52 protein-coding genes and 1 riboswitch (2 of these 53 cut by a window edge) are annotated in these 57,671 nt (G+C 65.9%); of the genes, 28 read left to right on the top strand and 24 right to left on the bottom strand.

Translation table 11 applies throughout. From position 1 onward, the window contains the following. Positions 1-109 carry the 3' end of an NAD-dependent epimerase/dehydratase family protein gene (locus tag DFR67_RS13035; RefSeq protein ID WP_110469973.1) on the top strand. Its footprint begins 824 nt before the window's first position, so the window shows 109 of its 933 coding nt (coding positions 825-933); its start codon lies beyond the left edge, outside the window; its stop codon occupies positions 107-109. A gap of 60 nt (positions 110-169) precedes the next feature. Here the strand turns inward: DFR67_RS13035 and rfbB are convergent, their stop codons facing one another. Beyond that, entirely contained in the window at positions 170-1,174 is a 1,005-nt protein-coding gene (gene rfbB / locus DFR67_RS13030) for a dTDP-glucose 4,6-dehydratase (RefSeq protein ID WP_110469972.1), read from the bottom strand. An 85-nt stretch (positions 1,175-1,259) separates the two neighbouring features. Here rfbB and rfbA point away from each other — a divergent pair, with 85 nt between their 5' ends. Continuing rightward, entirely contained in the window at positions 1,260-2,135 is an 876-nt protein-coding gene (rfbA, locus tag DFR67_RS13025) for a glucose-1-phosphate thymidylyltransferase RfbA (RefSeq protein WP_110469971.1), read from the top strand. Between the two features lie 5 nt (positions 2,136-2,140). Continuing rightward, positions 2,141-2,761: a dTDP-4-dehydrorhamnose 3,5-epimerase family protein gene (locus DFR67_RS13020; RefSeq protein WP_110469970.1), complete on the top strand. Its 621-nt coding sequence runs from the start codon at positions 2,141-2,143 to the stop codon at positions 2,759-2,761. A 12-nt stretch (positions 2,762-2,773) separates the two neighbouring features. Here DFR67_RS13020 and DFR67_RS13015 read toward each other — a convergent pair whose 3' ends face one another. Genes DFR67_RS13015 through DFR67_RS31120 form a run of 5 tightly spaced genes read right to left on the bottom strand, consistent with a single transcriptional unit; the run spans position 2,774 to position 7,509 of the window. Then, positions 2,774-3,373, bottom strand: coding sequence for an ABC transporter ATP-binding protein (locus tag DFR67_RS13015; protein ID WP_342766731.1), 600 nt, complete (start codon positions 3,371-3,373; stop codon positions 2,774-2,776). Then, a complete protein-coding gene (locus DFR67_RS13010) occupies positions 3,370-4,131 on the bottom strand; it encodes an ATP-binding cassette domain-containing protein (protein WP_425451272.1) in 762 nt (253 codons plus the stop codon). Before DFR67_RS13010 ends, DFR67_RS13015 begins: the two co-directional genes overlap by 4 nt. Further along, positions 4,128-4,952, bottom strand: a complete 825-nt coding sequence (locus DFR67_RS13005; RefSeq protein ID WP_110469969.1) for an ABC transporter permease — start codon at positions 4,950-4,952, stop codon at positions 4,128-4,130. The genes DFR67_RS13010 and DFR67_RS13005 overlap by 4 nt, the downstream gene beginning before the upstream one ends. Further along, entirely contained in the window at positions 4,949-5,938 is a 990-nt protein-coding gene (locus tag DFR67_RS31125; RefSeq protein ID WP_245937920.1) for an ABC transporter permease, read from the bottom strand. Before DFR67_RS31125 ends, DFR67_RS13005 begins: the two co-directional genes overlap by 4 nt. Further along, entirely contained in the window at positions 5,926-7,509 is a 1,584-nt protein-coding gene (locus tag DFR67_RS31120; protein WP_425451271.1) for an ABC transporter substrate-binding protein, read from the bottom strand. The genes DFR67_RS31125 and DFR67_RS31120 overlap by 13 nt, the downstream gene beginning before the upstream one ends. A 108-nt stretch (positions 7,510-7,617) precedes the next feature. Between DFR67_RS31120 and DFR67_RS12990 the strand changes: the two genes are divergently transcribed. After that, positions 7,618-7,935 (top strand): ArsR/SmtB family transcription factor, encoded by a 318-nt coding sequence (locus DFR67_RS12990; protein WP_110469966.1) that lies wholly within the window; start codon positions 7,618-7,620, stop codon positions 7,933-7,935. A gap of 28 nt (positions 7,936-7,963) precedes the next feature. Here the strand turns inward: DFR67_RS12990 and DFR67_RS12985 are convergent, their stop codons facing one another. The 3 genes from DFR67_RS12985 to DFR67_RS12975 are packed head-to-tail and all read right to left on the bottom strand — an operon-like array spanning position 7,964 to position 9,836. Next, positions 7,964-8,710 carry an SDR family NAD(P)-dependent oxidoreductase gene (locus DFR67_RS12985; protein ID WP_110469965.1) on the bottom strand — a complete coding sequence of 249 codons (747 nt, stop codon included), beginning with the start codon at positions 8,708-8,710 and terminating at the stop codon, positions 7,964-7,966. Between the two features lie 30 nt (positions 8,711-8,740). Further along, the gene (locus DFR67_RS12980) at positions 8,741-9,121 is read right to left on the bottom strand and encodes a DUF2304 domain-containing protein (RefSeq protein ID WP_110469964.1); all 381 of its coding nucleotides are present in this window, start codon (positions 9,119-9,121) and stop codon (positions 8,741-8,743) included. 4 nt (positions 9,122-9,125) lie between these two features. Next, entirely contained in the window at positions 9,126-9,836 is a 711-nt protein-coding gene (locus tag DFR67_RS12975; RefSeq protein ID WP_425451277.1) for a glycosyltransferase family 2 protein, read from the bottom strand. Between the two features lie 77 nt (positions 9,837-9,913). On the opposite strand from DFR67_RS12975, the gene DFR67_RS12970 reads away from it, so the two are divergent. Continuing rightward, the gene (locus tag DFR67_RS12970; protein ID WP_110469962.1) at positions 9,914-10,789 is read left to right on the top strand and encodes a glycosyltransferase family 2 protein; all 876 of its coding nucleotides are present in this window, start codon (positions 9,914-9,916) and stop codon (positions 10,787-10,789) included. On the opposite strand, the gene DFR67_RS12965 is transcribed toward DFR67_RS12970, so the two are convergent. Then, entirely contained in the window at positions 10,733-11,980 is a 1,248-nt protein-coding gene (locus DFR67_RS12965) for a lipopolysaccharide biosynthesis protein (RefSeq protein ID WP_110469961.1), read from the bottom strand. The genes DFR67_RS12970 and DFR67_RS12965 overlap by 57 nt on opposite strands. Before the next feature lie 14 nt (positions 11,981-11,994). Next, a complete protein-coding gene (locus tag DFR67_RS12960; RefSeq protein ID WP_170135219.1) occupies positions 11,995-13,359 on the bottom strand; it encodes a M1 family metallopeptidase in 1,365 nt (454 codons plus the stop codon). Positions 13,360-13,493: 134 nt separating this feature from the next. On the opposite strand from DFR67_RS12960, the gene DFR67_RS12955 reads away from it, so the two are divergent. Beyond that, entirely contained in the window at positions 13,494-13,910 is a 417-nt protein-coding gene (locus DFR67_RS12955; RefSeq protein WP_110469959.1) for a DoxX family protein, read from the top strand. Between the two features lie 10 nt (positions 13,911-13,920). On the opposite strand, the gene DFR67_RS12950 is transcribed toward DFR67_RS12955, so the two are convergent. Further along, positions 13,921-17,721 carry a Pls/PosA family non-ribosomal peptide synthetase gene (locus tag DFR67_RS12950; protein WP_110470113.1) on the bottom strand — a complete coding sequence of 1,267 codons (3,801 nt, stop codon included), beginning with the start codon at positions 17,719-17,721 and terminating at the stop codon, positions 13,921-13,923. Between the two features lie 298 nt (positions 17,722-18,019). On the opposite strand from DFR67_RS12950, the gene DFR67_RS12945 reads away from it, so the two are divergent. From DFR67_RS12945 to DFR67_RS12925, 5 genes are all read left to right on the top strand, one after another. Then, on the top strand, positions 18,020-18,997 hold the full coding sequence (locus DFR67_RS12945) for an alpha/beta hydrolase (RefSeq protein ID WP_110469958.1): 978 nt from the start codon (positions 18,020-18,022) through the stop codon (positions 18,995-18,997). 5 nt (positions 18,998-19,002) lie between these two features. After that, entirely contained in the window at positions 19,003-20,208 is a 1,206-nt protein-coding gene (locus tag DFR67_RS12940) for an acyl-CoA dehydrogenase family protein (RefSeq protein WP_110469957.1), read from the top strand. Positions 20,209-20,390: 182 nt separating this feature from the next. After that, complete coding sequence (locus tag DFR67_RS12935) at positions 20,391-21,320, top strand: TauD/TfdA dioxygenase family protein (protein WP_110469956.1); 930 nt, start codon at positions 20,391-20,393, stop codon at positions 21,318-21,320. A 68-nt stretch (positions 21,321-21,388) separates the two neighbouring features. Next, entirely contained in the window at positions 21,389-22,279 is an 891-nt protein-coding gene (locus DFR67_RS12930; RefSeq protein ID WP_110469955.1) for an oxygenase MpaB family protein, read from the top strand. Positions 22,280-22,303: 24 nt separating this feature from the next. Beyond that, positions 22,304-22,648: a hypothetical protein gene (locus tag DFR67_RS12925; protein ID WP_110469954.1), complete on the top strand. Its 345-nt coding sequence runs from the start codon at positions 22,304-22,306 to the stop codon at positions 22,646-22,648. Here DFR67_RS12925 and DFR67_RS12920 read toward each other — a convergent pair. After that, complete coding sequence (locus DFR67_RS12920; RefSeq protein WP_110470112.1) at positions 22,618-24,552, bottom strand: ABC transporter ATP-binding protein; 1,935 nt, start codon at positions 24,550-24,552, stop codon at positions 22,618-22,620. The genes DFR67_RS12925 and DFR67_RS12920 overlap by 31 nt on opposite strands. Before the next feature lie 96 nt (positions 24,553-24,648). Here DFR67_RS12920 and fgd point away from each other — a divergent pair, with 96 nt between their 5' ends. Beyond that, entirely contained in the window at positions 24,649-25,698 is a 1,050-nt protein-coding gene (gene fgd / locus DFR67_RS12915) for a glucose-6-phosphate dehydrogenase (coenzyme-F420) (protein WP_110469953.1), read from the top strand. Positions 25,699-25,767: 69 nt separating this feature from the next. Here the strand turns inward: fgd and DFR67_RS12910 are convergent, their stop codons facing one another. Together DFR67_RS12910 and DFR67_RS12900 are read right to left on the bottom strand one after the other, a co-directional pair. Further along, positions 25,768-26,586, bottom strand: coding sequence for a DUF1206 domain-containing protein (locus DFR67_RS12910; protein WP_110469952.1), 819 nt, complete (start codon positions 26,584-26,586; stop codon positions 25,768-25,770). Positions 26,587-26,951: 365 nt separating this feature from the next. After that, entirely contained in the window at positions 26,952-27,848 is an 897-nt protein-coding gene (locus DFR67_RS12900) for a LysR family transcriptional regulator (protein WP_110469950.1), read from the bottom strand. An 81-nt stretch (positions 27,849-27,929) separates the two neighbouring features. Here DFR67_RS12900 and DFR67_RS12895 point away from each other — a divergent pair, with 81 nt between their 5' ends. The 4 genes from DFR67_RS12895 (at position 27,930) to DFR67_RS12880 (ending at position 32,798) form a co-directional block, all read left to right on the top strand. Then, the gene (locus tag DFR67_RS12895) at positions 27,930-28,856 is read left to right on the top strand and encodes a DMT family transporter (RefSeq protein WP_110469949.1); all 927 of its coding nucleotides are present in this window, start codon (positions 27,930-27,932) and stop codon (positions 28,854-28,856) included. Positions 28,857-28,865: 9 nt separating this feature from the next. After that, positions 28,866-29,426 carry a TetR/AcrR family transcriptional regulator gene (locus DFR67_RS12890; RefSeq protein ID WP_110469948.1) on the top strand — a complete coding sequence of 187 codons (561 nt, stop codon included), beginning with the start codon at positions 28,866-28,868 and terminating at the stop codon, positions 29,424-29,426. Between the two features lie 89 nt (positions 29,427-29,515). Further along, positions 29,516-31,606: a phosphate acetyltransferase gene (gene pta / locus DFR67_RS12885; RefSeq protein WP_110469947.1), complete on the top strand. Its 2,091-nt coding sequence runs from the start codon at positions 29,516-29,518 to the stop codon at positions 31,604-31,606. Beyond that, entirely contained in the window at positions 31,596-32,798 is a 1,203-nt protein-coding gene (locus DFR67_RS12880) for an acetate kinase (protein WP_110469946.1), read from the top strand. Before pta ends, DFR67_RS12880 begins: the two co-directional genes overlap by 11 nt. Positions 32,799-32,882: 84 nt before the next feature. Here the strand turns inward: DFR67_RS12880 and DFR67_RS12875 are convergent, their stop codons facing one another. The 3 genes from DFR67_RS12875 to DFR67_RS12865 are packed head-to-tail and all read right to left on the bottom strand — an operon-like array spanning position 32,883 to position 37,559. Beyond that, positions 32,883-35,180: a serine/threonine-protein kinase gene (locus DFR67_RS12875; protein ID WP_342766730.1), complete on the bottom strand. Its 2,298-nt coding sequence runs from the start codon at positions 35,178-35,180 to the stop codon at positions 32,883-32,885. Between the two features lie 10 nt (positions 35,181-35,190). Then, the gene (locus DFR67_RS12870; protein WP_110469944.1) at positions 35,191-36,183 is read right to left on the bottom strand and encodes a transporter substrate-binding domain-containing protein; all 993 of its coding nucleotides are present in this window, start codon (positions 36,181-36,183) and stop codon (positions 35,191-35,193) included. Beyond that, positions 36,180-37,559 carry a hypothetical protein gene (locus tag DFR67_RS12865; RefSeq protein ID WP_110470111.1) on the bottom strand — a complete coding sequence of 460 codons (1,380 nt, stop codon included), beginning with the start codon at positions 37,557-37,559 and terminating at the stop codon, positions 36,180-36,182. The genes DFR67_RS12870 and DFR67_RS12865 overlap by 4 nt, the downstream gene beginning before the upstream one ends. A 219-nt stretch (positions 37,560-37,778) precedes the next feature. Here DFR67_RS12865 and DFR67_RS12860 point away from each other — a divergent pair, with 219 nt between their 5' ends. Next, the gene (locus DFR67_RS12860) at positions 37,779-38,258 is read left to right on the top strand and encodes an NUDIX domain-containing protein (RefSeq protein ID WP_110469943.1); all 480 of its coding nucleotides are present in this window, start codon (positions 37,779-37,781) and stop codon (positions 38,256-38,258) included. A gap of 21 nt (positions 38,259-38,279) precedes the next feature. Here DFR67_RS12860 and DFR67_RS12855 read toward each other — a convergent pair whose 3' ends face one another. Continuing rightward, on the bottom strand, positions 38,280-38,645 hold the full coding sequence (locus DFR67_RS12855) for a hypothetical protein (RefSeq protein ID WP_110469942.1): 366 nt from the start codon (positions 38,643-38,645) through the stop codon (positions 38,280-38,282). Between the two features lie 229 nt (positions 38,646-38,874). Beyond that, positions 38,875-39,570: a thiamine phosphate synthase gene (gene thiE, locus DFR67_RS12850; protein WP_110469941.1), complete on the bottom strand. Its 696-nt coding sequence runs from the start codon at positions 39,568-39,570 to the stop codon at positions 38,875-38,877. A gap of 32 nt (positions 39,571-39,602) precedes the next feature. Beyond that, positions 39,603-39,719: riboswitch (TPP riboswitch) on the top strand. Between thiE and thiO the strand changes: the two genes are divergently transcribed. From thiO to DFR67_RS12825, 5 genes are all read left to right on the top strand, one after another. Further along, positions 39,713-40,765, top strand: coding sequence for a glycine oxidase ThiO (thiO, locus tag DFR67_RS12845; RefSeq protein ID WP_110470110.1), 1,053 nt, complete (start codon positions 39,713-39,715; stop codon positions 40,763-40,765). It overlaps the preceding riboswitch by 7 nt. Beyond that, positions 40,750-40,953, top strand: a complete 204-nt coding sequence (gene thiS, locus DFR67_RS12840) for a sulfur carrier protein ThiS (protein ID WP_110469940.1) — start codon at positions 40,750-40,752, stop codon at positions 40,951-40,953. The genes thiO and thiS overlap by 16 nt, the downstream gene beginning before the upstream one ends. Positions 40,954-41,053: 100 nt before the next feature. Further along, positions 41,054-41,848: a thiazole synthase gene (thiG, locus tag DFR67_RS12835; protein WP_170135218.1), complete on the top strand. Its 795-nt coding sequence runs from the start codon at positions 41,054-41,056 to the stop codon at positions 41,846-41,848. Between the two features lie 70 nt (positions 41,849-41,918). Then, a complete protein-coding gene (locus tag DFR67_RS12830; RefSeq protein WP_110470108.1) occupies positions 41,919-42,977 on the top strand; it encodes an ABC transporter ATP-binding protein in 1,059 nt (352 codons plus the stop codon). Next, positions 42,977-43,726 (top strand): ABC transporter permease, encoded by a 750-nt coding sequence (locus DFR67_RS12825; protein WP_110469939.1) that lies wholly within the window; start codon positions 42,977-42,979, stop codon positions 43,724-43,726. Before DFR67_RS12830 ends, DFR67_RS12825 begins: the two co-directional genes overlap by 1 nt. Here DFR67_RS12825 and thiD read toward each other — a convergent pair whose 3' ends face one another. The 3 genes from thiD to DFR67_RS12810 all read right to left on the bottom strand — a co-directional run bounded on the left by thiD (position 43,727) and on the right by DFR67_RS12810 (position 48,070). Then, positions 43,727-44,569 (bottom strand): bifunctional hydroxymethylpyrimidine kinase/phosphomethylpyrimidine kinase, encoded by an 843-nt coding sequence (gene thiD, locus DFR67_RS12820; protein ID WP_110470107.1) that lies wholly within the window; start codon positions 44,567-44,569, stop codon positions 43,727-43,729. It abuts the gene before it with no gap. A 35-nt stretch (positions 44,570-44,604) separates the two neighbouring features. Then, a complete protein-coding gene (gene thiC, locus DFR67_RS12815) occupies positions 44,605-46,320 on the bottom strand; it encodes a phosphomethylpyrimidine synthase ThiC (RefSeq protein ID WP_245937918.1) in 1,716 nt (571 codons plus the stop codon). Between the two features lie 127 nt (positions 46,321-46,447). Then, complete coding sequence (locus DFR67_RS12810) at positions 46,448-48,070, bottom strand: (2,3-dihydroxybenzoyl)adenylate synthase (RefSeq protein ID WP_110469938.1); 1,623 nt, start codon at positions 48,068-48,070, stop codon at positions 46,448-46,450. 194 nt (positions 48,071-48,264) lie between these two features. Here DFR67_RS12810 and DFR67_RS12805 point away from each other — a divergent pair, with 194 nt between their 5' ends. From DFR67_RS12805 to DFR67_RS12780, 6 genes are read left to right on the top strand one after another with little or no spacing between them, the layout of a single operon-like run. Then, positions 48,265-49,605, top strand: coding sequence for a salicylate synthase (locus tag DFR67_RS12805; protein WP_110469937.1), 1,341 nt, complete (start codon positions 48,265-48,267; stop codon positions 49,603-49,605). A gap of 3 nt (positions 49,606-49,608) precedes the next feature. Next, a complete protein-coding gene (locus tag DFR67_RS12800) occupies positions 49,609-50,604 on the top strand; it encodes an ATP-binding cassette domain-containing protein (RefSeq protein ID WP_110469936.1) in 996 nt (331 codons plus the stop codon). Beyond that, complete coding sequence (locus DFR67_RS12795; RefSeq protein ID WP_245937917.1) at positions 50,601-51,413, top strand: ABC transporter permease; 813 nt, start codon at positions 50,601-50,603, stop codon at positions 51,411-51,413. Before DFR67_RS12800 ends, DFR67_RS12795 begins: the two co-directional genes overlap by 4 nt. After that, on the top strand, positions 51,410-52,219 hold the full coding sequence (locus DFR67_RS12790) for an ABC transporter permease (protein WP_110469935.1): 810 nt from the start codon (positions 51,410-51,412) through the stop codon (positions 52,217-52,219). The genes DFR67_RS12795 and DFR67_RS12790 overlap by 4 nt, the downstream gene beginning before the upstream one ends. Before the next feature lies 1 nt (position 52,220). Then, complete coding sequence (locus DFR67_RS12785; protein WP_110469934.1) at positions 52,221-55,721, top strand: non-ribosomal peptide synthetase; 3,501 nt, start codon at positions 52,221-52,223, stop codon at positions 55,719-55,721. A 3-nt stretch (positions 55,722-55,724) separates the two neighbouring features. Next, positions 55,725-57,041, top strand: coding sequence for a SidA/IucD/PvdA family monooxygenase (locus DFR67_RS12780; RefSeq protein WP_245937916.1), 1,317 nt, complete (start codon positions 55,725-55,727; stop codon positions 57,039-57,041). A 17-nt stretch (positions 57,042-57,058) separates the two neighbouring features. Here the strand turns inward: DFR67_RS12780 and DFR67_RS12775 are convergent, their stop codons facing one another. Further along, positions 57,059-57,671 carry the 3' portion of a GNAT family N-acetyltransferase gene (locus DFR67_RS12775; protein ID WP_110469933.1) on the bottom strand. 41 nt of this gene lie beyond the right edge of the window, so 613 of the gene's 654 nt are visible here — the last part of the coding sequence; its start codon lies off the right edge, out of view; the stop codon is at positions 57,059-57,061.

The following is a 57,671-nucleotide window of genomic DNA, read 5'->3' as shown; positions in this document are numbered from 1 at the left end:
CGATTCGGCGATCGACGGGTCGCTGGCAGGCGAGATTCTCGGCTGGCGGCCTGAAGTAGCTCTCGCCGAAGGTGTTCGACGAACGGTTGACCACTTCCGCGCTGTCTGACCTCCGTCGACCGCGCCGATGGTGCCGGACGGTCGGCGGTGGTGTCGGCCCGCTCGCCGGCTAGTTGATCACCTTTTCTGTGGTCGAGTATTTGTTCTCGACGTGGTTCTTGAGTGGTTGCCACCAGTCGGGGTTGTTGCGGTACCAGTCGATGGTGTCGGCGAGGCCGCTGCGGAAGTCGGTGTAGTGGGGTTGCCAGCCGAGTTCGGTGCGTAGGCGGTGTGAGTCGATGGCGTAGCGCAGGTCGTGGCCGGGGCGGTCGGTGACGAAGTCGAAGGCGTCTGTGGGTTGGCCGGTGAGTTCGAGGATGGTTTCGATGACGGTGCGGTTGTCGACTTCGCCGTCGGCGCCGATGAGGTAGGTCTCGCCGATGGTGCCTTTGTCGATGATGGTCCAGACGGCATCGTTGTGGTCGTGGACGTGGATCCAGTCGCGGACGTTGGTGCCGTGGCCGTAGAGCTTGGGGCGGATGCCGGCCAGGACGTTGGTGATCTGGCGGGGGATGAATTTTTCGATGTGTTGGTAGGGGCCGTAGTTGTTGGAGCAGTTGGAGATGGTGGCTTGTACGCCGAAGGACCGGACCCAGGCCCGGACGAGGAGGTCGCTGCCGGCTTTGGTGGCCGAGTAGGGGCTCGAGGGGTTGTAGGCGGTGGCTTCGGTGAAGCGGGCGGGGTCGTCGAGGGCGAGGTCGCCGTAGACCTCGTCGGTGCTGATGTGGTGGTAGCGGACGTCGTGTTTGCGGACGGCTTCGAGGAGGGAGAAGGTGCCGACGAGGTTGGTGTGGACGAAGGCCGACGGGTCGGCGAGGGAGTTGTCGTTGTGGGATTCGGCGGCGAAGTGCACCACGATGTCGGTGTCGGCGACGAGGCGGTCGACGAGGGCGGTGTCGGTTATGTCACCTTCGATGAGTTCGATCTGGCCGGCGACGGGGGCCAGGGACGCTGCGTTGGCGGCGTAGGTCATGGCGTCGAGGACGCGGACCTGCGCGTCCGGGCGGGTGGCGATGGTTCGGTGCACGAAATTGGCGCCGATGAACCCGGCTCCACCGGTGACCAGTACCCGCATGACAGTCCTTTGTTCGATTGCCGCAACCTTACCCAGTGTCATCGTGGTCGGTCATGTGGCGGGCTCCGGGCTTAGGGTGTCACCTATGCGTGGAATCATCTTGGCTGGGGGAACGGGAACTCGGCTGCATCCGATTACTCAAGGTGTCAGCAAACAATTGGTCCCGGTGTACGACAAGCCGATGATCTACTACCCGCTCACGACCCTGATGCTTGCGGGTATTCGCGAGATCCTGATCATCACCACGCCGCACGACGAACAGTCTTTTCGATCATTACTCGGCGATGGCAGCCAATTCGGACTGACTCTCACGTACCGGGTGCAGGAGAGTCCCGACGGGCTTGCGCAGGCGTTTGTCCTCGGAGCCGACCACATCGGCACAGACTCGGTGGCCCTGGTCCTCGGCGACAACATCTTCTATGGCCCGGGTCTGGGATCGCAACTGGGCCGTTTCCACGACATTGTCGGCGGCGCAGTATTTGCCTATTGGGTACGCAATCCCGAGGCTTATGGCGTGGTCGATTTCGACAGCGACGGCACAGCGATCGATTTGCAGGAAAAGCCGGATAAGCCGAAGTCCAATTTCGCGGTTCCGGGCCTGTATTTCTACGACAACAACGTCGTCGAGATCGCAGCGAATCTCGAACCCAGCGCCCGAGGCGAATACGAGATCACCGACGTCAACCGCGCCTATCTGGACAAGGGCCTGCTGCAGGTGGAGGTGCTGCCCCGCGGCACCGCCTGGCTCGACACCGGCACCTTCGACTCCCTGCTCGATGCAGGTAACTTCGTCCGCACCGTCGAAGAACGCCAAGGACTCAAGATCGCCGTCCCGGAGGAAGTGGCATGGCGCCGCGGCTTCATCGACGATGACCAGCTCCGCGTCCGGGCGCAGGCCCTGACCAAATCGGGATACGGCACCTACCTTCTCGATCTCCTCGAACGCGGTAAGGAACACTGACACCCATGCTGATCGAACCCCTGGCCATCGATGGTGCCTGGACCGTGACCCCGAAGAAGTTCGGCGATCCGCGAGGCCTGTTCATGGAGGCCTTCAAGGCCGATCTGCTGGCAGAGGTCATCGGTCACCCGTTCGACCTGCAGCAGCAGAACCTCTCGGTGTCTGCCGCCGGCGTCCTGCGCGGTGTCCACTTCGCCGATGTCCCGCCGGGACAGGCGAAGTACGTGAGCTGCCCGCGTGGTGCCATCTTCGACGTGGTCGTCGATATCCGGGTCGGATCACCGACCTTCGGCGCCTGGGACGGAGTCCTACTCGACGACGTCGACCGGCGCGCCGTGTATGTCGGTGAGGGACTCGGACACGCTTTTGTCTCGCTCGAGGACGATTCAGTGGTCACCTACCTGTGCTCCACCGGGTACAACCCCACCGGCGAGCACGGCGTTCACCCCCTCGATCCGGAGATCGGTATCGAGTTCCCGACCACTGCGCGCGATGGTTCAGCACTGGAATACACGTTGTCGGACAAAGACACCGACGCCCCCAGCCTGTCCGAGGCCCGCTCGATGGGATTGCTGCCCGATCGCGATGACGTGGCAGCGTTTCTCCGGGGACTCGCCGAGAGCTGAGCGGGCCACCTCTCATCGGAGTTCAGTTGTGGTCGAACACAACTCGCTGATGATGTCGGGGTCATGGCTGACCAGCACGACGCCGGTGCCCGAGACCTCGATCGATCGCAGCAATTCCGCCACATCGGCGGTCGCGATCGGGTCGAGCATCGCGGTTGGCTCGTCGCACAGCAGATATCGTGGCCGTTGCACCAGCGCCCGGGCCAGGCACGCGCGTTGCAATTGTCCGTCGCTGACCTGGGCGGGAAACCGCGTGAGCAATTCGGGGTCGAGCCCGACCCCCTCGGCCACCGACACCGGATCGACAGGGCGACGGGCGATGTCGGCCGGTTCGCGGATGATGCGCGTCAACGACCATCTCGGGTTGCACACGAGCCGTGGATGCTGGTCGAGCATGGCGATCGATCCCACTTGTGCTGCCGGGCCGCCGTCGATCAGAACGGTGCCGGCATCGGGCCGTTGCAGCCCGGCGAGCACCCGCAACAGGGTGGTCTTACCGGTTCCGGAGCGGCCGTGAATCCCGCTGATCTGGCCCTGCGGTGCTCGGAAGTCCATGGCGTCCAGGACGGTGTGGTCACCGAATCGGACGGTCACCTTCTCGGCAGTGATCACGCGTGCACCCCGGAGAACAGCCGGCTGATGTAATCGTCCGGACTCGACACCACGTGCGCGGGGGCATCGTGGAGCACGACCTCTCCGGTTCTCATGACCGCGATGGAATCGCAGATCTGCGAGCGAAGCAACGACGTCAGGTCGTGGGTGATCACCAGAACGGCGCACCCGTCGTCGGCTATCGCGCGCAGCAACTTCCACACCAGGTCGGCGAGTTCTGGGTCGAGCGCGGAGGTCGGTTCGTCGGCGACGACGAGGGCCGGCCGACCCGCGATGGCCGCGGCGACGGCGGCGCGTTGAGCCATCCCACCGGACAACTCGTGCGGGTACAGCGCCAGAGCATCTTTCGGTAGCCCCGCCAGTGCAACCAACTCTGAGGCGTCCCGGTCGCTGCCGAGTATTCGGACGACCTCGTCGAGTTGTGACCCCAGGGTCCGGACAGGGGTGAAAGACGTCGCAGGCGACTGTGGGATCAGGCCAACCGTTCGTCCGCGTAGTGCGCGCCAACGACGTTCGTCATCGAAGACGAGGGTGTCTGCGCCGATCGCCAGGTCGCCCGCGACCGACGAACCCGGCGGTAGCAATCCGCACAAGGCCAGTGCCACCAGGGATTTGCCGCACCCGGACTCACTGACCAGCGCCGTGACCTGTCCGTCCTCGACGTCGAGATCGACACCGCGTAGGCCGACGACGGCCTCGCCGCGTCTGCCGCGGGTCGCGATGCTCACGCCGAACCGGCGCAGCTGTGCGGCGCTCACCAGACCTGCCCTCCGGGAGATTGCATCTGCTTGCGCACGATCGAGCCACCGGCAGCGAAGATCAGTGCCGTGACGATCAGCGCCGTAGCAGGGATCGCGAGAGTCCACCAGGCTCCCAGCATCACATCGCCTCTCGCCTGCCCGAGCAGGGTGCCCAGACTCGCGCGATCGGGGGACAGGCCGACGCCGAGGAAGGACAGCGTCGATTCATGCCAGACGGCGTGCGGCAACAGCATGATCATCGCGACCAGAGCCTGTCCGCCCACTGCCGGGAGCAGATGATTGCGCGCGACGAACCAGCGACCGGCGCCGGCCAGTCGCGCCGACTTGACCCACCCCGCTTCCGCATTCGACAGCAGTTCCGCGCGCACCACCCGCGCCACCGAAGGCCAGTGGGTCAAGGAGATCGACAGGATGATCGCGACTGGATCCCCGCGCCAGAGGGCAGCGATGACAATTCCGACGACCAGGTGGGGTAGGGCATTGACCCCGTCCACGACACGCATCACCACCGCGTCGACCCAACCTCCGGCCGCGATCGACCCGACCCCGACGATCACGCCGAGCAGGGTCGCGGCCACCGCACAGATCGCGGCGATCACGAGAGAGATCCGCAATCCCTGCGCAGTTCTCACCAGCAGGTCGTAACCGGAATGGTCGGTGCCGACGAGATGGCCGGATCCGGGAGCCTGCAACGCCGCGCCGAAATCGGCGATCTGGGCTCCCGCCGCCATCGGTATGACGATGGCCGACAGGGCGATCACCGCGAGCAACAACCACGGCCATCCGAGCCGCAGTCGTGCGGCGATCACCGTGGTCATGCCCTCATCCCGATCCGGGGGTCGAGCGCGGTGGCCGCTGCATCGGACAGCGCAGAGCCGAGCAAGACGGCCAAGGCTGCGCCCACGGTCAGTGCGGCGAGCAGCGAAAAGTCCAGAGCTGAGGCGGATTCGACGAGCACCGCTGCGACGCCGGGCCAGCCGAAGACTGTCTCGACCACGGCGGCGCCGGCGATCACCTCGGGAAGTCGGGTGCCGAGCAGGGCAAGGGTCGGCGCGATCGAGGACGGCACGATGTGGCCCTCGAGCAGGGCCCAGCCGTGGATACCGCGGGCCCGTGCCGCGCGGACCGCGTCAGAGCCTGCCGTGTCGACCACGGCGGCCCTGGTGGTCAGCAACAACCAGGGCACCTGCGAGATGGTCAGTGCGACAAAGGGAAGTAGTCCGTGCCCGACAAGTCCGCCGACCGTGTACGGATCGCCTGGGGACCGCGCGCCCGACGCGGGGAACAGTCCGAGGCCGACCGCGAGGACCGCCACCAGCACCAGCGACACCACAAACGGTGGAACCGACGCGAAGACGGCCGACAGCACCGAGCAGACCTTGTCGAGGACACCGCCGCGGCGCATCCCGGCCAGGGCACCCAGGGTGACGGCGATGAGGGTCGCTGCGATGAGCGCGGCTGCCGACAGGCCAAGGGTGAACGGCATCCGCTGGGTGAGAACCGCTGCAACGGACTGCGACTGTGTCGACGACCAGCCCAGGTCGCCCGTGAACAGCTCGCCGGTCCAGCGCCACCACGCGGTGTACCAGGACACGTCGGTGCCGTAGGCGGCCCGCACCGCTTCTCGTTGCGAGAGCGTCGCCGATTGATAGTTGTCGCCGAGGTACACCGCCAGCGGATCGAAGGGCGAGAGTGAGGCGATCGCAAACATCGCCGCCGACACCGCCAGCGTCACCGGAACGGCGATCAGCGTGCGGATACCCAGCAGGCGCGCGGCAGGCGCGAAACGGCTCACCGTGTCCACGCGGCGACGTGCCACCACGGGCCCCAGGCGACCCCGTGAGAGTGCGGCTCCAGGATGGGGGCGCCCTGCTGCCAACCGAGATCTCGGTAGGCGTACGTGTGGTCCAGGAATGCGAGGAACACGTACGACGGCTCGGACATGTAGAGGGTTTGGATGGTCCGATAGCGTGCGTCGTTCTCCGGGGTGGTCGCCGCGTCGCGGGCCTGCTGCAGCAGGGCATCCATCCCGGCCGGGACGAAGTTGCCCGGATTGGAGTACGGCGACGAATCCGGAACCCGGCTGTGCAGGGTGTCGAACACCTGGGAGTCGATGCTGTACGGCGTCGCGCCACCGCCGAGGACGACCGCCGAGGTGTCCAGCGACATCTCGATCTCGTCCCAGCTGCTCCCGCGGGGGGTGACCTCGATACCCAGCGGTGCCATGGCAGCCGCGAACGCGACCGCAAGGTCGCGGCGCAGGGTGTCCTGTGCGTTGTAGAGCAGCTCGAAAGAGGCCTCGTGGCCGTCCTTTTCGCGGACCCCACCCGATCCGGCGATCCATCCCGCCGCATCGAGTACGGATGCGGCGCGGGCGGTGTCGTGCGCGAACTCGGCGCCGGGCTCGTATGCGTCACCGTAGATTGCTGCGACAGGCGTGCTGGCCGCCCGGCCGTGGCCGTCGAGCACATCGGTGATCAGCGCTCCGCGATCGATGCCGATGTTCATGGCCAGCCGCGCCTGCGGGTCGGCCGCGAACGGGTTCTCCGCCGGGAACGACACCCCACGCCAATCGGCGGATGCGACGCTGACGGTCTCGATGCCGTCGCGATCGGACACCGCTGCAAGCATGGTCGGCGGCAGGCTCACGCCGTCGACCTCACCCGTGGTAATTTGCTGAGCCCGGGTGTTGTCATCGGGTGTGTAGGTGAACACCAGGGACGTGACCTCCGGGGCCTCACCCCAGTAATCCGCGCGTGCGGTCATCACCGCCTGATCAGGAGCAAGGCTCTCCAGCGCGTACGGTCCGGTGCCCACCGGCGCGGTGTTCAGTGCCCAGTCGGCGACGGGAGCGTGCTCGATCTTCTCCGACGGGGCGATGCCGAGCAGCAGGTGAGGCGACGGGTCGGCGTCGGTGTTCATGGTGACGACGACGGCGGCCTCTCCATCGGCTTGGACGTCGACGACCGGCGTGAAGTTCGTGGAGATCTCCGACGCCACAATGGGATCGCGCACGGCTGAGTAGGTTGCGACGACATCTGCCGAGTCGAAGGTGGACCCGTCGGAGAACGTCACACCGGCTCGCAGTGGCAGCCGCCACCGGCGTGGGCCGATCGGTTCGGGCGACGAGGTCGCCAGCGACGGAACAAGATCCGGTAGACGGTCGTCGGTGTCGGCCTGCGGTCGGAGCAGGCCCTCGTAGATCGGCGAGACACCGAGTTCGCCGTACCCGGCCACGGGGTTGTAGTCGCCGAGTTCCTGGCCTTCCGCGAGGACGATTCGGCCCGGGTCTTCAGTAGGCGCGGCAGCGCAGGAGCCGAGGACCACTGCGCCGGCGCAAGCTGTCACCACTGCCTGCAGAGCCCTTCGACGCACCGACAGATCCCTTCCACACCGATATGTGTCTGTGCAGACACATTTATTTGTGTCGTACCCTAACACCGGACGCAGCGGGCGGCAGTACGAGCGGCGAAGGGACTGGCGATGGCCGGGCACCAACACATCGATGTCGGTGAGTGGGCCAATCGCTTTGCGCTGCTGTCGGATTCCACCCGGCTGAGTGTGCTGACCCACATGCACGAGCATCCGGGTGCGACAGTCAGCGAGTTGGCAGAGGCTGCGTCGATCACGGAGAACGCGGCGTCGCAGTCACTACGGGCTCTGCGCTCCCAGGGCTGGGTCACCACCACCAAATCCGGGCGCACCGTGCACTACAGGATCGTTCCCGACGCGATCGTCCACCGAATCCTGCACGACATCATGGGCGCCGAGCACACCGACCATCCGGCACACGAGCACTGACCCCGCTGGGGATCAGCACTGAGGATCATCAGCTGATGGTGCGCCCACCGTCGGCATGGATGAGCTGACCGTGGACCATCCTCGACTCATCACCCGCCAGGAACGCGATGACGTGGGCGATGTCGTCCGGCGTCGCCGTACGGCCCAGCGGGGACTTGGAGGCGAGCTTGTCGAGCATCGGCCCGAGAACCCGCTCGGTGCCTTCCGTGCGGGTGGGTCCGGGGGCGACGGTGTTCACCCGTACCCCGTGCGGACCGAACTCGACCGCCCAGTCCTGGGTGAGGTGGTTGAGCGCAGCCTTGCTCGACCCGTAGATCCCCGACGATGCGCTGCCGAAGCTGGCGGCCATGGTGCTCACGTTGATGATGGAGCCGCAGCCACGTTCCACCATGCCCGGCGCGATCTTCGCGACGAGGAAGTACGGAGCTTTCACGTTCAGTGCGTAGAGGGCGTCGAAGTCTGCTTCGGTGCCTGCTGCGGTGGTCCCGAACACGGCGGCGCCGGCATTGTTCACGAGGATGTCCACGCGCCCGTTGGCAGCGAGTGCCGCGTCGGCGAGGGTGCCTGCGCTGTGTGCGTCGACGAGGTCCGCGCGGATGAATTCGGCACTGCCGCCATCGTTCCGGACGTCCTCGACCACGGCGCGCCCGCGTTCTTCGTCACGGCCCGAGACGACCACATGTGCCCCACAGGCGCTGAGCCTGATCGCTGTGGCCTTGCCGATGCCGCTCGTCGCTCCGGTGACCAGGGCCACCTTGTCTGACAGGTCTGGCATGTCGATCTCCCCTCTGATCGAGATGTCTGCCTAGTCGGATGGCCCGGCCGGCGGATTGTCTGGCGATGTGTAGGGCCCGTTCTCGAGCTTGGCATTCTGCAGCGCGATCGCACGGGCCAGCCGGGCGTACTTGATCTCCAGGTCGCGGAACCGGAGGTACGTGCTGATCGTGGTGAAGGCAAAGGCCACCACCAGGCAGTACAGCACCAGGTCGGTGCCGCGGCCGACGCCCACCCAACCGGCGAGGGTGGTCAGGTCATCGGGCCGCAGCAAGGCGTAGACACCGAAGGCCAGGAAGGCGAGGAAGGCGAGTTTGACCCAGGCCGAGGCGCGGGCGTTCCCGCGCTGGGTGATGAAGTATCCGACCAGTGCGATGACGAACAGGATGAGGATGATCTGGATGGCCAGCATGGTGTTATCGCCTCATCCGACCGTGCAGTAACCCGTCGGCCAGGATGTTGACCCCGTTGAGCAGTGACTGTCCCTTGGCCATCGAGTACTCGGTGTAGAGGATCGTCACGGGCTGCTCGGAGACCCGCCACTTGCGGCTGTCGATCAGCGCGACGAACTCCGAGGCGTGGCTCATCCCGTTCATGATGAGATCCAGCTCGTCGGCCACCTTTTTGTTGAAGACGCGCAGGCCGTTGTGGGCGTCGGTCAATCCGAGGCGTCGGGTACGGGGACTCAGGAAGACGATGGTGCGCAAGGCCATTCGTTTGACGATCGGCACACTCTTGCTGCGGTCGTCGGCGAATCGCGTGCCGATGACCATGTCGAGGGGCTCGGTGCGCAGACGCCCCAGCATGGCGACCACATCGTCGACCTGATGCTGTCCGTCGGCGTCGAAGGTGACGAAGAACTGCGCCCCGGGTTGGGACCGGGCGTACTCGACGCCCGTCTGGATGGCGGCCCCCTGGCCGAGATTCACGGGATGACGTACCAATCGCACACCGGCGGCCAGGATCTCGTCCGCAGAGCCGTCCTTGCTGCCGTCGTCGACACAGACGATGTTCGGGAAGGTGTGTTTCGCAGCGGAGACGACCGAACGGATCACCGGCGCTTCGTTGTAGACCGGGACGATGAGCCAGACATCGGCATTGCGGTCGGCGGCAGGTGGGTCAGTGATCTCACACACCTCCGCGCTCATCGTGTAGTAACAGGCCGATAGGGAGTCTAACGGCAACGGCGGCGTATTCTTCCACCGTGCTGGTCGACGTCATGCTGCCGTTCTACGGCGACATGTCCCTCTTTCAGGCGGCGGTGCGCAGCGTGCTCGCCCAGTCCCACGCCGAGTTCCGGCTGGTCATGGTGGATGACCAATATCCTGACCCCGAGCCCGCGCGCTGGTTTCAAGAACTCGGTGACTCCCGGTTGCAGTACCTGCGCAACGCCGAGAACTTGGGGGTCAACGGCAACTTTCGGCGTTGTGTCGACCTCGCCGAAGCGCCCGTGTTCACGATCATGGGGTGCGACGACCTCATGGGGCCGGACCATCTGGCCCGTGCGGTCGCAGCGCTGGCCACACACCCCGATGCGGCGGTCGCGGCGAGCGGGGTCGAGGTCATCGACGCTGACGGGGCCGTCGTGCGGCCCCTGGGGGACCGGGTGAAATCGACGCTGGCGCCGCGCGCGGCGACCACCCTGCGCGGCGAGGAGTTGGCCGCGGGCCTGTATCGCGGGAACTGGACCTACTTCCCGTCGTTGCTCTGGCGCCGCGACGTCGCCCGGCAGATCGGCTTCCGAGAGGGGCTGGAGGTGGTCCTCGACCTGGCGCTGCTCGTGGACATCGCCCGGGCGGGTGGGTCGCTGGTCTTCGATCCCGACGTGACGTTCGCCTACCGACGCCATGTGGGATCGGTCAGTTCGGTGCGGGCGATCGACGGTCGGCGCTTCACCGAGGAACGGGAGTTCTTTACGGCCGAGGCCAGGACGTGCGAGGAGCTCGGCTGGACCACCGCCGCCAAGGCTGCGCGCCGTCATCCCACCTCGCGGTTGAATGCCGCGACCCTGCTACCGGGGGCGTTAGTCGGTAGGCAGTGGCCGGTCGCCGGGGAGCTGGCCCGGCACCTCGTGCGCTGACCCCGGCCGTGCCGCAGCGACCAGGTGCACGGCCATACCTACCAGTGGGCCGACGATCAGCGCCAGCGGCACCCTGACCTCGAGATCGGCGGGGACGAACAACAGCGCGATGCTGACCGCCGTGCCCACCCACCAGCCGGCGGCATAGAGCCGGTGCCGGCCGGCGGCGAGCGCCATCGCACCGGTCAGCGTGAGCACGGCCATCGCCACCGCCCCTGCGGTCAGGGCGGCCACCGTGGTGCCCGACAGCCGGTAGTCGCCGCCGAAGATGTTCTCCAGCAACCACGGACCGAACACCCACGCGGCGATCGTCCCCACCGCACCCACCCCGAGCACGATGGCGAGGGGCGCCGCGAGGGCAGCGAACAGGCGATCTCGCCCCTCGACGAAGCGGCTGATCAGAGCACCCTGAAAGCTGTTCAACGGGACCAGCAAGGGAGCCCGGGTCAAGGTCACCGCCAGGATCACCGCGCCCGCGGCGGAGTCGAGGTCGCCGCTCGTCGAGAGTTTGATGAGCACCGGGAATCCCATGACCAGGATGGCGCTGGCCAGGGCCGCGGCCATGGCGGTGAAGGTGTTCCGGACGAGTTCACGGGCCGCGGCGTCACCCCGGACGGCGAGGGCCTCACGCGCGGGCCGCAGTAATGCGAGCACGATCGCCGAGGACACCGTGCCCGCCACCGTGATGATCAGAAAGGCGCCCAGGCCCCAGCCGGCGGCGACGGCGATGACGGTCAGGATGAGGCGGATGAGTGCGTCGACGATGAGCAACGTCCCGAACGGGCCCCACCTGCCGAGTCCCGACAGGGCGCCGCCGAGGCCGGCGTAGATGCCGAACGCTGCGACCCCGGTAGCCAGCAGAGCGACCGATTCGACGCGGTAGGACTCGAAAACTGTTGATGCCCAAGCTATGGCGGTGACGGCAACCAGCGCTCCGAGGCCGAGGCCGACCATCGCGTTGAGCTGCATCGGACGGGCACCGGACGCGGGCCCGTCGTGCATCCGGGCTCCACGGACAGCGCGGGTCGTTTCTTGCAGTTGCCCGTTCTGCGTGCCGGTGACCAGGCCATACGCCGCCCAGAACACGGCGAACGCGGCATACCCGTCGGCCCCGAGACCGCGGGCCGCCAGCAACAGGACCAGATACCCCGAGATGGCGGCGACCACCGTCGCCAGCGCCACCCGACTCATCGGGCCACCCTCACCTAGAGACCCGGATACATCGGCAGCGACCGCTGCCCCAGCCAGTCGTGCCACAGACCGTTCAGCGGTTCAGGACTGAACCGCGCGGCGAGTCCGGTGAAGTCCTCGGTGGTGACCGAGCTGTACCGATACTGACGTGTCCACTCGCGCAACAGATCGAAGAACTGGGTGTCGCCCAGCTGCTTACGGAGTGCGTGCAGGGTCAGCGCGCCGCGTTTGTACACCCGGTCGTCGAACATCTTCTCCGGTCCGGGGTCGCCGATGATCAGATCGACCGGCGACGCGGCGAGGCGGTCGTAGTACTTGCGTGCGTGCGCCTCGGCGGTCATCCCGCCCGACCGTTCCGACCACAGCCACTCGCTGTAACAGGCGAAACCCTCGTGCAACCAGATGTGCTTCCACCGGTTCAGCGTCAGCGAGTTGCCGAACCACTGGTGCGCCAACTCGTGTGCGACGAGACGTTCATACGAACCCGAGCCGTTGCAGTGATTGGCACCGAAGATCGACATGCCCTGGGCCTCGATGGGGATCTCCAACTCGTCGTCGGTGATCACCACCGAATACTCGGGAAACGGGTAGGGACCGAACATGTCGACGAACGCGTCCATCATCTGCTTCTGCTTGGCAAAGTCGTGCTCGACGTTGCGGCGCAGGGCCGGTGGGAATACCGCATGGATGGGAACGGGCCTGGTGGTCAGCGTCTTTCGGGTGTACTGGCCGATCTGGATGGTGGCCAGGTACGACGCCATCGGCTCGACCTGCTCGTACACCCAGGTCGTCTGCGCGGCTTTCGTCCGCTTGCGGATCAGGACGCCGTTGGCGACGGCCATGAACGGGGTGTCGGTGGTGATCGAGATGCCGTACGCCGCCTTGGACGTCGGATGATCGTCGCAGGGATACCACGACGCGGCGCCGTTGGGCTGACTCGCCACCAGTGAGCCCTCGGTGAGCTCTTCCCAGCCGACCTCGCCCCACTGGCCGCGGATCGGCCGCGGGTTGCCCGCGTACTTCACCAGAATCGTCATGACGCCGCCGGCGGGCAGCTCTGTGGCCAACGTGATCGTCAGCTTCCGGCTGCGATGGGAGAAACGGCGCACCTTGTCGCCGTTGACGGTGACGCGGTCGACCTTGAGGGAGTTCGACAGGTCGAGGGACAACCGGCCCAGCGTGCTGACCGTCGTCGCAGTGATGACCGCGGTGCCCGCGAGACGGTTCGTGGAGACCTTGTACTCGAGGTCGAGGTCATAGCGGGACACGTGATACCCGAGGTTGCCGTTGCCGGGCAGATAGGGATCGATGCCGTCGGAGGGGTCGCCGAGTAGCGGCTGTCCGGTCCCACCTGACCGCCTGCCTGGTTTACCCGGCACAAATCCTCCAGTTCCAGCTGATTTTTGGTTGTTCATGACGTTACATGGAGTGTGCGGCGACGGCGCTCGAAGACCCGTGGTGCCGGCGACCGGGATTCCTCCACGCGTGTACATCGAGGACAAGGACGACAGTCATGGGTACATCTCGAAATTTCGCTTCTCTGGTGGCCAGGGTCATCCTCGGCGTCATCTTCATCTTCCACGGCTGGCAGAAGTTGCACACCAACGGGATCAGCGCCACCGAGGCCTTCTTCAAGTCGCTGGACATCCCGTTCCCGAAGGCCGCGGCCTGGTATTCGGCGTTGGTGGAGTTCGGCGGCGGGATCCTGCTGATCCTCGGCGTCCTGATGCCGCTGGTGTCGCTGCTGCTGATCGCCGACATGATCGGAGCGATCTTCTATGCCCACATCGACAAAGGGTTCTGGAACGCCGACGGTGGCTATGAGCTGCCGCTGGCGCTGATCGCCGGTCTCGTGGCCGTCGGGCTCGCCGAGACCGGCCGGACCGGTGCCGATGGATACTTCACGAGCCGACGGCGAAACCGGGTGTAGCCTCACCACGCTAATTCCATGGCGCGATCGGATTGCCCTGCCAGCGCGTCGAATCCGGAACCACATCACCGCGCATCACCAGCGACGCGGGGCCGACGGTGGCGCCCGCGCCGAGCCCCGCGGCGGGTAGCGCCACACAGTGGGGCCCGAGGGTGGCGCCGGGTCCCAGGACCACCTCGTCGATCGCCATCACGCGGTCGTGGAACAGATGGGTCTGCACCACGCAGCCGCGTTGTACTGTCGCGCCGTCGCCGAGGGTGACGAGGTCGGCTTCAGGGAGCCAATAGGTTTCGCACCAGACGCCCTTGCCGATGTGGGCCCCGAGCATCCTCAGCCACAGGTTCAGGATGGGGGTGCCGGTCGCCGCGTTGGCGAACCACGGCGCCGCAACCGTCTCGACAAACGCGTCCGAGAGCTCGTTGCGCCAGACGAACGAGCTCCACAGCGGGTGTTCGGTGGCCTCGATCTTGCCGACCACCGCCCACTTGGCGGCGGCGGCGATACAGCAGGCGGCAGCCCCGGCCACCAGCAGGACGAGTCCACTGACGGCCGCTGCGACGAAATAGTTGGACGACTGCGCGATGTACTGCAGGCCGATCAACACGAACAGGCCGAGCCCGAAGGTGATCATCACCGGGATCAGGCGCAGCGTTTCCACGAAGGCACGGGCCGCCTTCAGCTTCAGCGGCGGATCGAAGGTTCGCGACGTGTCGGACTGCGCGGCGGCGCGGCGCAGCCGGACCGGTGGGCTGCCGAGCCAACTCGAGCCCGACTTCGCCTTGCTCGGGGTGGCCGACAGCACGGCGACCAGCGAGTTCTTGGGTACCTTGCGGCCGGGTCCGGTCATCCCCGAGTTGCCGAGGAAGGCGCGCTTGCCCACCTTGGCCTCGTCGATGTGCATCCAGCCGCCGCCGAGCTCGTAGGACGCGACCATCGTGTCGTCGGCCAGGAACGCGCCGTCGCCGACGGTGGTGAACTTGGGGATCACCAGCGCGGTGGAGATCTCGGTGCCCTTGCCGATGTCGGCACCCAGGAGTCGGAACCACCACGGTGTCAACAGTGAGGCGTAGAGCGGGAACAGGAAGGTCCGGGCCGCGTCCATCAGCCGTTCGGTGACCCAGACCTGCCAGCCGACCCGGGAGCGCACCGGGTGGTAGCCCTTTTGCATCCCGATGGACAGCAGCCGCACCAGCACCGCGGTGATGACCGCGAAGACGAGCAGGCTCACCAGCGTGGCGACGGGGAGCAGGGCCGCGGAGCGCAATGCGACGGATCGCAGCCGGTCGGCATCGGCGGCCCAGCTGCCGATCACCGCGAGCCCGGCGCCCAGGGACAGCAACGGCACCCCGGCGAGAAGGATGGACGAGATCCCGAAGATCGGCACCCAGTAGCTGCGCTTCGGCGGCCGGTGATCGGGCCAGGGGCGCTGGGCCTTACCGGTTTTCACCGCGGGGGACCCGGCCCAGAGCTGGCCGCCCTTGATCTTGCCCATCACTGCGCTGCCCGGGGCGATCTCGGCGTTGGGTCCGATCCGGGTGCCGGGCATGAGAGTCGAGCGCGACCCGACGCTCGCACCCGGACCGATCTCGATGTCGCCGATGTGGACGATGTCGCCGTCGATCCACCAGCCGGCCAGATCGACCTCGGGTTCCACCGAACAGCCGTCGCCGAGCGTGATCATGCCGGTGACCGGCGGCAAGGTGTGCATGTCGACGCCGCGACCGATCTGTGCCCCCAGCGAGCGGGCGAAGTAGATCATCCACGGGGCGCCGGACAGGTTCGCGGCGCCGCTCGCCTCGGTCAGCCGCTCGGCGATCCAGAGCCGCACGTGCACCGATCCGCCGCGCGGGTAGTCACCGGGTTCGACCCCGGCCAGCAACATCCGGATCCCGGCCGCGGCGGTGACCATCCGGCCCAGCGGCGTGATGAAGACGATGAACGCGGCGATGACGATCCACCAGTTGATCGGGGTGATCCAGGCGGAGTCGTAGAAGTGCGACAGCAGATTGTTGGCGATCGCCAGCCACGTGACCCATTGCAGGCCGGTGAGCGTGGTGAGGGGCACCGACAGCGCGACCTGCGCGATCCCGGCCCTGCGCGGCGTCGGTTCGACGATGCGGGGTTCGGTGACGGCGCCGGGGTTGATGTCGTCGAGCATCTGTGCCAGTGAGCCCAGTCGCGGGTGGTCGTAGAGATCGGCGACGGTGACGGTGGGGAAGCGCTGCCGGAGGATGGTCACCAGCTGGGCTGCGGCCAAGGAGCCGCCACCCTCGGAGAAGAAGTCGGCCTTGGTGTCGGTGATGGTGACCCCGAGCACCGAGGTCCAGTGCTGTGCGACCCACGCCTCGGTGGCGCCGAGATGACTGGTGTCGTCGTCTCCGCCGGAGGAGGGCAGGGGCCAGGGCAGAGCGTTGCGGTCGACCTTGCCGGAGGTGCGCGTCGGCAGCTCATCGACGAGTACGAGCCGGGGGATCAGGGCTGCGGGCAGCTGATCGGACAGGTGATCGCGGGCAGCGGCGAGGTCGAAGTCGGGATCGGTGGAGACGAGGTAACCCACCAACACCGAGTTGCCTGCCGCCGACTTGCGGACCGCGGCGGCCGCACCACCGACACCGGGTAGGTGCTGCAGGGCATTGTCGACCTCGCCGAGTTCGATGCGGCGTCCACCGACCTTCACCTGATCGTCGGCGCGACCCATGAACACCAGGCCCTCGACCTCGAACCGCACCAGGTCGCCGCTGCGATAGGCGCGATCCCAGCCAAGGGTGGCCATGGGCGAGTACTTCTCGGCGTCTTTGGCCGGGTCGAGGTAGCGGGCCAGTCCGACTCCGCCGATGACCAGCTCGCCGACCTCCCCGGGCGCCACCTGCACGCCTTCGGCGTCGACGACCGCGAGATCCCAGCCGGCCAGCGGCAGCCCGATACGCACGGGCTTGCTGCCGTCGAGCAATGCGGCGCAGGCGACGACCGTCGCCTCCGTGGGGCCGTAGGTGTTCCAGACCTCGCGGCCGTCCACCGCGAGACGCTCACCGAGTTCGGGAGGGCATGCCTCGCCGCCGAAGATCAGCAGCCGGACGGCCTCGAGGGCCTCGGGCGGCCAGAGGGAGGCGAGGGTCGGGACCGTCGACACCACGGTGATGTCGCGCTGGACCAGCCACGGCCCGAGGTCCATCCCGGACCGCACCAGCGACCGAGGTGCCGGGACCAGGCAGGCACCGTGACGCCAGGCCAGCCACATCTCTTCGCACGATGCGTCGAAGGCGACGGACAATCCGGCCAGCACCCGGTCGCCCGGGCCCAGTGGCTCGTCTTGCAAGAACATCTCTGCCTCGGCGTCGACGAACGCGGCGGCGTTGCGATGGGTGACTGCGACACCTTTCGGGGTGCCGGTCGACCCGGAGGTGAAGATGATCCAGGCGTCGTTGTCGACGTCGGGACGCACGGCATCGCCGTCAGTGTCGGTGCGCGTCAAACCCAGATCGGAGGGCCATGTCAATCCCTCCGCGCCGAGGATCGCTGCCACTTTGGCCTCACCGAAAACGAGCGTTGCGCGCTCCGGCGGATCGTCGGCATCAACCGGCACGTAGGCGGCTCCGGCGGCCAGGGTCGAAAGAATGGCCAGGTAGAGCTCCCGCGAACCCGACGGCATCCGGATGCCCACCCGATCACCACGACCGATGCCCCGGCTCCCCAGCCACGCGGCGCCCTCCTCGACGAGTTCCATCACCTCGGAGTAGGTGAGGACGACGGTGCCGTCGTCGATGGCGGGCGCATCCGGATGGGCTGACGAGGTCTCCGTCAGGATGTCCATGAGGGTGCGGGCGGTCGGCGCCTGCGCAGATCTGTGGAACTGCGCGAGGGTCGGAGCGGTCACCGAGGTCCTTCCTTCGTCTTACCTGGTGCGGTCATTGTCTCAGCTCGAGGTGCACCGCGATGCCCACGAGACCACACGCGGCAAGTTTTCCGGTCATCCAGCTGGCTCAACAGTGCAGGTGAGAGCCGTAACTTCACCAACGGTTGGCTTGCCGTTCACCAACTCGGAACCGGCGGGCCTTGTCGATCCAGGCGGTGCGCAGCAGGATGGAAGTAACCGTGGAAGGAAGTAACAGATGGTTGTGACCAGACACCGCCACCCGAGTCTCCGCTCGTATCCGGTGTGGCTGGCGTCGCGGCTGCTCGTCAAGCCGGCGCTGGCGCTGTGGCCGATCGGTGCGTTTGGGCTGCGGCCGCTGTACCTGATCGACGAGATCTTCGCCCTGGGGCCCAAGGCCAAGGGAATCGTCCGGGAACAGCTGGAACTGGGTGGGCGGCCGGTGGAGTTGTCCTTGCCGGCGGGTCCGAGCAACCGCGACGAGGCGACCGCGATCCTGTACCTGCACGGCGGCGCGTTGGTCGTGTGCGGCCTGGCCACGCACCGGGCGGTCGCGGGTCGGCTGTGCCGCGACAGCGGGTTGCCGGTGTTTTCTGTCGCGTACCGGCAGTTGCCCGAGGCAGGGGTCGGCACCTCGGTGACGGATGCCTATCAGGCCTACCGTGAGCTCATCATCGAGCGTGGATTCAGACATGTGGTGGTGGCCGGCGATTCGGCGGGTGGCTTCCTCTCGGGCAAGGTCATCGAGTTCGCGCACCGGGACGGCCTGCCCGCTCCGGCGGCGTTCATCGGTTACTCGCCCCTGCTCGATCTCGACATTGCCGCCAACCCCGATCGGACCAGCACATCTGATGCGTACCTGCCGATCTCGAAGCTGGGCAGACTTCGGCCCCGCTTCGATCAGGGGCCGATCGCATTGCGAGGTGTCCGCCGTATCGCCGACGTCCCTTCCGAGGCGTTTCCACCGACCATCGTCGTCACGGCCGAGGACGAGATGCTCGAACCCGATGCGCTGGAGCTGATCGAGAAGCTGTCGGCCGACGGGGTACAGGCCGAACTGCACAGCCACTCATGGCAGGTCCATGCGTTCCCGGTTCTCGCCGGCAGACTGCCCGACGCACTGCGGGCGATCGCGCGCACGGCCGCGTTTGCCGTGGACGCCACCAATGCGGCGCGCGCCGCGCGTGAGAACAACGACATCGAAGGAGTGGGTTGATCGCGATGGCCGACCGACACGGGTCCGAGAACCAACAAACACTGGCGGAACTGTTCGCCACCGATCCGCTCATCACCGCCGACGAACGCGAGATCCGGGACGCCGTCGCGGCATTCGGTCGCTCGAAGTTGCGGCCCCATGTGGCCGAGTGGTTCGAGGACGGTTCACTCCCGGTCACCGAACTCGCCGCCGAGCTCGGTGAACTCGGAGTGCTGGGGATGCACCTGGACGGTTATGGCTGCGCCGGTATGTCGGCCACCACCTATGGTCTGGTCTGTACCGAACTCGAGGCGGTCGACTCCGGACTCCGGAGCTTCGTCTCGGTGCAGGGTTCGCTGGCCATGTTCGCGATCCACGAGTTCGGTTCTGAAGAGCAGAAGCAGCAGTGGCTCCCGGACATGGCGGCAGGCAAGGCGATCGGGTGCTTCGGTCTGACCGAACCCGACTTCGGGTCGAACCCGGCAGGAATGCGGACCACCGCCAAGCGTGACGGGGACGACTGGGTACTCAGCGGCACGAAGATGTGGATCACCAACGGCTCGGTCGCGGACGTCGCGGTGGTGTGGGCGCGCACCGATCTCGGTGAGGGCTCGCGGGGTGTGCGCGGTTTCGTGGTGCCCACCGCCACCCCTGGTTTCAGTGCGCCGGAGATCAAACACAAACTGTCCCTGCGTGCCTCGGTCACCTCCGAACTCGTTCTCGAGGAGGTACGGCTGCCCGGTACGGCCATGCTGCCCGGTGTCGAGGGGCTACGCGGACCGCTCAGTTGCCTGAACGAGGCCCGGTTCGGCATCGTCTTCGGTGCCGTCGGGGCGGCACGCGACTGCCTCGAGACGGCGATCGACTATGCCGGAGAACGCGACGTCTTCGACAAGGCGCTCTCGGGTTACCAGCTCACGCAGGCGAAGATCGCGGACATGGCGCTCGAGTGGGGAAAGGGGACATTGCTCGCCCTACATCTCGGTCGGCTCAAGGATGCGGGCACCTTGCGGCCCGAGCAGGTCAGCCTGGGCAAGTTGAACAATGTCCGGGAGGCGATCAAGATCGCGCGGGAATGTCGAACGATCTTGGGCGCCAACGGGATCACGTTGGAGTACCCGATCATCCGGCACGCCAACAATCTGGAGTCGGTGCTGACGTACGAGGGCACCTCGGAGATGCATCAGTTGATGATCGGTAAGGCGCTGACGGGTCACGACGCCTTCCGCTGATTCCGCAAACCCACTCGTTCCAGGAAGAACCAGGTGCTGCAACACCTGGGTCTTCCGGGAGTAGCTGGGTTTGTTGGTGGGCACCCTTCGGCTCACGCTGCGTCATAACGTTCTCAAGGGCAGGCCCGGCAACTATGTTCGCGGAGAACATATTCGCAGTCCAGTTCTTCGGGAGGTAGGCCATGTCTGCACAGATCGACGTCGTCAAAATCGGGGGCAATATCGGCGCGCGGGTGGACGGGGTCACGCTCTCGGGCGATCTCGACTCCGCGACGCTGGCAACGATCAACAACGCTCTGCTGGCCCACAAGGTGATCTTCTTCCGCGGGCAGGATCATCTCGACGACGACGGGCAGCTCGCGTTCGCGCGGTCACTCGGCATCCCGACGATCGCCCACCCGACGGTCACCTCCCGCGGCGACACCATCTTGCCGATCGACTCCGACTACGGTCGCGCGAACAGCTGGCACACCGATGTCACCTTCGTCGACCGGATTCCCAAGGCGTCGATCCTGCGTGCGGTCACACTGCCGACCTACGGCGGATCCACCACCTGGGCGAACACGGTCGCGGCGTACGAGAATCTGCCGACATCCCTCAAGGCGCTGACCGAGAACTTGTGGGCGGTGCATACGAACGTGACCGACTACGCCGGAACAGCCGCGGAACTCGTCAATGCCAAGAATGCGGACGCCTATCGCGCCGAGTTCCAGTCGTCGTATTACGAGACCGAACACCCCGTGGTCCGGGTTCATCCCGAAACCGGTGAGCGGGCGTTGCTTCTCGGCAACTTCGTCAAACGCTTCGTCGAGCTCGGGAGCGTCGAATCGGCAGAGCTGTTCAATGTTCTGCAGGCCCGGATCATCAAGCTGGAGAACACGGTCCGCTGGAACTGGGAGTCCGGAGACCTGGCGATCTGGGACAACCGCGCCACGCAGCACTACGCGGTCGCCGACTACGACGACCAGTACCGCCGCCTGAACCGGATCACCCTGGCCGGCGATGTGCCGGTCGGTGTCGACGGTGAGCCGAGCCGAGTGGTGACCGGTGACGCCTCGCATTTCTCGGACATCGTCGATCCGCGAGCCTCGGATCGCGCCGTCGCGGCCTGACGCGTCCGCTGCAGTCCGTTCAATGGAACACTATGGCGATAACGTTCCATTGCTGCTACGGTTCTCGTATGACCGACGCAATAGACACGCCGTCTGTAGAAGTGGTGGACGACGCGGACCGTCCTGAGCTCGTCGGAGCTCCACTCGGCCCTGGATCGCTGACCTGGAAGTATTTCGGCGACAGTCGCCTGGGGCTGCTCGGGCCGCGTCCCGCGGTGCTGGAGAACATGCTGCCGGCGTTGGGGCAGGCCGTGATGGAGCATTCGGTGTTCTTCGACGATCCCTTCGCGCGGGTGAAGCGCTCTCTACCGGGAATCTATGGCACCGTCTACTCGCTCGAGGGCGACCCGGTGGGCCCGATGGTTCGTGACTTCCATACCAACATCAAGGGCACGATGCCTGATGGCGAGCGGTATCACGCACTGAATCCGGAAACGTACTACTGGGCCCACGCCACCTTCGTCGACGCGTTGCTCACCGGCACCGACCGCATGATCAAGAAGCTGACCGACGCGGAAAAAGAACAGATCTACGCGGAGTCGATCACCTGGTACCGCCGATACGGCGTCAGTGATCGCCCCATGCCCGCCACCTATGCGGACTTCGTCGAATACTGGGACCGCACCGTCGACGAGGTGCTCGTCCCGCACAAAACCGCACGATACGGCGTCGGATACGTCACGAGGGGTTATCCGCTGCCGCCCGGCATGCACCCGGTGGTGTGGAAGGTGTTGTCTCGTGTGGTCAACCCTTTCGCGGCGTTCATCACCACCGGTGGCATGCCGCCCCGCTCGCGGGAGCAACTCGAACTGCCGTGGAGCGAGCGCAAGGAACGCAACTACCGGCGGTTCTGCGCCGGCGTCCGCGCGATCGATCCGATCTACCGGCGTCTGCCGGCGAAGGTCCGTTACAACAAGTACGCATTGAAGGGATATGCGCAGGCCGGAGTGCGGGCCTGAGTGGTGGCCGTGTTCACTTGAGGCATGCACGTTCTGAAGAGGCTCGGCTCCAGCCTGACCGTGATCGGCTCGCTGGTGCTGATGATTTGTGTCGCACTCCTGTCGGTGAGCTGGGCAAATGACGGCAGATGGGGCTGGTTCGCGCTCGGGATGGTGATCATCGCCGTCAACCTGGTGTTGGTCGCGACCGAACTCCGGCCCAAGCCCAAGCCGTTGCCCTGGACGATGTCCGAGGTGCACGAGGTCACCGATGGCATCGACAACGAGGTCAACGCCATCCGCAAACTACGTCGCGCCGATCGCGGACTGAGCCTGGAGAAGGCCGCGAAACTGGTCCGTCAGGCGCGGTCCGAAGGCACCGAGGGCTGAACTGGGTCGTCGGACACCGATGGCGGAGCGGAGCCGTCGGCGAACTGCGTCCGGTAGAGCTCTGAGTAGCGTCCGCTGCGTGCCAGCAACTCGAGGTGAGTGCCGCGTTCGACGACCCGCCCGGCTTCGAGCACCAGGATCTCGTCGGCGGCCCTGATGGTCGACAATCGGTGCGCGATCACCACCGAGGTCCGCCCTTCCAATGCTTCGGCCAGAGCTTCCTGCACTGCGGCCTCCGACGTCGAGTCCAGGTGCGCTGTCGCCTCGTCGAGGATCACCACGCCGGGGTGGGCCAAGAGAAGTCGCGCGATGGTGAGGCGTTGACGCTCACCCCCGGACAACCGGTAACCGCGCTCGCCGACGACGGTGTCGAGTCCGTCGGCCAGGCTCGCCACCAGCCCGTCGAGGCGGGACCGCCGCAACGAGTCCCAGATGTCCTGCTCGGTGGCGTCGGGATTGGCGAGCAGGAGATTCGCTCGGACAGTGTCATGGAACAGGTGGCCGTCCTGCGTGACCAGTCCGATGGCGCGGTGCAGCGATCCGCTCTCCAGGTCGCGAATGTCATTGCCGCCGAGACGAACAGCGCCGGAATTGACATCGTAGAGTCTGGTTGCCAGCTGTGCGATCGTCGACTTGCCTGCGCCCGAGCTGCCCACCAGCGCCACCATCTTGCCCTCCGGCACGGTGAAGGACACGTCATGGATGACTTCTTCTCCGCCGCGTTTGTCCAGTGTCGCAACCTCTTCGAGTGAGGCCAGCGACACCTTCTCCGCTGAGGGATAGCTGAAGCTGACGCTGTCGAAGCTCAGCGACTGCGGCCCCGTGGGTGCGGCGATGGCGTCGGGTTTGTCGGCGATCAGCGGCGCCAGGTCGAGGACCTCGAAGACGCGCTCGAAGCTGACCAGGGCGCTCATGATCTCGACCCGTGCGTTCGCGAGGGCGGTCAGCGGCGCGTACATGCGGGTGAGCAGCAGCGCCAGGGATACCACGGCGCCGGCGTTGAGGTGTCCGTTGACCGCCAGATATCCGCCGAGTCCGTAGACCAGGGCCAAAGCGAGGGCCGAGACCAGAGTCAGCGAGGTGACGAAGATGCTCTGCGCCACCGACCGCCGGACGCCGATGTCGCGGACCTTGTCTGCGCGCACCGCGAACTCGTCCGATTCCTGCCCGGGCCTGCCGAACAGCTTGACCAGCGTCGCCCCGGGTGCGGAGAAACGTTCGGTCATCTGCGTCGACATCAGCGAGTTGTATTCGGCTGCCTCCCGGGACAGTGCGGCCATGCGCCGACCCATGCGACGGGCGGGTATCACAAAGAGCGGCAGCAGGACCAGGGCGAGCAGGGTGACCTGCCAGCTGATCGAGATCATCACCGCCAGGGTCAGGGTCAGGGTGACGATGTTCGACACCACACCGGAGAGCGTGTCCGAGAAAGCGCGCTGCGCGCCGATCACATCGTTGTTGAGTCGGCTGACCAGGGCGCCGGTCCGGGTGCGGGTGAAGAACGCGACCGGCATCTTCTGGACGTGATCGAACACCGAACGTCGAAGGTCGTAGATCAGTCCCTCACCGATGTTCGACGACAGCCAGCTGACCACGAGGCCGGTGGCGGCCTCGGCCGCCGCGATGATCGCGATCAGCACCGCCAGCCAGATGACCGTCGACGCCGGACCGTCGCCGACGATGTTGTTGACCACCCGTCCGGCCAGGATCGGGGTGAGGACGGTGAGAACCGCGACGATGACGCTGAGCACCATGAACACCGTGAGTTTGCCGCGGTGCGGTCGCGCGAATGCTGCAATACGGCGCATGGTCACGCCGCGGTCTTGTCGCCGGCGTTCCTTGCTCAGATTCGGCGCGTTCATCGACCTGTACATCGTGTTCCACGCAACTGACTCCATACTCATGATCTCCACAGTAGAAGTTCAAGTTCACTTGAAGTCAACGACTTCCGCCGAGGGCTGAATCGGACCTGTCGGAAAAGAGCACCTGGGCGCCCTGTGATGAACTGGAATGACTACACGGCGGATGAGGGAGATGGTCTGGTGGCATTGCGACTCGGATACAAGGCTTCGGCAGAACAGTTCAACCCGCGTGAGCTGGTCGAGATCGCGGTGGCGGCCGAGGAACACGGTATGGATTCGGTGGCGGTGTCCGATCACTTCCAGCCGTGGCGGCATGAGGGTGGGCATGCCCCGTTCTCGCTGGCGTGGATGGCCGCGGTCGGTGAGCGGACCAATCGGGTGCAGATCGGTACCTCGGTGATGACGCCGACGTTCCGGTACAACCCCGCGGTGATCGCGCAGGCGTTCGCGTCGATGGCCTGCATGTATCCGGGGCGGATCATGCTCGGTGTGGGTACCGGCGAAGCACTCAACGAATACGCGACCGGCTTTCAGGGCGAGTGGCCTGAGTTCAAGGAACGTTTCGCGCGGTTGCGTGAGGCGGTCCGGTTGATGCGGGAGTTGTGGACCGGCGACGAGGTGAACTTCGACGGCGAGTACTACAAGACCCAGGGTGCGTACATGTATGACATCCCCGAGCAGCCGGTGCCGGTGTACATCGCTGCCGGTGGGCCGGTGGTCGCCCGCTATGCCGGTCGCAGCGGTGACGGTTTCATCTGTACCTCGGGCAAGGGCATGGAGCTCTACACCGAGAAGCTGATCCCGTCGGTGAAAGAGGGCGCGGACAAAGCCGAGCGGAACTTCGAGGAGATCGACCGGATGATCGAGATCAAGATCTCCTACGATCCCGATCCCGAGTTGGCCTTGGAGAACTGTCGGTTCTGGGCGCCGCTGTCGCTGACCCCGGAGCAGAAGCACAGCGTGAACTCCTCGACCGAGATGGAACGGCTCGCCGACGAGTTGCCGATCGAGCAGGTCGCCAAGCGCTGGATCGTCGCCTCCGATCCTGATGAGGCCGTCGAGAAGGTCAAGCAGTACACCGACGCCGGCCTGAACCACCTGGTGTTCCACGCACCGGGCCACGATCAGCAGCGGTTCCTGACCAACTTCCAGAAAGACCTCGAACCCCGCCTACGCAAGCTCGGCTGACCGATCTTGGTGGGTTTTGGCGACCATATCCCCAGGTGGGAGTCGCCAAAACCCACCAAGATCGGAGAGCTACATGCGGGAGTAGCGGGCCATCGCGAAGCTGTATAGGCCGTAGGCTGCGATCCCGATCCCGGCGAGGATCAGTAAGAACTTGCCGAACGGAGCTTCGCCGAGGGTCTTGACCGCCCCATCGATGCCCGTCGCTTTGGAGGGGTCGGAATTGATGGACGCCACGATCACCAGGACCCCGGCACCGATCAGGACGAGTCCTTTCGCCGTGTAGCCGGCGATACCGAGCGGGGTGATGACCGTTCCACCCGAGACCTTGAGATCATCGAGGAAGTTCTTGGTCACGCCCTTGTAGACGTGGTATCCGCCGATGGCGATGATCACCAGGCCTGCGACGACGAGCAGTGTCTTACCCGCGGTGTTCTCCATCAGGCGAGCCGACAGTCCGGCGCTCTGCTGACCGCTCGACTGGCCGGTGCCGCGTGCGAATTGAAAAGCGGAGAAGGCGAACCCGAAATAGACCAACGCGACGCCGGCCGCTTTCGCGCGATCGAACAGTTTGGACGCACCCGAATCGTCGTCGCCCGGTTCGGTGGCATGCGGACCGACGATGGCCTCGGCGACCCGCCACAGCGCCATGGCCAGAAAGGCGACCGCCGCGATCCACAGCATCGTCTTGCCGCCAGGGCTGCTTCCGAGGGTGCCGAGCGCTCCGGACTGGTCGGCATTGCCGCCTGAGCCGAAGGCAATCCGGATGATGATGAATGCGATCAAAAGGTGAACCAGCCCGCTCACGATGTGGCCGGCCCGAGCCGCCCGTTCGAACGCCGTGCTGTCGGTGGCTTTTTCCACCGCGCCACTCACTCGATTTTCAGCCATGGGCACCTCTGACGTGTAGTGATGAGACGGGGCGCGGTCTGGACCTCGTGGACTCTTCAACATTAGTGGGCCTATGGTCGGCTTCGTCACAGGAGGCCGCTTCTGGCTCGACCCAAGGGCGCTCAGCGCCTACGTTGGGGAAGCTTGATCAACCCATTCGTGGTCCACCCGGAGGGTCGATCGCAAATGCACGTCAGCCAAGAAGTGAGTCAGCGCCGACTCCGGCGGCATCAACCTCTCTCACTCCAGGAGACTCACTTGCAGTTCTTTCCCCTACTCGTCGTCCTTCAGGGCATCCTCTTGTCGACATGGATGATCTACGGCATGGCCGCGATCATCGTTCGCCGCGCAGACCACACGCCGCCTCAGGCGGCCTGACGCACGTCGACCCGCTCTCGGAGCAGGTCGATGATCCGCCGTACCGCCGGGTTGTCGCGTACCGCCTCGCGGGTTCGGACGGCGACGGTCCGCATCGGTGTTGGATTGATCAGCGGCCTGGCCACCAAGCCCGGTGGCAGCATCCCGATGCCGAGTCGGGGCAGCACGGTGATCCCGACCCCGGCCGCGACGAAACTGATCGCGGTGGGGTAGTCGTGGGTCTCGATGTGGAATCCGGGACTGAAACCCACCACCGAGCAGGCATCGAGAATCGACTGCCGGCACGGGCCGCGCGACACGTCGTTGTCGACCCAACGCTCGTCACGCAGCGCTGCGAGTTCGACCTGTTCGCGGGCGGCGAGCGGATGATCTTCGGGCAGCACCACCACGTACGGCTCACTCAGCAATTCCTCGACGTCGTATCCGCGCAGCGACGTCGACGCGGCGCCCTCGACGTAGATCTCCACATCGGGATCGCCCGACGAGTCGTGTGCCAGTTCGATGAGGCGCAGATCAACGCGGAGCCTGGGAAATTCATGGGTGATCGCGGCAATCACCGGGGGTATCCAGGCGGCGCCCGCCGAGGCGAAGTAACTCACGGACAAACTTCCCACGCGACCCGACCGCAGGTCTGCGACGAGCGACTCCAGTTCCGCCAGGCGTTCGAGTACCTGCGCGGCTTCCTCGGCGAGGGTGCGACCAGCGGCCGTCGTCTCGATGCCGCGACCATGTTTCTCGACGAGGGTGAGACCGGTTTCCCGCTGGAGCGCGGTGAGGTGCTGGCTGACCGCCGATGGCGTGTAGCCGAGCGCGGAGGCCGCCCCATTGATCGAGCCGGCCGCGACCACGGCTCGGAAGATACGTAAGCGATGCACATCCAGCATTCTCCGACCGTACAGTCGGACTGAAATGTCATCAAGTAGTAATCGCTTGTGCTTACGTATTTCGTCGGCGACAGTGGACACATGAAAGCCAAGCTCTCGGGCAACCTCGCTGTCGTCGCCGCCGTGATCACGGTGTTGCTCTGGGCGTCCTCGTTTGTTGTCATCCGGTTTGCCGGAGACTCGTTGTCGCCCGGCGCGATGGCGTTCGCCCGGCTCTCGGTCGGGGCGGCCGTCCTCGCGGTGATCGCGGTGCGCTATCGCAGACCCATCCCGCGCGGCCGGGCGTTGGCACTGGTCATCGGTTACGGACTCTTGTGGTTCGCGGCGTACACCGTGCTGCTCAACTGGGCCGAGCAGCACCTCGACGCCGGTACCGCGGCACTCCTGGTCAATCTCGCGCCGATACTCGTGGCGATCTTCGCCGGCCTGTTCATGGGTGAAGGTTTCCCACGACCACTGGTCATCGGGATCGTCATCGCGTTCGCCGGTGTGCTGCTGATCGCCCTCGGTGGCTCCGGTGGCAGCCACAACGACCGACTCGGCATCACCCTCGGCCTGATCACCGCAGTGCTCTACGCGGCCGGCGTTCTCATGCAGAAGGTTGCCCTGCGCACGGTGGACGCGGTCACCGCGACCTGGGTCGGCTGCTTCGCGGGCCTGCTCGCCACCACTCCGTTCGCGCCGCAAGCAGTGAGCGAACTGGGCGACGCATCCGCAGGAGCCATCGCAGGCGTGGTGTTCCTGGGTGTCGGGCCGACGGCGATTGCCTTCTTGACCTGGGCGTACGCCCTGTCCCGCACCGATGCGGGCAAGATGGCCGCGACCACCCTCGCGGTACCCGCCATCGCCATCGGGCTGTCCTGGATCTTCCTCGGTGAGGTTCCGACCGCGCTGGGGCTGGTCGGCGGTGCCATGGCGCTGACCGGCGTCGCGATCAGCAGGCGCCGTCCGCGCCAACAACCCGCCGCGGTCGATGCCCAGGTTCCTGAAACGAGTCCGACCTCCTAACCTTCTTGTATGGAGCGAGAGCGGATGGTCGACGCTGCCATCGCGGTGGTGGAGAGATTCGGCGCGCGCGCACTGAGTCTGACGTCGGTGGCCCGCCACGCGGGTGTCGGACGAGCGACGGCGTACCGGATGTTCGGTGGCCGCGACGCGCTGGTCCAGGCAATCGTCGAACGCGAGGTCAGGACCCTCGGCGATCTGATCAAGGAATGGACGGCGTCCACCTCCGATCCAGCGGACAAGGTCCGGATCCTCGTCATCAACGTGATGGACTACATTCGCAAACACGAAGCGCTGCAATACATTCTGCAGAACGAGCCCGAAGAGATCATCACCACCCTGGTGGCCCGCGGCCCCGACCGGGGCACGGACGTCACCATCGTCGATCTCATCGTGGCCAACAGTGTGGGCAACTTCGAGGGCGAACCCGAACTGGAGGCAGCACTGGTGCCCGATTCGCGCCGCGCCACCGAGCTGATGGTTCGAGTTGTGTACTCGTACATGCTGATTCCGCGTAGCGCGATGTCTGATGAGGACATCGCCGACATGGTGGTGCGATCGGTCATCCGTTAGTCCGATCTTGGTGGGTTCGGGCGAGCATCTGCCCAGTTCGGCCACACCAGAAGCCACCAAGATCGGGTACTACATCTAAGGTGGGCGGCATGGGCTCTTCATCGTCGAGCAGCATCTATCTGGCCTCACCCGAAGGGGACACCGGCAAGTCGACGGTGGCGCTGGGGGTGTTGCACCTACTCGCCGCCTCAGGGGGACGCGTGGGGGTGTTCCGGCCGATCTCGCGGACCAACTCCGGCCAGCGCGATTACATTCTGGAACTGCTGATCGAACACGATTCCACCGACCTGAGCTACGAAGACTGCATCGGGGTCACCTACGACCAGGTGCACGCTGATCCAGACGCTGCGTTGAGTGAGATCGTCACCCGCTTTCATGCCGTTGAGCAGCGGTGCGATGCCGTCCTCGTGATCGGTTCCGATTACACCGACATCGCCAGCCCGTCCGAGCTCAGTTTCAATGCCCGGATCGCCGCGAATCTGCAGACGCCGATGCTGTTGGCTCTCAAAGCCGCAGAACGCAGCGAGGCCGAGGTCGTGGGTCTGGCGGAACTCTGTCTCGCGGAGTTGGCGACCAATCACGCCCAGGCGGTTGCCTTGATCGCGAATCGCTGTGATCCAGAGCGGCTGGTCCAGGTGAGGGAGGCCCTCGAATCAGCGACCGGACTGCCGGCCTGGGCTCTGCCGGAGGATCCGGTACTGATCGCCCCGACAGTCGCCGAACTCATGGCCGAGCTGGGAGGCGAGATCTACAGTGGCGACCCCGAACTGCTGAGCAGGGAGGCGATGCACGTGATGGTCGGGGGGATGACCGTCGAGCACATCTTGGAGCGACTCACCGAAGGGTTGGCAGTGATCACCCCGGCAGACCGGTCCGATGTGCTGGTCTCGCTCGTCGCCGCGAACGCCGCCGAGGGCTTCCCGAAACTCTCGGGCATCATCCTCAACGGTGGGCTGATGCCGCATCCCAAGATCGCCGCTTTGATGGAGGGGTTGCAGTCGCCGCTACCGATCATCACGTGTGAACAGGGAACGTATGAAACAGCGCGTGCGGCCGCACACGCTCGGGCCCGCATGAACATCGATTCGGTCCGCAAGATAGACGTCGCGCTGAACCTCATGGAAGAGCACGTCGATTCTGTGGGGTTGCTCGAGAAGTTGCAGCTGCCGATCCCCGAGGTGGTCACACCCCAGATGTTCGAGTACCAGCTGATCGAGCAGGCCCGCAAGAACAAGAAGCGAATCGTGTTGCCCGAGGGCGGAGATGACCGCATCCTGCGGGCAGCGGGACGGTTGCTGCGGCGGCAGGTCGCCGATCTCACCATCCTCGGCGAGGAGCGCGCGGTCCGTGACCGGGCTGCCGAACTGGGCATCGATCTGTCCGATGCAGTGGTGATCGACCCGGCGACATCCGAACTGCTCGACGAGTTCATCGAGACCTACACCGAGCTGCGCAAGCACAAGGGGATGGACGCGCAACGGGCCCGCACGATCGTGCAGGACGTCTCCTATTTCGGCACACTGATGGTGCAACTCGGTTACGCCGACGGCATGGTGTCGGGGGCTGTGCACACCACCGCGCACACCATCCGGCCGGCGTTCGAGATCATCAAGACCGTGCCGGGCGTGTCGACGGTGTCGAGTGTGTTCTTCATGTGCCTCGCCGATCATGTTCTGGCCTATGGCGATTGTGCAGTGGTGCCCGATCCGACGGCCGAACAACTCGCTGACATCGCGATCTCGTCTGCTGCCACGTCTGCCCGTTTCGGTATCGAGCCGCGGGTTGCGTTGCTCTCGTATTCGACCGGGGAATCGGGCAGCGGCGCCGATGTCGAGAAGGTACGTGAGGCTGCCAAGCTAGTCCGCGAGCGGGCGCCGGAGTTGTTGATGGAAGGTCCCATCCAGTACGACGCCGCCGTCGACCCCTCGGTGGCCAGCACGAAGATGCCCAATTCTCCGGTGGCCGGACAGGCGACCGTGCTGATCTTCCCAGATCTCAACACCGGCAACAACACCTACAAAGCCGTGCAGCGCAGTGCCGATGCCGTGGCTGTCGGACCGGTTCTGCAGGGTTTGCGCAAACCGATCAACGATCTGTCCCGGGGCGCGCTGGTGTCCGACATCGTCAACACCGTCGCGATCACCGCGATCCAAGCCCAGGGGCAGCCAGATGGCCAGTGATACCGTACTCGTCCTCAATGCGGGGTCCTCGTCGCTGAAGTATCAGCTTGTGCAACCCGATTCGGGGGAGGTCATCGCCTCCGGCGTGGTCGAACGCATCGGTGAGAGCGGTGCGACGGTCAAGCACAGACGCGGCGATGAAACCCATGAGTTCGTCGGCAAGATCGCCGACCACCAGGAGGGTCTGGAGAAAGCTTTCGAGCTCTTCAGGGAGGCCGGGCACGACCTGGCGGAAGAAGGCATCACTGCCGTGGGCCATCGGGTGGTCCACGGCGGACCCAAGTTCTACCGGCCAACCGTCGTCGACGATGAGGTCATCGCCGAGATCAACGAACTCGAAGATCTGGCACCGCTGCACAATCCCGTAAATCTTCTCGGTATCGAGGCAATCCGGGAACTACTTCCTGACGTGCCGTCGGTGGCCGTCTTCGACACGGCATTCTTCCATGATCTTCCCGACCATGCCGCCACCTACGCGATCGACAAGGACCTCGCCGAGGCACACGATATCCGGCGTTACGGTTTCCACGGGACGTCGCATGAGTATGTGTCGCAACAGACTGCCGAGTTCTTGGGTGCGGATCCGGAGAGTCTCAACCAGATTGTCCTGCATCTCGGTAACGGTGCGTCGGCGTCTGCCATCGAAGGTGGTCGGCCGGTCGAGACGTCGATGGGCCTGACCCCGCTGGAGGGTCTGGTGATGGGTACCCGCAGTGGCGATATCGATCCCGGGGTGGTGATGTACCTGCGGCGGGCCGCAGGCATGGATGTCGACGAGATCGACGCCGTGCTGAATCGGCAATCCGGGTTGAAGGGGTTGTGCGGCGAGAACGATTTTCGTGCGTTGACCGAACGGGTCGAGGCCGGGGACCCGGATGCGACGCTGGCATACAACGTGTACATCCACCGGTTGCGTAAGTATGTGGGCGCCTACATGGTCACTCTTGGTCGTACCGACGCGATCGTCTTCACCGCGGGGGTCGGCGAGAACGCAGCGAGGGTGCGGACCGATGCGATGGCGGGTCTGGAGAATTTCGGGATACAGCTCGACGCCGAGCGCAACAACTCGAAAAGCCGCGAGGCGCGCGTCATCTCCACCGATGACTCAGCGGTGACCGTGCTGGTGATCCCGACCAACGAGGAACTGGCCATCGCCCGGCAATCGGTGACAGCTCTTGAAGCCCGGGCCTGACCACCACCCCAAAATTCGCGCCACGTGTCGGCGTTCGCGCCGGTTGCAACCGGCGCGTTTGTCGGTACGTGGCGCGAATTCGGGCTAGAACAACGTATGCGGGCGAACGAAGTTCGCCAAGTCGACGAGTAGGAACCGCTGGGTGCGGTTCATGGTGCCGCGTGCCAATTGGCGCAGTGACCGTTCGCATCCGACGCGCAATCCGTGGTCGTTGAACTTGTACCCGAGGATATCCCCGCGCGCCGAGGCGTCGGTGGGGGACTGGTCGGGGCGCCGGTGGATCCAGCCGAGCGCGATGCCGAGCACCAGGATCACGAGTCGTTGTTTGCGGGGTTCGCTGTCGGGCATCGACTCCAGGCGGTGTGCGGCTTCACGGAGCTGGTCCTCGTGGACCTCACCGGGGTCGCGACCGTGGACGAGGGTGAGGATCGACGTGCAACTCGCGGCATTGAAGTGGCGACTCGTCGGCGGGACATCATCAAGAGCCTTCACTGCGCCCTCCACGTCGCCGCCCGCGTACCGCATGCGAGCAAGACCGAAAGCGGCCGTGACGATCGCCCTGTCGGTCTGCCACAACGAGCGATAGTGTTGCAGCGCAACGTCATGATTGCCCATCAACTCGGCAGTGGCCGCGACCGCGAGCTTGGGTGCCACCTCGCCGGGCATGGCGGCGAGTACATCGTTGAAGCGTGCGTGCGCCCCTGCGACGTCATCGATCAACAGTGCGCCGAGCCCGAGGAACCACTCGGTCCGCCACGACTTCCCATGGTGTTCGGTTGCCTCGTTCAGCAAGTTGAGTGCGGTCTGTGCCTCGCCGAGTTCGAGGTACGCGCGCGCTTCGATCAGGTCGATCTCGCGGGACGGATGGTCATCGGATGGGTCGGTCCCGATCACCGACGACAGACCGCCCTCACGTGCGCTGCGGATCGAGTCGAGCGTCTGGGTCGGTTCGGACAGCGCTGTCGAATTGAGCAGGCCGGCAGCCGGATCGGACTGGTCGACCAGCGGAACCGGTAGGGCGGCGACGACGTCGGTGGTGTCCAGGGTGATCCGCGCGCGGATCGGTTCGAGGATTCCGTCGACCGGGGCGAGCATCATCTCGGTGCCGAAAGTTGTTCGCTGCGGACTGAATACGGTCGACAAGCCCGGACGCGGGATCCCGGACTTCGCCGCGACGGTCTCGCGCAGCACATTGAGGAGCTGACCGGCCATCTCGTCCGCGGAGGTGAAACGTTTGGCGGGATCGGGATGGGTGGCCCGCTGTAGCAACCGATAGAACGACGGGTTGTCCGCGAACGTCTTCTCGTCGGAGGGGTCGGGTAGTCCGTCGAGGTAGCGTCCCTTCTCCATCGGCATGTCGGCGGTGAGCACGGCGAGAGTGCGACCCAGACTGTAGATGTCGGTGGCCACCTGCGGTCCGGTCTGTACGATCTCGGGGGCCTGGAAACCCGGGGTGCCGTAGAGGTGCCCGTAGCCGTTGATGGGGGAGACGGCGCCGAGGTCGATCAGTTTGACGTCTTCGCTGCCGATCATGATGTTCTCGGGCTTGATGTCGTTGTAGACAAGGCCGACCGAGTGGAGATAGGACACTGCGGGCAACACCTCGAGCAGGTACGCGATCGCCTGTTCCGGTGGTAGTTGTTTGCGACGGGCACCTGATTCGTCATCGTGCGACGAGACGATGTCCTTCAGGGTGCTACCACCGACGTACTCCATCACGATGTAGCCGAAGGTGTTGCCCTTCGGGTCGTGGTGTTCGACGAAGTTGTAGATCTTGACGATCCCGGGATGGGACACCGAGGCGAGGAACTGGCGTTCGGCCAAGGCGACGGCCTGTGCCTGAGCATCTTTCGAGTTCAGCAGCCCCTTGAGTACGACGGGACGATCCGAGACGTTCCGGTCGATGGCGAGATAGATCCAGCCCAGGCCGCCGTAGGCGATGGCGCCCGAGATCTCGTACTGGTCGGCGACCATCGTCCCTTTGTCCAGCCCTGGTACGAAAGAGTAACGGGCGCCGCAGTTCTCGCAATTCCCGGTGAGTGGTCCCCGCCCTTCTCCGGAGTTGCGGGCGACGGGCTTGCCGCATTTCCAGCACAGCCGTTTACCCTCGGATATGACAGGGTCGGCCATGACCGCATCCGCGGGTTCGATGTCGTGCACCCGAGGTACATCGACAAGCCCGCCACCCATGCGCCGACGGCTCCGGGAGCTACGACTGGTCGGGACCATGAACGTCGGCTGACTGTTCGCAGTGGTGACGGCAGTCGGTTCGGTGAAGGCCATGTCCCAGCGCACAGCCTGGGTGCCCACGTCCAGGTCCGCAGGCGATGCGGCCTGCGTGCCGACCTCGGGGTCGTTGTCGGGTGTCTTCTCTGTGGTCACGATGATCGCCTCAATCGCGGTATTTCGGTTGCGGCGGATAATATTTCGGTCCGAGGATGGACAACCAGCGGTCGTAGATGTCGAACCAGGTGCCGTCCTGTCGCATCTTCTGCAGCACGCCGTTCGTGAAGCGAACCAGATCCTCGTTGTCTTTGTGGATCCCGATGCCGTAGGGCTCCTCGCCGATGCTCTGCCCCACGACGTGGACGTAGGGGTCCTGGGCGGCCATCCCGGCGAGGATGGCGTCGTCTGTGGACACCGCGTCGACCTGCCCCTGCTGGAGCATCACCAGGCAATCGGCCCACGATGAGACGGTGTCGACGATGGCGTCGGGCACCCGCTGCTGGATGCGGGAGATGGACGTGGTGCCGCGTGCGGCGCAGACCCGTTTGCCCGCGAGATCTGCGACCCCGTTGATGTTGGAGCTGCGCATCGTCAGGATCCGTTGTGATGCTTCGTAGTAGACCGTCGAGAAGGCGATCTCCTTGAGTCTCTCGCAGGTGATGCTCATGGTCTTGACCACCACGTCCACGGACTCGTCCTTGAGGGCTTCGATCCGATCACCGGAGTTGAGGATCTTGAACTCGACGCGTTCGGGGTCACCGAAGATGGCGCGAGCCAACTCTTTCGCGATGTCGACGTCGAAACCTTCGATAGTGCCGCTGATGGGGTCGCGGAAGGAGAGCAGATTCGAACCGATGTCGAGGCCGACCTTGACCCAGCCGCGCTGCGCGATGGTCTCCATGGTGCTGCCTGGGGGCATCTGGCCAACCGGTGGGAGCGGTCCCGGAGTGAGGGATTCGGTCGCGTCGCACTCTTCTGTGGCCGGTGTCGGCTCGACGGGGACGTCGCTGCTGACCCCGGCGGGCGCGGGCCAGCTCGCGGTGGCCGACGGCGGGAGGCTGTCCGGCGCGGCGGCGTGGACGCAGCCGGCGAGGGACGTCGCGGTGATGAGGAGAGCCCCGGCGAGTGCGGTGGTGCGAGCGCGCATCCGAATGCTCATCGGTACTCCCTGATCCGCGGGAACAAGCCGGCCAGCGCCGCGACGGCGGCCGCGATACCGAGCAGCATGATCCCCAGTCCTGCGTACCCGATCACCACTCGGGCGGTGTTGATGTCGTCGCGGAATGTTTCTCTGGTCTTGGTGATGCCCTCGACCAAGGCCATGTCGAGTCGGGTGTAGGCCGCGGCGGCACCGTCCGGATTGTCGCCGACGGCGATGGCGGTCGCTCCGTTGAAGTCGCCGGCGTTGGTGCGCTCGAGCATCGCTGCATGCGCGTCGCGCCACATGGCGAGGGCGGCGGCGGCCTCATCCACCGAATCCTCGGCGACGTCTTTGCGTTCGTCGTCGCGGTACTCGTCGAGCAGATCGCCGATCTGTGCGGTCGCGTCGGCGTACCCCGCTTCCAGGGTTTCCTGATCACCGCGCCGCACCAGCGACAACGTCTCGTCGGACCGGGCCTGCTGGATCAGGATGCGCGCCGACGTCAGCTCACGTAGCGGCGCTGCACCACGGTTCTCCGCATTGCTGGTGGCGTTCACCGAGAGCAGGCCGCCGACGAGGAGCCAGAGCAACCCGATGACCAGGAACCCGACGCCGCTGAGCAGTCCGACGTTGAACCGTCGGCGACTGCGGCGCGCCACGTAGACGTGGGTGCCGACCATGACGGCCAGCACCAGGACCAGGGCGATGTAGACGCCCCAGGGTGGGGTGGTGAAGTTGGTCCTGGCATCGCCGATGGCGTCGGCCCGCTCGGTGTACAACCGTTCGGCAGCGGGCAGGATCGTCGACTGCATCATGTTCGACGCTTCGCCGAGATACGCGGAACCGACCGGGTTGCCGAGGCGGTTGTTGATGCGAGCCGATTCGATGAGTCCGGTGTAAACGGGGATCTGCGACGACAGGATGGTGAGATCCTCACGGATCATGCCGTTGTCGATCGAGGCGCCGCTGACCGATTGGACCAGCGCCTGCCCCGACGTCGCGATCGCGTCGTTGTAGCGTTGCCGCAGTTCAGCCGGCTCCAGCCCGCCCGAGATGAATGCGGTGTTGGCCGCGGCGTCGGCAATGGACAGTGAGCTGTAGAGAACCTGCGATGCCTCGGCGAGGGGTTCGGTCTCGACGATCATCCCCTCGAGCGTGCTGGTGCGGTCGTCGAGTGTGTCCGAGGCGTACCAGCCGACGGTGACGCACGAGATGACCAGCACGATGGCGAGCAAGAACAGTTTGCCCGGGCTGGTCCACGCCAGTTGCCGAATGTTGGTGAAGGGGTTCTGGGCGCGTTCGCGGGTCAGCACCATCAATTCGCGTCGCGTCAGCGGTGCCGGGCGGTCGGCGGCCCGCCGAAAGCGGTACCCCTGCGTCCTGTCCGCACGCATGAGCCGGGTACGCAAAGAGGTTGCGTTGCCGCCGGTCACACGATCCCTTCTTCCCGGAGTTCGCCGGTTGCTCAGGGTTTCTGCCTGAGAGGATTTTTTGTAGCTGTAACCGACATTACTGCGGATACGGGTGGGTCAGTGACAGTGCGGCGCCGTGTCACCACCTCGGCCCAAGTAGCGTGAGGACCGAGAACGGTTGGGCTGGCGAGGAGGTGCCGCGTGCGTGGCGACGGCGACGGATGGGTTTTCGACGCGGACGGATCGCGGTACTGGGGTCGGCACGGTGCCGCCGGACTGCTCCTGTTCACATCTAGTGAAACGAGCGCGGCGCTGATTCTGTTACAGCACCGCGCGGTCTGGAGCCATCAGGGTGGGACGTGGGCGCTGCCAGGTGGGGCCCGTGATTCCCACGAGAGCGCGGTCGACACCGCCACCCGTGAGGCCGACGAGGAAGCCGGCATCGCGGATGCCGAACTCACGGTGCACGCGGAATTGGTGACCCACCGCGCACCCAGCGGCTGGACCTACACCACCGTGATCGCCGAGGTCGCCGCACCGCTGGCGACGACGGCGAACATGGAATCGGTCGAACTGCGCTGGGTGACCACGGACGAGGTCGACGGACTTGCGCTTCATCCCGCGTTCGCGGCGAGTTGGCCCGAACTCCGGACGCAGCTCCTGGCGCTGGCGGGCGCCTGAGTCGATCGGCGGGGCCGCGGTTCAGCTGAGCCGGTTCGCGGCTGCGATCAGAGCGCCGAGCGCGGACTCTTCGCCGCACGGGCCGCTGCCCATCGACCAGCTGCGGCGTTCGTCGCGCTCACAGAGAAGGAACGTCGCGACGCCGCCCGAGTGGGGGTATTGGTGCAGGCGGATGATCTCGACGCCCGACCCCAACCGGTAAAGCATGTCCGAGAGCGCCGCGATGGCGCCGGACGCGGTCGCGGTGAGCGACGCGATCGAGTCGCCGGTGGCGATGGTGGCCTGGCACTCGAGCAGGTCATGGCGGCCCGGTGAGGCGGTCCAGGCGCCCAGCCGGATCGGTCCGGCAGTGGGGGCGTAGGTCTCGGTGAAGGTCGACCAGCTCATGCCGGTCGCCTCGGCGCGGAGTTCGGGCGGCAGCGGCGTTCGAAAGTGCGAGGCGCAGGAATCAGAACAGGTATCAGGTGAAGTCAGAGTTTTCATGAGAGCGGTCTTCCGGTGAGAAAAGGATGACCAGCAGATAGCACGACGGCCCGCAGCGGGGGGCCGGTCGGATCAGACCCCGCTACGGGTGCGTACTACGAGAATTCGCTTCATGATCGGTCCACCATAGACCTCAGCTTTTCGAGGACGCAAGCAGTGTCCGGCGCAACCTCTGCGCTGCCGCGCGTGGATCCGAGGCCGCAGTGATGGCCCTGACGACCACGATTCTGCTCGCGCCGGCCGCCACGACTTCGGGGAGCCTGGCTTCGTCGACACCACCGATGGCAAACCACGGCCGGTCCGTACGCAGGGCCGCGGTGTCTTCGACGAGGCCGAGTCCCGGCGCGGGCCGGCCCGGTTTCGTCGGCGTCGGCCAGCAAGGGCCGGTGCAGAAGTAGTCGACGCCGGGTGCCGTGGCGGCGGCGGTGGCCTCGGAGGTCGAGTGGGTGGAGCGTCCGATGATGATGTCGTCGCCGACGATCGTGCGGGCGAGGTCCACCTGCAGATCGTCCTGACCCAGGTGCAGGACGTCGGCGCCGGTGAGCGCGGCGATGTCGGCGCGGTCGTTGACCGACAACAGGGCACCGTGTCGCGCCGTGACCTCCGCCAGTGCCCCGAGCAGGTCGATCTCCTGCGCGGCTTCGAGCGGTCCGAACTCGCGTTCGCCCGCCGACCCCTTGTCGCGGAGTTGGATGATGTCGACGCCACCAGAGAGCGCTTGTTCGGCGAAGTCGATCAGGTCGCCGCGCTCGCGGCGGGCGTCGGTGCAGAGGTAGAGCCGGGCTTCGGCCAAGCGGTCGCTGCGTCGCGAAAGATCGGTGGGAGTCACAGGGACAGAATCTACCGGCGTAGTCTGTACAGCAATACACACACGGGTGCTCGAGGAGACGTCGGGCTGAGATCGGGGCGCGTTCCGTCCACGAGACCGTTACACCTGATCCGGGTAATGCCGGCGAAGGAAGGAGGTGCCGATGAAGACCCTCACGATTGTCGGCGGAGCTGTCATCGGCTTGTCGTGTGCACTGCGTGCCGCCGAGAGTGGCTGGGAAGTAACGGTTTACGAGCCTGATCAGACCTGCGCCGCGTCACGTGTCGCAGCGGGGATGCTGGGTATCGCAGGGGAGAGCCGTACCGGAGAAGATGCCTACCTCGCATTCGCCGAGCAGGCGATGTCCCGCTGGCCTGCCTTCCTCGAGCGGCTCGGCGACGACCGCATCGTGGCCGCCTCGTCGAGCCTGATGGTGGGCGTGGACAGTGCCGATGTCGGAGAACTGACTATGGTGGCCGACTGGCTCCGCGGTCGCGGTCATCCGGTGGAGCCGTTGACAGGCAAGGAGATACGCATACTGGAGCCCGCCGTCTCGTCCCGGATCCGCAGTGGCTTTCGCGCCGGCGGTGAGCTCGCGGTAGACAATCGACGGCTTCTGCAGGTGCTCTCGGACCGGGCCGCCGAAGCAGGTGTACGGACTGTTCGATCGCAGGTCACCGACCTCGCCGACGTGCGGGGCGACCAGGTGGTCCTGGCCGCGGGTGTGAATTCTGCGTTGCTGTCACCTGATCTCGGTGTCTATCCGTCGAAGGGCGAGGTCCTGCGCCTGGGGTGGGCGACGGGAGCGCTGCCGCCGCCTGAACATGTTGTCCGCGGCCGTATCAACGGGCGAGCTGTCTATGTCGTGCCTCGGCACGACGGGGTGGTGGTGGGGGCCACCCAATACGACGGCGGCGACGATCGGTTGCCCGTGGCGGGTGGAGTCGCGGATCTGCTGAGCGACGCCATCGAACTCATGCCGTCGCTGCGGGAGTACCGGTTGCTCTCGGCAGAGGCCGGTCTGCGCCCGGCGACACCGGATGGTATGCCGCTGATCGGACGTGTCGACGATCGCACCGTGGTGGCCACCGGCCACGGCCGCAACGGCATCCTGATGAGCGCCATCACCGCGGAACTGGTGGCAGAAACACTGGCGGGCAAGACCATCGACAATCCTTCGATCGATGCAGGGAGACTTTCGTGGGCGACACAGTAATCGTGAACGGCGAGGCCACCTCGATACCGGACGGCATCACGGTGCGGTCCCTGCTCGAGCAGCTCGCCCTTCCCGACACGGGGATCGCGATCGCCGTCGACGAGACGGTGCGACCGCAGTCGACGTGGGACGACGAACTCGGTCCGTGTGAACGGATCGAGATCCTCACGGCGGTGCAGGGTGGTTGACGCAGCGGAGCGGAGCTCAACTGGATCGATGGTTGACGCAGCGGAGCGGAGCTCGACTGGATCGGTGGTTGACGCAGCGGAGCGGAGCTCGACTGGATCGATGGTTGACGCAGCGGAGCCGAGCTCGATCGGTGTGGCGGACGAACTCGTGATCGGTGGCCGAAAGTTTGCCTCCCGGTTGATCACCGGCACGGGCGGCGCGGCGAACCTGGCTGTTCTGGAGGAAGCCTTGATCGCCTCGGGTACCGAGCTGACGACGGTGGCGATGCGCCGCGTCGACGCCGGTGGCCGCACCGGGGTCCTCGACCTGTTGCGACGCTTGAAGATCGACGTTCTGCCCAACACCGCCGGGTGCCGTTCGGCCGCAGAAGCGGTGCTCACGGCGCAACTGGCGCGCGAGGCCCTGGGCACCAACTGGGTCAAGGTCGAGGTCATCGGTGACGAGCGCACGTTGTTGCCGGATGGGGTGGAATTGGTGGAGGCCACCACCCGGCTGGTGGACGACGGCTTCGTGGTGCTGCCCTACTCGAATGACGACCCGATCCTGGCGCGCCGGCTCGAGGATGCGGGAGCCGCGGCCGTCATGCCGCTGGGTTCACCGATCGGGACCGGGCTCGGCATCATCAATCCCCACAACATCGAGATGATCGTTGCCGGTGCCGGTGTGCCGGTCATTCTCGACGCGGGTATCGGCACCGCCAGCGATGCCGCCCGGGCGATGGAACTCGGCTGCTCCGGAGTCCTGTTGGCCTCTGCGGTGACCAGGGCCGTGGATCCGCCGCGGATGGCCGCAGCGATGAAGTCCGCCGTGATCGCGGGCCGTCTCGCGTATGGAGCCGGTCGTATACCGAAGCGGTTCTGGGCGCAGGCGTCGTCCCCTGAGCTCGATACCTGACCGGCACCGCGCCGAAGATCAACCGCAAGGATGAGGCGAGGGCGTGGCGCGCTCTGGCACACTGACCTTCATGATCAGTGTTCAGGGATTGACAAAGGTCTATGGAAAGAATCAGGTGGTCAGCAACCTGACCTTCGACGTGAAACCCGGTGTCGTGACCGGATTCCTCGGGCCCAACGGGGCCGGGAAATCGACGACGATGCGCATGATTCTCGGCCTCGACCGCCCGACTTCGGGTGTGGCGACCATCAACGGCGCCACGTACCAAAAGCTCAAGAACCCACTGACGCAGGTCGGCGCGTTGCTCGACGCCAAGTGGGTCCACCCCAACCGCAGCGCCCGGGGTCACCTCCGGTGGATGGCTGCAGCGAACGGCATACCGGCCCACCGCGTCGACCAGGTGCTCAGCGACGTCGGCCTCACCGAGGTGGCGGGGAAGAAGGCAGGCGGCTTCTCGCTCGGCATGTCGCAGCGGCTCGGGATCGCCGGTGCACTGCTCGGGGACCCCGGCGTGCTGTTGTTCGACGAGCCGGTGAACGGTCTCGACCCCGAAGGCATCGTCTGGATCCGGCAGTTCATGCGGGCGCTTGCGGATCAGGGCCGCACGGTCCTGGTATCGAGCCACCTGCTCACCGAGATGTCACTCACCGCAGAGCACTTGATCGTCATCGGACGCGGCCAGTTGATAGCGAACTCGTCCGTCAAGGACTTCACCAGCAGTGCCCAGGTCACGGTACGTGTTCGCAGCCCCCGGCTCGGCGAGTTGCAGTCGGCGCTGGCATCGGCCGGGCTGCGGTCGGTGCCCCTGCCCGACGACGGCACCGGCCCGGCGCTGAGCCTGGAGAACGTCACCACCGACCAGGTCGGTGACATCGCTGCCGCCAACGGCATCGGCTTGCACGAGTTGTCCGGAAAGACCGCCTCGCTCGAAGAGGTGTTCATGACGATGACCGCGGGTGCGGTCGAGTACCACGGCGACGCGTCGATGGCCTACAGCGCGCAGCAGCAACAGGCTCCGTACGGAGGTCCACCCCAGCAGGGGCAGGGGCAGTACGGCGGCCCGCCGCCGGGTGGGTCACCGAACCAAGCGCCGCAGCAGCCGAAGCAATTCGGGGGAGGACAAGCCTGATGTTGACCAATACCATTGCAGCTGAACGAATCAAGCTGCTCACCACCAGATCTCCGTACTGGTGTGTCGGAATCGTGATCGCCTTGGGGATCGGGCTCGCCCTGATCCTCGGATTGGTGACGAACGGCGAGAGTACGAGCGTCGAGACGAACGTGTCCGACTACGCCGTCGGCGTCACCGGATTCGGCATCACGGTCCTCATGATCATGGCCGTTCTGGCAGTCACCAGCGAGTTCCGGTTCGGCACCATCCGGACCACCTTCCAGGCGGTCCCGCAGCGCTACAACGTCCTGCTGGCCAAGGCAGTGGTCTACGGCGGCCTGTCTGCGGTGATCACGTTCGTGTTGACGCTGATCGCCTTGCCGCTCGGCAAGGCGTTGTCGGGTAGCGACGACGTCGACCTGCTCGGGTCACATGCCATCCGCCTCTACTGGGGTGTCCCGGTCTACGCGTTCCTGGCGGTACTGATCGGTCTGGGACTCGGTGCACTCATCAGGCAGACGGCCGGGGCCATCGTGGTCCTGCTGGTGTGGAGTCTGGTGCTGGAGAACGTGCTGTCGGCCATCCCGAAGGTCAGCGATGTCGCCGGACCGCTCATGCCGTTCCTCAATGCCAACCACTTCATCGATGGCCGCGACTACGGATTCGACTGGTGGTGGAACGAGTACGGTTCGCTGCTCTACTTCATCGTGGTCGCCGCACTCGTCTTCGGCGCGGCAGTCTTCGTCACCGACCGCCGCGACGCCTGATCAGACCTCGAGCCTCCACAGCGGGTTCACCGGTCCGTGGCCTGCCCCGAGGGGGTAGGCCACGGACAGTGAGCGGGTGACCCAGGCCTTCGCGAACCGGACTGCATCGGGGACCGAGTAGTCGTGGGCCAGAGCGCAGGTGATGGCTGCGGCCAGGGTGTCCCCTGCGCCGTGGTCGTGTCCGGTATCGATGCGGGGCGCGGTCAATTCGATGAACTCGCTGCCGTCGAACAGCAGGTCCGGACTGCTTGTGCTGTTGCGCAGGTGCCCGCCTTTGACCAGGGCCCACCGGGTTCCGAGCGCATGTAGATCCCGGGCGGCGGCCTCCTGGGTCGCTCGATCGACGACGTCGATACCGGTGATCAGCCGGACTTCGTCGAGGTTGGGCGTGATGAGGGTGGCGATCGGGATGAGGCGCGTCCGCAAGGAATCCATGGCTTCGTCGGCCAGCAACTGATCGCCGTGCATCGAGGCGCAGACCGGGTCGACGACCAGCGGTATCGCGCGGCCACCTCCGAGACCGACCTCGGCGGCGGCGTCCACCACCGCGTCGATGATCGCCCCGGACGCGAGCATCCCCGTCTTGGCCGCACCGATCCCGATGTCGGAGATGACGCTGCGCATCTGCGCCGCGACCACCTCAGGCGGAATCGGATGGAAACCGCTGACGCCGAGCGTGTTCTGTACGGTCACCGCCGCCACCGCGACGGTGGCGTGGACCCCACACAGCGCCATGGTTCGCAGGTCGGCGTTGATTCCGGCGCCGCCACCGGAGTCGGTCCCCGCGATGGTCATCACCCGTACCGGGGTCTGGCCGAGCGGGACGCGCGGCAACAGAGGCACAGCTTGGTGCACCGAACCGGCGCCGGCGCCGTCTTTCATGGTGTGCCGACCGTATCGAGTGGTAGATACACCTGGGCTCCTGCGTCCAGGAACTGCTGGGACTTGTCGGCCATGTCGGCGGCCAGTTTACGATCGATGTCGTCTTGGGTGACGAGGTTGTGCTCGCGCGCGTAGTCGCGGACGTCGGCGGAGATGCGCATCGAACAGAACTTAGGCCCGCACATCGAGCAGAAATGCGCTGTCTTCGCCGGTTCCGCGGGCATCGTCTCGTCGTGGTACGCCACGGCGGTGTCCGGATCGAGCGCCAGGTTGAACTGGTCGTTCCAGCGGAACTCGAAGCGCGCCCTCGACAATGCGTCATCGCGTTCCTGTGCCCGGGGGTGGGCTTTGGCGAGATCGGCGGCATGTGCTGCGATCTTGTAGGTGATCACCCCGACCTTGACGTCGTCTCGATTGGGCAGGCCCAGGTGCTCTTTCGGCGTCACGTAGCACAGCATCGCGGTGCCCGCCTGCGCGATCATCGCCGCCCCGATCGCCGAGGTGATGTGGTCGTAGGCCGGTGCGATATCCGTGGCCAGCGGCCCGAGTGTGTAGAAAGGGGCCTCCTCGCACAGTTCTTCTTCGAGACGCACGTTCTCGACGATCTTGTGCATCGGGACGTGCCCGGGCCCCTCGATCATCACCTGAACACCAAAGGCCTTGGCTCGCTTCGTCAGTTCGCCGAGGGTGTGTAGCTCCGCGAACTGCGCGGCGTCGTTCGCGTCGGCGATGGAACCCGGGCGGAGACCGTCGCCGAGCGAGAAGGTGATGTCGTAGCGGGCAAAGATCTCGCAGAGTTCGTCGAAATGTGTGTAGAGGAACGATTCTTCGTGGTGCGCCAGGCACCACGCCGCCATGATCGAGCCGCCGCGGGAGACGATTCCCGTGACGCGATTCGCGGCGAGTGGAACGTATCGCAGTAGCACCCCGGCGTGCACCGTCATGTAGTCGACGCCCTGTTCGGCCTGCTCGATCACGGTGTCGCGGTACATCTCCCAGGTGAGCTTCACGGGGTCGCCGCCGCACTTCTCGAGTGCCTGATAGATCGGGACGGTGCCCACCGGAACGGGGGAGTTGCGCATGATCCACTCACGGGTTGCGTGGATGTCTTTTCCGGTGGACAGGTCCATGATGGTGTCGGCGCCCCATCGCGTGGCCCACACCATCTTCTCGACCTCTTCGGCGATCGACGACGAGACCGCAGAGTTGCCGATGTTGGCGTTGACCTTCACCGTGAACGCCTTGCCGATGATCATCGGCTCGGACTCCGGGTGATGGTGATTGACCGGGATGACAGCGCGGCCCGAGGCCACCTCCGACCGCACGAACTCGGGGGTCATCTGCTCGCGTGCGGCGATGTACCGCACTTCGTCGGTGATCAAACCCGCTCGTGCCCAGGCCAATTGAGTGCTCGCACCGTCGACCGGGTCAGGTCGGTTCCAGCTGTCACGGGTGCGCGGCAAACCTGCCTCGAGATCGAGATGAGGGTCTGCGTCCGTGTACGGGCCGGACGTGTCGTAGAGGTCGAGGTGCTCGCCGTTCGACAGATGGACCCGGCGTCCGGGCACTCGCAGGTGATCGATCTGCTGATAGGTCTTCGAACTGCCCCGGATGGGCCCCGTGGTGATGGCAACATCGGCGGTTGCCCCGTCGATGTCCGGGATGTCGGTCTTCCGGGCACTGGTGGGTACAGAATTCGATGCGTCTGCCATTGCTTCTCCCTACGCCGGCATTATCCGGTCAGGTTCATTCGGTCGACGGCCGCCTGCCGTCATCTCAGCCCTCGGTTCGCGAGAGCCCCCGTGCGTGTGTGGTTACCGAACGCAGCCTACGCCAGCGTCAGGTGAGTTGCGCCACGAGTGTGCGTTTGTCGATTTTTCCGACCGCGGTGACCGGCAGCGAGCGCACCACCTGTAACTGGTCGGGCTGCTTGAAAGTTGCGAGCCCGCGGTCGGAGAGGAACGCCCTGATCGCAGGAAGGTCGGGTGCCGGGCCGTCGGTGACGATGGCCGCGCAGATCTTCTCCCCGAGGCCCGGATCGGGCAGCCCGACAACGGCTGCCTGCCGAATGTTCGGGTGCGCCAACAGATTCTCTTCGACATCGTCCGCCGCGACGTTCTCGCCACCGCGGTTGATGGTGTCCTTGATACGACCGGTGACCATCAGGTGCCCGGACGGCATCCGCCGTACCCGGTCGCCGCTGCGGTAGAAACCGTCGTCGGTGAACGACCGCGCGTTGTGTTCCTCGGCGCGGTAGTAGCCGCGAATCGTGTAGGGGCCGCGGACCAGCAGTTCGCCTTCGGATCCGTCGGGTACGTCGGCGCCGTTGTCGTCGACGATCCGCAGTTCGTCCAGATCGCTCATGGGTCTGCCCTGGGTGCGGTTGACGATTGCGTCGTCATCGTCGGCCCGGGTGTAGCAGATGAGCCCTTCGGCCATACCGAACACCTGCTGCACCGCGCCACCGAAGGCGGCGTTGGCGGCGAGCGCGTCGGGTTCGGCGAGCTTGGCCCCGCCCACCTGTAGTAAACGCAGCGACGAGATGTCCGCCGGTTCCCATTCGGTGGCAGCGGTCCAGACCTGGGCCAGTGCCGGCACGAGCGCGACGACGCTGACGTGATGCTTCTCGATGAGGTCGAACGTGTTGTCGGGCGACGGGTTGCCGGTGAAGACCGTGTGGCCACCCACCGACAGGACACCGAGCAGGCCGGGGCAGGCGAGCGGGAAATTGTGGGCGGCTGGGAGTGCGACGAGATAGGTGTCTGCTGAGGTCAACGCCGCGATCTCGGCACTGAGCTGGGCGTTGAACCGGTAGTCGTTGTGGGTGCGCGCGATCAGTTTGGGAAGTCCGGTGGTGCCACCGGAGACGAGGAACAGCGCGGGCGCATCGGGGTCGGGTGCCGGCGCGCCCTGCAGAGATCCGGGGTCGCCGTCTGGCAGCGGGGAGAACTCGGCCGGATCGCCCGTGACGAAAATGCTCTTCACCGTGGGCTCGCGTTCGGACAGCTCGCGCGCCAGACCGCGGTAGTCGAAATCGTTGCTCCGGTCGTGGCAGATGTAGCCGACCGCACCCGCCGTGCGCGCGAGGTGGGCGATCTCATTGATGCGATGTGCGGGCAGTGTCATGACCGGGGCCATACCGGCACGCAGCAAACCGAACAGGTTGATCGCGAAATCCACCGAGTTCTGGTTCTGCAGGATGACGCGGTCGCCGGCTCGGAGCCCGGTCTCGACGAACCCGGCTGCGCGTGCCTGCGCGGCTGCGACGAATTCTCTGTAGCTCAAGGTCCGGTCTGCATCGGAGATCGCGGGCGCGTCGGGGCGGGCATCGGCCTGGTCCCACAGCACCCGCCACAGCGGTAGGTCGAGCCACAGACCGGCGTCGCGGTAGCGGGCGGCCGCGGGGATTGGTTGATCGGTGAAACCGGTGGTGAGATCGCCGGTGGCGATGACGTCAGGCATGCGGCGGTTCCTTGCTGGGGGCGACGGGGAGTCCGGCTTCACGGGCGGAGGTTGTCTTCACTACAAGACTTGGCGCCCCGCATTGCTTAGGCTAACCTTCAAGCGGAACTTAGCCAAGCCTAAGTGTTGCACGGTCGCGTGATGCGGTGAGCAGAGGATGTCATGAGCAGAGCATGTGCCGTAGGAGTCCCGCGATGACGGCGATCATCGATACAGGGAACAACGACCACATCCATGCCGGCGTCGCTGCCGCGGCACCCGCCGAGATCTGCGCAGCGTGGGCTGCCGCGGACATGGTGTCCGACCATGTGGTCTACGAGCGCGAGAACCGATGGGTCTTCGCGGGGGGCTGCCGCGCCGAACTCCGGCTCACCACCGAGTCGATCACCACCGTCGCCGGTGACGTCGAGACCGTCGGGGATTGGACCGGATCACCCGCTGCCGCGATCTCGGACGCGCTGTCGACATTGCCGTTCCCGCACTGGCGCGTCTACGGCTGGGTGGGTTTCGATTTCTGTGCTCCCGGTCTCGGTGCCGGTCACCATCTGGCAGCGGGCAGCGTTCTCGCCCACCTCATCGTTCCGGAGTTCGAGGCCTGGATCGACACCGATGGGATCCGTATCGAGGGTGCCGACGAGGCCACCGAGACCCTCCTGCGCGAGATAGCAGCCGCCGCCGGTCGCACCGATCCGAGTGCACCGCGACCACTCCCGGTCCACGAGGACACCTCCGACTACCGCGCACGCGTGGCGACCGCCGTCGCCGAGATCCATCGCGGCGACTACGAGAAGGTGATCATCTCCCGTGCGGTGGAGGTCCCGTTCGACGTCGACATCGCTGCCACCTACGCCGAAGGCCGCCGGAACAACAATCCGGCGAGGTCTTTCCTGCTGCGACTAGGTGGCCTCGAGGCGGCCGGATTCAGCCCCGAACTCGTCGGTGCCGTCGACGCCGCCGGGACCTTGGTCACCGAACCGCTGGCCGGGACCCGTGCTTTCGGTCGATCGGAGGAACTGGATCGTTCGGCGCGTGCCGAATTGATCTCCGACGCGAAAGAAATCGTCGAACACGCGGTGTCGGTGCGCACCTCGTTCGCAGAGGTCCAATCCGTCGCCGTTCCCGGCACCACCGCGGTCACCGAGTTCATGGTCGTCCGCGAACGTGGAAGCGTCCAGCACTTGGCTTCCACGGTCGAAGGCACCCTGGCTCCGCAGTTCGGGCCCTGGGATGGGCTCGAAGTGCTCTTTCCTGCGGTCACGGCATCGGGAATCCCGAAAGCTGCTGCGGTCGATGCGATCTACCGGCTCGAGGCCACCCGTCGTGGCCTCTACTCGGGCGCGGTGCTGACCGCGTCGTCAGAAGGCGAACTCGAAGCCACCCTGGCACTGCGCACCGTGTTTCGCGAGGACGGACGTTCGTGGATCCGGGCGGGCGCCGGGATCGTCGGCCAGTCGTCTCCGGACCGCGAGTTCGAAGAAACCTGCGAGAAGCTCGGTAGCGTGGCGCCGTATCTCGTCGAGCGTGAGTTGAGGTGAACTGTGTCGGCAATCGTGATTGACGAACTGGTCAAGGACTACGGCGAGATCAGAGCGCTCGACCAGGTGAGTTTCGCGGTCCCCGAAGGCGCCGTCCTCGGACTGCTCGGTCCGAACGGCAGCGGCAAGACCACCGCACTGTCGATCCTCGCGACCCTGTCGCGGCCGTCAGGTGGTCGCGCAACAGTTGGCGGTTTCGACGTGGTCGACGATCCCGCGCGGGTGCGTGAACTGATCTCGTTGACCGGTCAGTATGCATCCCTGGACGAATCACTCACGGCGAGAGAAAATCTCACGATGTTCGGCCGTTTGACCGGGCTCAGCAGGCGCGGGGCCCGGCAGCGGATCGGCGAGGTGGCCCGAGACTTCGGTCTCGAGGAATTCATCGATCGACGAATCGGCACCTTGTCCGGAGGCATGCGTCGCCGGGTCGACATCGCCTGCGCCCTGGTGACCCGGCCGCAGGTGCTGTTCCTGGACGAACCGACCACCGGACTCGATCCCCGCAGCAGGCAGTCGGTCTGGGAGACGGTTGCCACCTTGCGTATCCAGGGCATAACGGTGCTGCTCACCACCCAGTATCTCGAAGAGGCCGACCGGCTCGCCGATCAGATCGTCATGCTCGACCACGGTCATGTGGTGGCCGAGGGCACCTCTGAAACCCTCAAAGCCCGCGCAGGTAGCGCAGTGTGCGAGATCAATCTGCAAGAGTCGGCCGACCTGTATCGCGCGCGAACGGCACTGGCCGGGCTGGCACTGGTCGAGGACGGCGAGAGCACCGCCACCACACCGCATCCGCGGTTGGGGGTGGCAGCGCCGGACGGGATGGCCACCGTCGCACAGGTCATAGCCCGCCTCCAGGACCATTCCATCGAGGTGTTCGACATCGGCCTGCGTCGGCCCTCGCTCGACGAGGTGTTCTTCCGGTTGACCGGAACCGATCCCGAGAGCGCCGACAGCGTCACCGCCGCAGGCGACATCGGACCGGCGGCGTCGTGAGCGTCGCCGCGCCGATCGAGCGCGCGCCGGCGATCACCGCAGCGGTTCGCACAAGTGTCCGTTTCGGCCCTGCGCTGCAGGTCCTCTCGGTTCGCTCGATCGGCTCGGCCTGGCGCGACGGCGACCTGGTCTCGGGTGCACTCACCCCCGTCATCTTCTTCGTGTGCTTCTACGTTCCGCTGCACGGACAGTTCGAGCGATCCGGGATCGACTACGCGCAGTACCTGACTCCGGTGATCCTGCTGCAGACGGGGTTGTTCACCGCGATCATGGCGGCGCAGAACGCGGGCATCGACGCCGCGGCCGGAGTCCGCGACCGGCTCACCTCGTTGCCGATCTCGCGTTCGGTGCCGACCCTGGCCCGGATGTCGGTGGTCATCGTGATGTCGCTGGTCTCCACGACCGGCGGCCTCATCATCGGTGCCGTCTTCGGATTCCGTTTCACTGCAACGATCTTCGAGATCGCGGCATTCGTGGTCCTCGTGGTGGTCTTCGCGCTGGCGCTGAGCCTGCTCACCGATGCCCTCGGGTCGGTGCTCACCAACGCCGAGAGCGTCGGGCAGGCACTGATGATCCCGCAGCTCATCCTGGTGATGCTCTCCACCGGAATCGTCCCGGCAGCGGCTTTTCCGGAGTGGGTACAGCCGGTGGTCCGCAACTCTCCGGTCTCACAGTTCGCGGATGCGCTGCGGGCCCTGTCCACCGGGTCGGACTTCGACGCCTTCGCGCCGATCGCGTGGGCGATCGGTTTGCTGCTCGCCGGGGCCGTGGCCGCGCTCGTCGTCGGTCATCGGGCGGCGAGTCGATGAGTCAGGCGCAGGCGGCTCCACCGGACGTGCACCGGCGCCGCGTCGGTCTCGGAACCCAGAGCGCGGTGCACGCCATCGCTTTGCTGCGAGCGTGGTCCCGTGATCCCGCGGTCGTGGTGCAGGCGGTCGTCTTTCCCGCCTTTCTGCTCGTCATGTTCCAGCTGGTCCTCGGCGAGACGGTCACCGCGATGGGTGGCGGCGACAGCGTGTACGGCAATGTCGGGCTCGTCGCGTTGGTCGGCACCATGTTCGGGACCATCTCGACGGGATTGAGTCTGACCGCCGAACGTGAGAGTGGTCTGCTCGGACGGCTGTGGACGTTGCCGGTGCCGCGCATCGGTTTCATCACCGGACGGATGCTGGCGGAGATCGCCCGTACCGGGATCGGCACCATCGTCCTGTTCGTGGTGGCCATCCCCATGGGATTCCGGTTCGAGCAGGGAGTCGCACTCGGGGTGGCGGCCATCGGCGTGGCGATGCTGTGCTCCCTGGGCTGGGCAGTACTCGTCGTTGCGCTCGCCACGGTCTCGTCCGGCAAACAGATTGTCACCCACCTGGGTGCGCTGTTCCTGTTGATGCTCTTCTTCAACAGCGGATTCGTACCGGTCACCGAGTATCCCGGGTGGTTGCAACCGGTCGTCCGGTACCAGCCGATGAGTCCGGCCATCGACACGATGTCGGGGCTCACCGCCGGTGGTGCAATCGCGGCGCCCTTGGCGCTGACCCTGTTGTGGGTCGCGGGTATGACCGCGGTGTTCGGTGGGCTGGCCGTCAGAGGCTATCGCAGAGCTGCAGAGAACAGCTGAGATGAGGAAGAACGTCGTGAGTGGTCAAGCACCGGATGCATTGGGACTGACTCAGATCCGTGAACAGGTCGCCGCGCAGCTGGCGATGGCTACGGACGAGGTCGCCCTCGATGCCGATCTGATCGGATTGGGGCTGGACTCGATCCGGATGATGAAGATAGCCGGGTCCTGGCGCAAACGCGGTCACGATGTGAACTTCGCCCAGTTGGCCGCAGCGCCCACCGTGGCGGCATGGGCAGAGATCATCGGGGTGCCCCCGGAGTCCACCGTCGCGGAAGCTGCTGCGCCGTCGACCACTTCGGTGCCGGACGAGGCATTCGAGTTGGCCCCGATGCAACACGCGTATTGGATCGGCCGGTCGGCCGGGCAGGATCTGGGTGGAGTCGCGGCCCACCTCTACGTCGAATTCGACGGCTCGGACGTAGACCCCGAATCACTCCGCGCGGCGATCGGCGGACTCGCGGCCGCACACCCGATGTTGCGTGCGCAGATCCTGCCCGACGGCACCCAGCAGATCTTGCGGGCTCCGGGGCGCGAGGTGTTCGCCGTCGTCGATCTGCGCGATCTCTCCGATGGTGATCTCGAAGAGCGCCTGCAAGCGATCCGGGACACCAAGTCCCATCAGGTGCTGCCCATCTCGGATGGTCAGGTCTTCGACGTCACGCTGTCGTTGCTGCCGGAGAAAAAGACGCGGCTGCACGTGGACGTCGACATGATCGCGGGCGATGCGATGAGTTATCGCACCATGCTCGCAGACCTCGCCGCGCTGTACCGGGGTGTTGCGGTCAGTGCGGTGGACTTCAGTTACCGCGACTACCTGGCGTGGCGGGATGCCAACCCGGATCCGGCCCGTGACCGCGACCGGGATTGGTGGCACGATCGGTTGCCGGAACTACCAGCGGCACCGTCGCTTCCCCTCGTGCCGCAGTCGCAGCGGACAGACGAGAACCGCGTCGTCCGCCACCATCACTGGATCGACGCCGATGCCAAGGCCGCGCTCGCCGCAGCCGCGCAGGAGCGCGGTGTCACGATGGCGATGGCGCTCGCCTCGGTGTTCGCGGAGTCGATCGCCCGCTGGTCCAGTGCCCCCCGATTCCTGCTGAATCTGCCGCTGTTCCATCGCGAACCTGCGCATCCCGACGTCGACCGGCTCGTCGGTGATTTCACGACGTCGGTGCTACTCGATGTCGATGCATCGGCCCCGACGACCATTGTCGAACGCGCCCGTCAGATACAGAAGACCATGCATGCAAACGGTTCTCATGCGTCATACAGCGGGCTCGAGGTCCTGCGGGACCTCGGCAGGTTTCGCGGCGAACAGGTCCTTGCCCCGGTGGTCTACACCAGCGCCATCAACCTCGGGGAGCTCTTCTCGGACGAAGTCGTCTCCACCTTCGGCGAACCCGGATGGATTGTGTCGCAGGGTCCCCAGGTGCTGCTCGACGCACAGGTCACCGAGCTACGCGGCGGCCTGTTGCTGAACTGGGACGTCCGGGAATCGGCCTTTTGCCCGGGGGTGATCGACGCGATGTTCGCGCAGTATCGAGGGGCGGTGGACCGGTTGACGATGTCCGCCGCCGCATGGGAGGCCGACACCACCGGCCACCTGCCGCTCGACCAGCGGGCGACGCGCGACAGCGTCAACGCAACCGACTTCCCGACGAGTGACGATGTCTTGCACGAAGGCTTCTTCCGCTGGGCGGCAGCGACCCCGGAGGCACCCGCGATCCGGTTCGACATCGACGGAATGCTGACCTATCGGGAGGTGTCCGCGAGAGCTCTGGCGGTGGCCGGTGCGCTGCGTGATGCCGGGGTGCGGGTCGGGCAGGCTGTGGCCGTCCAGCTGCCCAAGGGCCCCGAACAGATCATCGCGACCCTCGGAATCCTGGCTGCCGGTGGGACATACGTTCCGGTCGCACACGATCAGCCGGCGGCACGCCGTGCCCACATCCTCACGGTCGGCGACGTCGTGGCCTGGCTCGGTGTGGATGCGACCTCCGGGCAGCAACCCGATGCGATGGTGACGCTGTCGTATGCGGACGCCGTAGGTCATCGTGATCCGCTCGCAGCCGCGGTGATCCCGCACCGAGAGGCGCCGGCCTACGTCCTGTTCACCTCCGGCTCCACCGGGATCCCGAAGGGCGTACAGGTCCCGCATCGGGCAGTGATGAACACCATCGAGGACCTGCATCATCGCTTCGCCGTCACCGCGGCCGACAGCGCGCTGCTCGTGTCGAATCTCGAGTTCGACCTGTCGATCTACGACATCTTCGGCCTGTGGGGCGTCGGCGGTACCGTCGTCACCCTCACCGATGCCCAGCGCGCGAACCCGGACACCTGGGTCGACCTGATCGAACGGCACTCGGTCACCCTGCTCGCCTGCGTCCCGAGCCTGCTCGACATGTTGCTCAACGCGACGCCTGCCGGCAGCACTGCCCTGATCTCGGTGCGAGCGGTGTTCCTCGGCGGGGACTGGGTGGGCGTCGACCTCCCCAGGCGCATGGCTGCCCTGTCGCCGGGTGTCCGGGTCGCCGGGCTCGGCGGCACCACCGAAACCGCCATTCACGCCACCATCTGTGAAACCGTCGATCCGCCGGACCACTGGGCGGCCGTGCCCTACGGAGTGCCGCTGCACAACGTCCAGTGCAGGGTGGTAGATGCCGCGGGCAACGACTGCCCGGACTGGGTCGCCGGCGAATTGTGGATCGGGGGTGCCGGCGTCGCACTCGGCTACCGGAACGATCCCGAACGCACCGCCGACCGGTTCGTCCGGCAATCCGGCCAGAATTGGTATCGCACCGGCGATCTCGCCAGGTACTGGCCGGACGGTTGCCTCGAGTTCCTCGGCCGCGCAGACCATCAGGTGAAGATACGCGGATACCGCGTCGAACTCGGTGAGGTCGAAGGTGCCCTGCGGCTGCTGCCGGGGGTACACCGCGCCGTCGCGTCTGTCATCACCTCTGCCGCACCCAAACTGGTCGCGGCGGTGTCGCCCGAGCAAGGCGCCGAACTCGATCACGGCGCCGTCCTCGACGGTCTGCGCGAACTGCTGCCCGGCTACATGATTCCCGGACACCTGATGATCATCGAGGCGTTCCCGATCACCAGCAACGGCAAACTCGATCGGCGTGCGGTGCAGACACTGCTCGAATCGGGTGACGGCGAGTCGGTGTTCGAGGCGCCGGAAACAGCAGTCGAACGAGCACTCGCCCTTATCGTGGGTGAATTGCTGGACGTCGACGCTGTGGGCCGCGGCGACGACTTCTTCTCTCTCGGTGGCGACTCGGTACTGGCGACCACGTTGATCGCGCGGATCCGAGAATGGCTGGACGCACCGCAGGCGGGGGTTGCCGACGTGTTCTCCGGCCGTACGGTCGCCGCGATCGCCGAACGTCTGAAGGTGTCGGACAACTCAGGGGACCGGCTCGAACGCGTCGCCGAGATGTACCTCGACGTGCTCGCGCTCGACGATGACGAGCTGTCGGAACTGGTGTCGGAGTAGCCGATGACCGAGAACTCGATGACACCGGACGCTGCGGAGACGCTGCTCGTCGTCGGCGCCGGACCCAAGGCCCTGGCGGTCGCGGCGAAGGCCGCGGTGATGCGCGACCTCGGCCTGCCCGCCCCACGCGTCATCGCCGTCGATTCACATGCGGTCGGTGGGAACTGGGAGGCGGGCGGAGGCTGGACCGACGGTCGGCACCGCCTCGGCACCAGTCCGGAAAAGGACATCGGATTCCCGTACCGCGCCAGCATCGCTCCCGGCCACAATCACGAGATCAACGCCGCGATGATGGCGTACAGCTGGTCGTCGTTCCTGGTGGACCGCGGTACCTACGCCGAGTGGATCGACCGCGGAAGGCCCAACCCCCCCCATCACAACTGGGCGAAGTATCTGCAGTGGGTTGCCCAGAAGATCAACCTCGAACTGGTGATGGGCACGGTGTCGTCCGTGTCCTCAGACGGTGCCGGGTGGACAGTGGCGGTGTCGTCGGCAGATGGCACCTCACGCACCTTGCAGGCCGACGGGCTGATGATCTCCGGCCCCGGCCGCAGTGACCGCGCCCTGGCGTCACACCCGAAAGTCCTCAGCATCGCCGAATTCTGGAATCTCGCTGGACGCAGGGAGATCCCGCCGTCCTCGCGCGCAGCGGTGATCGGGGGAGGCGAGACGGCGGGGTCGGCACTCGATGAACTCGTCCGTCATGACGCGATGACGATCTCGGTGATCTCGCCGACGGCGACGATCTACACCCGGGGTGAGAGCTTCTTCGAGAACGCCCTCTTCAGTGACCCGTCGAAATGGGCCGCGCTGAGCACTGTCGAGCGCCGCGACGTCATCCGGCGAACCGATCGAGGGGTCTTCTCGGTACGGGTGCAGGAGACACTGATCGGGGATGCGCGAGTACATCACTTGCAGGGCCGGGTGGTTCGGGTCGCCGATCAGGCCGGCTCGGTTGCGCTGACCCTGCACAACGAGCTACGTTCGGCGCAGACACACACCTTCGATCTGGTGGTGGACGCCACCGGTGGTCAGCCCCTGTGGTTCATGGAGCTGTTCGACTCGGCCACAACAGATCTGCTCGAACTGGCGATCGGCTGGCCGCTGGACTCTGAGCGTCTGGAGCTGTCGATCGGATATGACCTGGCGGTGACCGGCCTGGAGCCGAAGCTGTATCTGCCGAACCTGGCCGGATTCGCCCAGGGACCAGGGTTCCCGAACCTGAGCTGCCTCGGCGAGCTGTCCAACCGTGTTCTGCGCTCCGACGGCGCAAAAGCCAAGGATGCGAAGAACTCACAGGCCCGATCGGGGCGCCGGTGACCTGCGGTGGCGTTCTCTCAGGAACGTTTCATGGTGTGCAGCGCAATGCGCCTGCCGGGCCGCACGTCGAACTCACCGAGTTCGGTGTAACCCCGTTTCTGCAACGCCCGCCGCATCCGGGTGTTGCGGTGGTCCGGGTCGACGATGATGGTGTCGCACCGGGGCTCCGCGGCGAAGATCGCGTCGGCGAGCTGCGCCATCCAAGCCGAGATGATGCCCCGGTCAAGGAATTCCGTTGGACCGGTGGCGATGTGGAAACCCATGTCGTGGGGATCCGCGTCGTACACCGTGGCGTTCTCGTCGCGGGCAGCTCGGTACAGCTCCACGTACGCGACCTCGATCATTCCTTCCGCGTCGTCTATACCGAGCGACGACGGATCGAACCCGTCGAACTTCGAGACATCGACACCGAGGATGCACGGCCGCGAGTAATCGCCGGCCAACCGGGCCGCGGAGTCGGCGCGCCACTCCTCACGCGTCCACGGTTGCTCCCACGACTCCACCAGATGTGGCAACGACATCCACCTCGCGATGGTGTCGGGATCGGCGCTGTCGGGGTCGACCGGCCGCAGCGCATACGGAGTGGCGAACGTCGGGACCACCGGCGGGCCCGCCGCCCTGACGTCGTCG

The sequence above is a fragment of the Williamsia limnetica genome, from assembly GCF_003217475.1.
Classification (GTDB): Bacteria; Actinomycetota; Actinomycetes; order Mycobacteriales; family Mycobacteriaceae; genus Williamsia; species Williamsia limnetica.
Note: the sequence above shows the minus strand (reverse complement) of the source record. Positions and strands in the feature narration are given on the sequence as shown.

What these genes read in the sequence shown, in the direction of transcription:
- rfbB (WP_110469972.1), bottom strand. Translation starts at nt 1,174, where the DNA reads ATGCGGGTACTGGTCACCGGTGGAGCCGGGTTCATCGGCGCCAATTTC.
- rfbA (WP_110469971.1), top strand. Translation starts at nt 1,260, where the DNA reads ATGCGTGGAATCATCTTGGCTGGGGGAACGGGAACTCGGCTGCATCCG.
- DFR67_RS13020 (WP_110469970.1), top strand. Translation starts at nt 2,141, where the DNA reads ATGCTGATCGAACCCCTGGCCATCGATGGTGCCTGGACCGTGACCCCG.
- DFR67_RS13005 (WP_110469969.1), bottom strand. Translation starts at nt 4,952, where the DNA reads ATGACCACGGTGATCGCCGCACGACTGCGGCTCGGATGGCCGTGGTTG.
- DFR67_RS12990 (WP_110469966.1), top strand. Translation starts at nt 7,618, where the DNA reads ATGGCCGGGCACCAACACATCGATGTCGGTGAGTGGGCCAATCGCTTT.
- DFR67_RS12985 (WP_110469965.1), bottom strand. Translation starts at nt 8,710, where the DNA reads ATGCCAGACCTGTCAGACAAGGTGGCCCTGGTCACCGGAGCGACGAGC.
- DFR67_RS12980 (WP_110469964.1), bottom strand. Translation starts at nt 9,121, where the DNA reads ATGCTGGCCATCCAGATCATCCTCATCCTGTTCGTCATCGCACTGGTC.
- DFR67_RS12965 (WP_110469961.1), bottom strand. Translation starts at nt 11,980, where the DNA reads ATGAGTCGGGTGGCGCTGGCGACGGTGGTCGCCGCCATCTCGGGGTAT.
- DFR67_RS12955 (WP_110469959.1), top strand. Translation starts at nt 13,494, where the DNA reads ATGGGTACATCTCGAAATTTCGCTTCTCTGGTGGCCAGGGTCATCCTC.
- DFR67_RS12950 (WP_110470113.1), bottom strand. Translation starts at nt 17,721, where the DNA reads ATGGACATCCTGACGGAGACCTCGTCAGCCCATCCGGATGCGCCCGCC.
- DFR67_RS12945 (WP_110469958.1), top strand. Translation starts at nt 18,020, where the DNA reads ATGGTTGTGACCAGACACCGCCACCCGAGTCTCCGCTCGTATCCGGTG.
- DFR67_RS12940 (WP_110469957.1), top strand. Translation starts at nt 19,003, where the DNA reads ATGGCCGACCGACACGGGTCCGAGAACCAACAAACACTGGCGGAACTG.
- DFR67_RS12935 (WP_110469956.1), top strand. Translation starts at nt 20,391, where the DNA reads ATGTCTGCACAGATCGACGTCGTCAAAATCGGGGGCAATATCGGCGCG.
- DFR67_RS12930 (WP_110469955.1), top strand. Translation starts at nt 21,389, where the DNA reads ATGACCGACGCAATAGACACGCCGTCTGTAGAAGTGGTGGACGACGCG.
- DFR67_RS12925 (WP_110469954.1), top strand. Translation starts at nt 22,304, where the DNA reads ATGCACGTTCTGAAGAGGCTCGGCTCCAGCCTGACCGTGATCGGCTCG.
- DFR67_RS12920 (WP_110470112.1), bottom strand. Translation starts at nt 24,552, where the DNA reads ATGAGTATGGAGTCAGTTGCGTGGAACACGATGTACAGGTCGATGAAC.
- fgd (WP_110469953.1), top strand. Translation starts at nt 24,649, where the DNA reads ATGAACTGGAATGACTACACGGCGGATGAGGGAGATGGTCTGGTGGCA.
- DFR67_RS12910 (WP_110469952.1), bottom strand. Translation starts at nt 26,586, where the DNA reads ATGGCTGAAAATCGAGTGAGTGGCGCGGTGGAAAAAGCCACCGACAGC.
- DFR67_RS12900 (WP_110469950.1), bottom strand. Translation starts at nt 27,848, where the DNA reads ATGCTGGATGTGCATCGCTTACGTATCTTCCGAGCCGTGGTCGCGGCC.
- DFR67_RS12895 (WP_110469949.1), top strand. Translation starts at nt 27,930, where the DNA reads ATGAAAGCCAAGCTCTCGGGCAACCTCGCTGTCGTCGCCGCCGTGATC.
- DFR67_RS12890 (WP_110469948.1), top strand. Translation starts at nt 28,866, where the DNA reads ATGGAGCGAGAGCGGATGGTCGACGCTGCCATCGCGGTGGTGGAGAGA.
- pta (WP_110469947.1), top strand. Translation starts at nt 29,516, where the DNA reads ATGGGCTCTTCATCGTCGAGCAGCATCTATCTGGCCTCACCCGAAGGG.
- DFR67_RS12880 (WP_110469946.1), top strand. Translation starts at nt 31,596, where the DNA reads ATGGCCAGTGATACCGTACTCGTCCTCAATGCGGGGTCCTCGTCGCTG.
- DFR67_RS12870 (WP_110469944.1), bottom strand. Translation starts at nt 36,183, where the DNA reads ATGAGCATTCGGATGCGCGCTCGCACCACCGCACTCGCCGGGGCTCTC.
- DFR67_RS12865 (WP_110470111.1), bottom strand. Translation starts at nt 37,559, where the DNA reads ATGCGTGCGGACAGGACGCAGGGGTACCGCTTTCGGCGGGCCGCCGAC.
- DFR67_RS12855 (WP_110469942.1), bottom strand. Translation starts at nt 38,645, where the DNA reads ATGAGCTGGTCGACCTTCACCGAGACCTACGCCCCCACTGCCGGACCG.
- thiO (WP_110470110.1), top strand. Translation starts at nt 39,713, where the DNA reads ATGAAGACCCTCACGATTGTCGGCGGAGCTGTCATCGGCTTGTCGTGT.
- thiG (WP_170135218.1), top strand. Translation starts at nt 41,054, where the DNA reads ATGGTTGACGCAGCGGAGCCGAGCTCGATCGGTGTGGCGGACGAACTC.
- DFR67_RS12830 (WP_110470108.1), top strand. Translation starts at nt 41,919, where the DNA reads ATGATCAGTGTTCAGGGATTGACAAAGGTCTATGGAAAGAATCAGGTG.
- DFR67_RS12825 (WP_110469939.1), top strand. Translation starts at nt 42,977, where the DNA reads ATGTTGACCAATACCATTGCAGCTGAACGAATCAAGCTGCTCACCACC.
- thiC (WP_245937918.1), bottom strand. Translation starts at nt 46,320, where the DNA reads ATGGCAGACGCATCGAATTCTGTACCCACCAGTGCCCGGAAGACCGAC.
- DFR67_RS12810 (WP_110469938.1), bottom strand. Translation starts at nt 48,070, where the DNA reads ATGCCTGACGTCATCGCCACCGGCGATCTCACCACCGGTTTCACCGAT.
- DFR67_RS12805 (WP_110469937.1), top strand. Translation starts at nt 48,265, where the DNA reads ATGACGGCGATCATCGATACAGGGAACAACGACCACATCCATGCCGGC.
- DFR67_RS12790 (WP_110469935.1), top strand. Translation starts at nt 51,410, where the DNA reads ATGAGTCAGGCGCAGGCGGCTCCACCGGACGTGCACCGGCGCCGCGTC.
- DFR67_RS12785 (WP_110469934.1), top strand. Translation starts at nt 52,221, where the DNA reads ATGAGGAAGAACGTCGTGAGTGGTCAAGCACCGGATGCATTGGGACTG.
- DFR67_RS12780 (WP_245937916.1), top strand. Translation starts at nt 55,725, where the DNA reads ATGACCGAGAACTCGATGACACCGGACGCTGCGGAGACGCTGCTCGTC.